This window comes from Azospirillum formosense (assembly GCF_040500525.1).
In the GTDB taxonomy this organism is placed as follows: Bacteria; Pseudomonadota; Alphaproteobacteria; order Azospirillales; family Azospirillaceae; genus Azospirillum; species Azospirillum formosense_A.
The window spans coordinates 15,001-71,497 of sequence record NZ_CP159403.1; the positions used below are offsets into that span (position 1 = coordinate 15,001).

Below are 56,497 nucleotides of genomic sequence, written 5' to 3' on the forward strand. Positions count from 1 at the left end.
GATAAGGTCCCTTAAACTGTGGGGGTTTCCGCCGCCGAGTGCACAGCGATGACCATGACCGCGCCCATCTCCGCCCCGTCCGACCGCAGCGCACCGGAGGATGGCCGAATGGAGGATCAGGCGAAGCCCTCCATCCTGGTGGTGGACGACGAGGAGGGCATCTGCAGCTTCCTGTCCCGCGCGCTGGAGCGGCGCGGCTGGCGGGTCGAGGTGGCGGGCAGCGCCGAGGAGGGCGCCCGGACGCTGGAGCGCGTCCACGCGGAGGTGATCATCCTCGACGTCGCCCTGCCGGGCCGCTCGGGGCTGGACTGGCTGAAGGAGCTGATGGCCGGCGGCTACGCCGGCGAGGTGATCCTGGTCACCGCTTTCGCCGACATGGACACGGCCATCGACGCCCTGCGCTCCGGCGCCGCGGATTTCGTGCTGAAGCCCTTCCGGGTCGAGCAGATCCTGAACTCCATCGACCGCTGCGTCGAGCGCACCCGGCTGACCCGCGAGAACTACGTGCTGCGCCGGCAGCTGTCAAAGAAGGACAGCGGGCGCGACGAGATCGTCGGGCGGTCGGACGCCATGATGCGGCTGCGCTCGCTGGTGCAGCGGGTGGCGCCGACCCCGTCCACGGTGCTGATCCAGGGCGAGTCCGGCGTCGGCAAGGAGCTGGTCGCCCGCGCGCTGCACGATCTGTCGCCGCGTGCCGACCGGCCCTTCGTGGCGGTGAACTGCGCGGCGATCTCCGCCGACCTGATCGAGGCGGAGCTGTTCGGCCACGCCCGCGGCGCCTTCACCGGGGCCAAGGACGCGCGCAAGGGGCTGTTCTACTACGCCCATGGCGGCACGCTGTTCCTGGACGAGATCGGCGAGCTGTCGCTGACCCTGCAATCCAAGCTGCTGCGCGTTCTGGAGGAGCGGCGCATCCGCCCGGTCGGCAGCGAGCAGGAGGTGCCGGTGGACGTCCGGGTGGTCACCGCCACCAACCGCGATCTGAAGGCGGAGGCCGCGGCGGGGCGCTTCCGCCCGGACCTGTTCTACCGGCTGGAGGTGATGACTCTGACCATTCCGCCGCTGCGCCAGCGCGCGGTGGACGTGCCGGAACTGGCCGCGCTGTTCATGCGCTTCCTGCCGGCGCGGCTGGCCGTGCCGCCGCTCACCCTGACGCCGGAGGTGACAAGGGCGCTGATGTGCCATTCCTGGCCCGGCAACGTGCGGGAGCTGCGCAATTTCGTGGAGCGCTCGCTGCTGCTCGGCGAATTCCCGCTCGACGATCTCGACACCGCCAACGCCGCGGCGGTCGAGGCCGGCCTGGCCGCGGACCCCAGCCTGTGCGCCGCCGCGGTGGCCGGCAACCCGCCCTGCGCGCCTTGTCCGGTCCGCCATGTCCGCATGGACGGCGACAATGACGTGCTGCCGCTGGCCGAGGTGGAGAAGCGCCACATCCTGACCGTGCTGGCGCGCTGCGACGGCAGCAAAGCGCGCGCCGCCGACCTGCTGGGCGTGTCGCGCAAGACGCTGGACCGGAAATGCGTGGAATGGGGGGTGTGACGCCTCCATCCCACACCAAACCGCCCCGGCCCAACACGCTGAAGCGGCTGGCGACGGCCTACGCGGAGTCGGTGCGGCTGAAGCTGCTGGCGCTGGTGCTGGCGCCGCTGCTGGTCGGCGCACCGGTTCTGCTGATGATCGTCTGGGCCTGGGGGACGCAGGGCTACGACCAGCTTCTGGTGAACAAGGTCAGCTCCGACCTGGGGACGGCGCGGCAGTTCTTCGACCGGGTGCAGATGTCGCTGCGCAACGGGCTGGAGGGGGTGGCGACCTCGCACCGTCTGGCCCTGGTGCTGGAGCGCGGCACACCGGCCGATCTGCGCCGGCTGCTCGACGAGGAGGCGGAGGAGCACGGGCTGGACTATCTGCTGCTGCTCGATGCCGGGGGCATGGTGCGGGCGGGCGGGTCCTTCGCCGTCCCGGCGGACCGCAGCGGCTGGTCGGTGGTGCGCGAGGCGCTGCACGGCTACGCGCAGCACGGGCTGGAGGTCTTCGCCCCGGCGGAGCTGGAGGCGCTGAACCCGGCGCTGCGCCGGGCCGCCCATACGCCGCTGGTGCCGACCCGCGCCGCCCGGCCCGATCCGCGCAATGTCGAAAATCAAGGGGCCGAGGACCGCGGGCTGGTGATCCAGGTCGCCATTCCCTTCGACGGGCCGGACGGGCGGCTGCTGGGCGTGCTGGAGGGCGGGGTGCTGCTGAACGGCAACCAAGGCATCGTCGACCGGCTGAACACCATCGTCTATCAGGACGCCTCGCTGCCGCTGGGCAGCCAGGGCACCGCCACGCTGTTCCTGGGCGACACCCGCATCGCCACCAACGTCCGGCTGTTCGAGGGCCAGCGGGCGCTGGGCACCCGGGCGTCGCAGGCGGTGGCGGACAAGGTGCTGGACCGCGGCGAGCCGTGGCTGGGCTCCGCCTTCGTGGTCAACGACACCTATGTGTCGGGCTATCAGCCGTTGGCCGACACCGCCGGGCGGCGGATCGGCATGCTCTATGTCGGGTTCCTGGAATCGCCGCTGCGCGACACGCTGTACAAGGCGCTGGCCGGGCTGTTCCTGCTGTTCCTGCTGGTGTCGGGGCTGGGGACGCTGGTCGGCCTGCGCGGCGCGCGGGCCATCTTCCGCCCGCTGGAGCGCATGGCCGGCGTCATCGCCCGCATCGAGAGGGGCGAGGATTCCGCGCGCATCGGCCCTACCGCCAGCCGGGACGAGCTGGGACGGCTGGCCCGCGCCTTCGACCATCTGCTGGATTCGGTGGCGGCGCGGCGGTGGGAGCTTCAGCGCTCCGCCGAGGAGCTGGACCGCAAGGTGGCGCTGCGCACCGCCGCGCTGGAGGAGGCCAACGCCACCCTGCGCCGCGCCCAGCAGCAGCTGGTGATGAACGAGAAGCTGACCGCCATCGGCGAGCTGACCGCCGGGGTGGCGCACGAGATCAACAACCCGGTCGCGGTGATCCAGGGCAACCTCGACCTGCTGCGCGAGGTGCTGGGCGACGGGATCGAGCCGGTGCGCCAGGAGGTCCGGCTGATCGACGAGCAGACCCGGCGCATCCACGCCATCGTGACCAAGCTGCTGCAATTCGCCCGGCCCGGCGACTTCGCCGGCTACGCCGAGCCGACCGACGTGAACGGCGTGCTGTCCGACTGTCTGGTGCTGACCCGGCACAACCTGAACCGGGCGCGGGTCGTGGTGACGCTGGAGACGCGAGCGGGCGGCCCGGTGGAGATGAACCGCGGCGAGCTTCAGCAGGTGCTGATCAACCTGATCGTCAACGCCATGCAGGCGATGCCGGAGGGCGGCCGCCTGACGCTGGACAGCCGCGACATCGGACCGGACGAGCGTCTGCCCGGGGCGGAGCCGTTCGAAGGGGTGCTGGTGGGGGTCGAGGACACCGGCCATGGCATCGCGGCGGGGGATCTGGCCCGCATCTTCGACCCCTTCTTCACCACCAAGAAGCAGACCGGGACGGGGCTCGGCCTGTCGATCAGCTATGCCATCGTTCAGCGCTACGGCGGGCGGATCACGGTGGAGAGCGATCCGGGGCGCGGCACCCGCTTCACCTTGTGGCTGCGGCGGCAGGCCGTCTATTCCGACCAGCCGACCGCGCCCTTCTTCGCCGCCCAGCGGATCACCGCGGGGGGCTGATCACCCTTTACCCCCTTACCCCGCAACCGCCAGGAACGGGTTGACGCCGATGCGCCGGTACTCCTCCTCGCCCAGCAGCAGGTCGAGCGCCAGGGTGGCGAGGTCGTCGGCCACCGGGTCGAGGTCAGGCGCCTTCTCCAGGAACAGCAGCTTCAGATAGCTGTGGCAGGCGTCGCAGGTCTCCGCCCGCACCGCGCCGTTGGGCTCCGTGCCGTCCGCCCCTTCGACGAAGCGCTGGGAGACGTCCTTGCCGTCGCCGCAGGCCACGCAGGACGAGCGCACATGGTGCCAGGCGGTGTGGCAGATCCCGCAGTGGAGATAGCGCAGGCCGCCGCTCTCCATGCCTACCTGCAGCACGCCGGCGACCGGCGCGCCGCCGCAGACCGGGCAGGTGGTCGCGGTGGCGTGGGTGGTCGCCGACGCCGGGTCGAGCGCCGCGGCGTGGCGCGTCCAGGCGGTCTGGAAGGCCGCGGCCAGGAAGGGCGCGGCGGCGAGGTCGCCGTCCTCCAGCGCGTCGCCGGCCCAGCGCCCGGCCAGCGCCTCCAGGGAGTCGGCATCGGACGCGGCGAGCGCCGCCAGGGCCTCGCGCGCGCCGCCGGGCAGGCTGTCCAGCCGGGCGGCCAGGGCGCGCAGGTCGGCGGCCCATTGCTCCTCCGGCGGCAGCGTGGCGGGTGTGGCGGCCACCGCGGCCTGGGCGTCGGCCAGCGTGGCGACGAAGCGCAGCCAGTCGCCCATGGCGTGGCCCTCCGCCAGCGCGCGCAGGCGCGCCGCCCGCCGGGCGAAGATCGCCGAGTCGGGCAGGCGCAGCGGAGCCGGCGACTGGCCCGGCACCAGACCGGCGGCGGCCATCGCGGCGGCGGTCGCTTCGGACATCGTCGCTTCGGAAATCGGGGCGTCGGAGGAGGAGGCGGTCATGGTGGCTTTCCCGGTCACGGATCACGAACAGTCGGAAGGGATAGCACAGCGCAAGAACGGTGCCAGGGGGGGACCTGTATTCCCTCTCCCGCCCCGGGAGAGGGAAGGGGCCCACGCAAAGCGTGGGAAGGGTGAGGGTACCGGCAATGGGCAGGGCCTTGATTCTCGGACGACCCTCACCCGGCGCCTGCGGCGCCACCCTCTCCCGGGGCGGGAGAGGGAATGGATACCCCCGACAGATTGTCCCCGACACGAACGTCAGGGACATTTTGTCCATCCTCGGCCGGACAAAATGTCCCTCGGCGCGGTGCGGGCATGGCCGTTCCGTCTGTCCGCCCCAGCAAACGCACCGCATTCCGCCATAAGCCCCGGCTGGCACGGAATCTGCCCTTTGGGGGATGCGCCGCTTCGGCCGGGTCATACCGGACGGCGCGGCGCCACCGGTTCCAGGCGCACGCGCCGGGCCGGCACATCCTGACACCAGGGCCGACATCAGGGAGGTTTCATGCCCATCACACCCATGCAGGTATCACGGCGGCAGTTCTTGAAGGTCACGGCGGGCGGTCTCGCCGCCTCCAGCATGGGGGTTCTGGGCTTCCTGCCGTCCGAGGCGCTGGCCGAGGTGCGCCAGTTCCGCCTCGCCCGCGCCAAGGAGATCCGCAACACCTGCCCCTACTGCTCGGTCGGCTGCGGCCTGCTGATGTACAGCCTGGGCGACGGCGCCAAGAACGCCAAGGCCGAGATCATCCACATCGAGGGCGACCCCGACCATCCGGTCAGCCGCGGCTCGCTCTGCCCAAAGGGCGCCGGCCTGCTGGACTTCATCCACAGCCCGAACCGCCTGAAGTACCCGGAGGTCCGCGAGGCCGGGTCGAACAGCTGGAAGCGCATCTCCTGGCATGAGGCGATCGAGCGCATCGCCCGTCACATCAAGGACGACCGCGACGCCAACTTCGTCACCAGGACCGCCGACGGCGTGACGGTGAACCGCTGGCTGTCCACGGCGATGCTGACCGCGTCGGCCTCGTCCAACGAGACGGGCATCCTGACGCAGAAGGTCATGCGCGCGCTGGGCATCGTCGGCACCGACGCGCAGGCCCGCGTCTGCCACGGCCCGACGGTGTCGGCGCTGGCCTCGACCTTCGGGCGCGGGGCGATGACCAACACGTGGGTGGACATCTCCAACGCCGACTTCATCCTGATCATGGGCGGCAACCCGGCGGAGGCGCACCCGGTCGGCTTCAAGTGGGCGGTCGAGGCGAAGAAGCGCGGCGCGCGCATCGTCGTCGTCGACCCGCGCTACAACCGCTCCGCCGCGGTGGCCGACGAGTATCTGCCGATCCGCGCCGGCTCCGACATCGTGTTCCTGGGCGGCGTCATCAACTGGCTGGTCGCCAACGACAAGATCCAGTGGGACTATGTCCGCGCCTACACCAACGCCGCCTACATCGTGAAGGAGGGCTACGGGTTCGAGGACGGGCTGTTCAGCGGCTACGACGCGGCCAAGGGCCAGTACGACCGCTCCAGCTGGAACTACGAGGTCGAGGCGGACGGCACGACGGCGAAGACCGATCCGACGCTCCAGCATCCGCGCTGCGTGTGGAACCTGATGAAAGCCCACTACGCGCGCTACACGCCGGAGCTGGTCGAGGACCTGACCGGCACGCCGAAGGACGGCTTCCTGCGCGTCTGCCAGCATCTCGGCTCCACGGCGGTCCGCGACCGGGTCGGCACGATCCTCTACGCCCTGGGCTGGACGCAGCACACGGTGGGCGCCCAGAACATCCGCACCATGGCGATGATCCAGCTCCTGCTGGGCAACATCGGCATGCCGGGCGGCGGCGTGAACGCCCTGCGTGGCCATTCCAACATCCAGGGCCTGTCCGACCTCGGCCTGCTGTCCACCAACCTGCCGGGCTACCTGACGCTGCCGTCGGAGAAGGCGCACCCGACCTTCGCCGACTACATCGCCAAGACCGCGCCGAAGGCGCAGGCGCCGGGCCAGCTGAACTTCTGGGCCAACACGCCGAAATTCTTCGTCAGCCTGCTGAAGTGGTTCTGGGGCGACAAGGCGACGGCGGAGAACAATTGGGGCTACGACTGGCTGCCCAAGTGGGACAAGATGTACGACGTGCTGCAGGTCATGGACCTGATGCACAACGGCAAGGTCAACGGCTTCATCGTCCAGGGCTTCAACCCGCTGACCTCCTTCCCCGACGCGCGCAAGACGGCGGCGGACTTCGCCAAGCTGAAGTACATGGTGGTGATCGACCCGATCGCCACGGAGACCGCCTCCTTCTGGCAGAACCACGGCGAGGTCAACGAGGTCGACACCGCGTCGATCAAGACCGAGGTGTTCCGCCTGCCCTCCACCTGCTTCGCCGAGGAGGACGGCGCCATCGTCAACTCCTCGCGCTGGCTGCAGTGGCACTGGAAGGGCGCCAACCCGCCGGGCGAGGCGAAGACCGACCAGGAGATCCTGGCCGAGCTGTTCATGGCCGTCCGCAATCTCTACGCCAAGGAGGGCGGCACCGCGCCGGAGCCGATCCTCAACCTCTCCTGGCCCTACAAGAACCCGCTGGAGCCGACGCCGGAGGAGCTGGCGAAGGAGCTGAACGGCCGGGCGCTGGCCGACATCCCCGACCCCAAGGACCCGACGAAGTTTCTGGCGCGCAAGGGGGAGCAGATCCCGAACTTCGCCCTGCTGCGCGACGACGGCACGACGATGAGCGCCTGCTGGATCTTTGCCGGCTGCTGGACGCAGGCGGGCAACCAGATGGCCCGGCGCGACAACACCGACGCCGGCCTCGGCAACACGCCGGGCTGGGCCTGGGCGTGGCCGGCCAACCGCCGCATCATCTACAACCGCGCCTCCTGCGACCCGTCGGGCAAGCCCTGGGACCCCAAGCGCAATCTGATCGCGTGGAACGGCACCGCCTGGGCGGGCGCCGACGTGCCGGACTTCAAGGTGGACTCGCCGCCGGCCGACGGGATGAACCCCTTCATCATGAACCCGGAGGGCGTCGGGCGGCTGTTCTGCACCGACAAGCTGGTGGACGGTCCCTTCCCCGAGCATTACGAGCCGATGGAAAGCCCGCTCGGCACCAACCCGCTGCACCCCAAGGTGGTCAGCAGCCCGGCGGTGCGAATCTTCAAGGCCGACCGCGAGCGGCTGGGCACCCATGACCAGTTCCCCTACGTCGGCACCACCTACCGCCTGACCGAGCATTTCCAGTTCTGGACCAAGAGCGTGCGGCTGAACGCCATCGCCCAGCCGGAGCAGTTCGTGGAGATCGGCGAGACGCTGGCAGCGGAGAAGGGCATCCAGGCCGGCGACTGGGTCCAGGTCTCCTACAAGCGCGGCCACATCAAGGCCAAGGCGGTGGTGACCAAGCGCATCAAGGCCCTGAAGGTGGCGGGCCGCACTGTCCACCAGATCGGCATCCCCCTGCACTGGGGCTGGGAGACGGTGGCCAGGAAGGGCTTCCTGTCCAACACGCTGCCGCCCGCCGTCGGCGACTGCAACACCCAGACCCCGGAATACAAGGCGTTCCTCGTGAACGTCGAGAAGATCGGAGTGGCGTAAGTCATGGCACTGCAATCCCTCGATATCCTGCGCCGGTCCGCCACCCCGACGCCGACCCCGCAGGCCCGCAACCCGCAGGAGGTGGCGAAGCTGATCGACACCACGGTCTGCATCGGCTGCAAGGCCTGCCAGGTCGCCTGCTCGGAATGGAACGAGCTGCGCGCCGAGGTCGGCACCTGCGTCGGCGTCTACGACAACCCAACCGACCTGTCCTCGCAGGCCTGGACGGTCATGCGCTTCAACGAGGTGGAGGAGAAGGGCAAGCTGGAGTGGCTGATCCGCAAGGACGGCTGCATGCACTGCGCCGACCCCGGCTGCCTGAAGGCCTGCCCGTCGCCGGGCGCCATCGTGCAGTTCAAGAACGGCATCGTGGACTTCCATCAGGAGAACTGCATCGGCTGCGGCTACTGCATCTCCGGCTGCCCGTTCAACGTGCCGCGCCTCAGCCCGGCCGACAGCAAGGCGTACAAGTGCAACCTGTGCTCCGACCGCGTGGCGGTGGGGCAGGAGCCGGCCTGCGTCAAGACCTGCCCGACCGGCGCCATCCAGTTCGGCAGCAAGGAGGACATGATGGAGGTCGCCCAGACCCGCATCACCGACCTCCAGTCGCGCGGCTACGACCAAGCGGGCCTCTACGACCCCGCCGGGGTGGGCGGCACCCACGTCATGTACGTGCTGCACCACGCCGACAAGCCGGCGCTCTACTCCGGCCTGCCGGACAACCCGTCGATCAGCGCCGTCGTCGGGGTGTGGAAGGGCATGCTGAAGCCGCTGGCGACTCTGGGCGTCGCCGCCGCCGGCCTGTTCGGCTTCTTCCATTACATCACGGTCGGCCCGAACCGCGCCGATGACGAGGACGAGGCGGATCACGGCACGCCGCCGGCCCCGCCCGCCCAAGGAACCAAGCATGCCCATGGGATCAAAAACGAGGAACGGGAGAACGCGCTGTGAAGACGTCGGAAAAGCTGATCCAACGCTACTGCGCCGCGGAGCGCATCAACCACTGGATCGTGGCGGTCTGCTTCGTTCTGCTCGCCATTTCCGGGCTGGCCTTCTTTTACCCGGCCTTCTTCTGGCTGACCGGCGTGTTCGGCACGCCGCAGCTCGCCCGCATCGTCCATCCCTTCGTCGGGGTGGTGATGGTCCTGGCCTTCGCCCGCCAGTTCTTCCGCTACGCTCACCACAACCTCATCAACAAGGAGGATGTGACGTGGATGATGTCGGTGAGGGAGGTGATGAAGGGCAACGAGGTCGGCGACATCGGCCGCTACAATGGCGGCCAGAAGGGCATGTTCTGGGTCATGGTGCTGTGCATGATCCTGCTGCTGGTGTCGGGGGTGATCGCGTGGCGGCCCTATTTCGCGGGCTATTTCCCGATCCCGATCATCCGCGTGGCGCTTCTGGTCCACGCCGCCAGCGCGCTGGTGCTGATCGCCAGCATCATCGTCCATGTCTACGCCGCCCTGTGGGTGCAGGGCACGATCCGCGCGATGGTCGAGGGCGTGGTCACCCACGCCTGGGCGCGCAAGCACCATCCGCGCTGGTTCCGTCAGGTGACCGGCAAGGAAACCGGGCACTGATCGTTTGAGCGCGCTTATAGCCCTCCCCCGGAGGGGAGAGGGGAATTCCTAGGAAAGATTCGACCATGAGCCTCGCCACCGATGTCGCCGCGCCGGCCACCACCCACCGCATGACCGTCCTGCGGCTGGGTCCGGACGACGCCCAGCTCTGCGACGACGCGGTGGTCGAGGAGGTGCCCGTCGCCATCGCCTACAACGGCATCGTCCACGCGGTGATGCTCGCCACTCCCGACGACCTGGAGGATTTCGGCCTCGGCTTCTCCCTGTCGGAGGGGATCATCGCCGACGCGGAGGAGTTGGAGGGGCTGCGGGTGGTGGAGGGCTGCGACGGGATCGAGGTCCGCATGGACATCCCGATGGAGCGCTTCATGGCGCTGAAGGGCAAGCGGCGGAGCATCGCCGGGCGGTCGGGCTGCGGCGTCTGCGGGGTGGAGAGCCTCCAGGCCATCGCCCGGTCCGGCCGGCCCGTCCCCTCGGGCGGGCGGCTGTCGGTGGCCGCGGTGGAGCGGGCGCTGGCCCGCTTCGCCGAACGCCAGACCCTGCACCGCGCCACCGGAGCGGCCCACGGCGTCGCCTGGGTGGACGCTTCGGGGAGTATCCTGGCGGTGCGCGAGGACGTCGGCCGCCACAACGCGCTGGACAAGCTGATCGGCTGGCTGGTGCGCACGGGCGTGGACCGGCGGGGCGGCTTCGTCCTGACCTCCAGCCGGGCCAGCTACGAGCTGGTGCAGAAGGCCGCCCGGCTGGGCATCAGCGGGCTGGTCGCCATCTCGGCCCCCACCGGCATGGCGGTGCGCATGGCGGAAAGCTGCGGCGTGTCGCTGGCCGGCTTCGCCCGCGGCGACCGGCTGGTCGTCTACAGCCACGGCGACCGCTGGGTGTAGGCGGCTCCGCGACGGACGTTGCGGGCGGCGGGGGCTTTACCCCCCCTCGCCCTTTTCCCCGCCTTCGCCTTCGTCCCCGCGCAGCCGCTCCAGGACCTGCCGCAGGTCGCCGGGGTGGAGGGGCTTGTGCAGGAAGGAGCAGCCGCGGCGCTGGCCTTCCAGAAGCGCGCTCTGGGCCGTCTCGCCGCTCAGCACCACGGCGGGAATCTCCCGCCCGTACAGGCGGCGCACCCGGTCGATCACGTCGAAGCCGGACACCTTCCCAGGCAACCGCAGGTCGGTCAGGATGACCGACGGCGCGTCGGGCAGGCCGTCCAGCACCGCGAAGACCTCCCGCATGTCGCCCGCGGCGGCGACGGTGCAGCCCCAGCTTTCCAGGATCATCTGCAGGCCGGTCAGCACCATCGCCTCGTCGTCCACGGCCAGCACCGTCATCCCGGTCAGGGGCGGCGCCGCGGCGGTGGAGGGCGGCGGGGAACCGTGGCTGCACGGCGGCTCGGCCAGCGGGCTCGCGGCCTCCAGCGAGACGGAGAAGACGGTGCCGCGTCCGATGCGCGACCGCACCTCGACCTGGAGTCCGAGAAGCTCCGCCAGCCGGCGCACGATGGCGAGGCCGAGCCCGAGCCCGCGGGTGGGGTCGCGGTTGGGGTTCTGGAGCTGGTGGAACTCGTCGAAGATGGCCGACAGCTGCTCCTCGGGGATGCCGAAGCCGGTGTCCCAGACATCGATGCGCCAGCGGTTGCCGCGCCGCCGCATGGCGAGGAGCAGGCCGCCGTGCCGGGTGTAGCGGATGGCGTTGGTCAGCAGGTTGCGCATCACCCGGCCGAACAGCACGGGGTCGGTCTGCACCGTGCCGGGGCACAGGCGGGCGCGCAGGCGCAGGCCCTTCTCCTCGCTTTGCGGGCGGAACTCCTCGACGAGCTGGCCCAGAAGCTCGTCCAGGGCGACCGGCTGCGGGTCCGGGGTCACCGTGCCGGCATCCAGCGTGGAGATGTCGAGCAGCGCGTTCAGCAGCCGTTCGCCCGCCGTCATGGCGTAGCCCAGCATCTCGGCCGTGCTCAGCGCCTTCTCGTCGCTGATCTGGCTGCACAGGGCGTCGAGGAACAGGCGCATCGCCTGGAAGGGCTGGCGCAGGTCGTGGCTGGCCGAGGCCAGGAAGCGCGATCGCGCCGCGGTCGTCCGTTCGATCTCCGCGCGCATCGCCCGCTCCATGCGGGCGACGACCCGGTCATCGGGCGCCGCCTGGGTGGCCAGGGCCAGCACGGCGACCGTCTGCCCGTCCTGGGTCAGCGGCACGCCCTCGAACGCCGCGGGGTCGGCGTCGCCCACCGGCAGAAGCTCGATGCCGACCGGCTCCTCCGTGTCGCCGGAGAACAGCGGATCGACGGCCCCCAGAACCGCCGGCCAGACCGGCCCGAACCAGGCCGGGGCGGGCAGCCCGTCCGCCGCCGGCTCCTTGCCGAGCAGCGCGCAGAGCGCGTCGTTGGCGAAGAGGGTGGCGGCGTGCGGCGGTCCGGTCAGCACGAAGGCCGGCAGCACCGCGGTGCGGCAGACGCGCAGCGCGTTCTCCACGCACTCCGTCTCCGCTGGCGCGGCGTCGATGCTGGTCCTGTTCCTGTGCCGAGGCGTCACGTCGGTCTCTCTAACCGCTAGAGCTGAAGGTGAAGCACCTTAACCTTTGGTGCGTTGGGGATGAAAGCGCCTGAAAGCCCTATATGCCTCCTATGCGGAAGGCATTGGCGGGGACAGGCGGGCGAGGTGGTCCTCCACCATGTATTTCCGGCGGAGCAGGGCCATCAGGCGGATCTTCAGGATGTCCATCGGCTGCGACTTGCCGACGAAGTCGTCGGCGCTGGCGGTCAGGCTGGCGGTCAGACGGTCGTCGCCCTCCTGGCTGGTCAGGATGACGATCTGGAAGAACAGGCCGCGGCGCCGGCGGAAGCGGTCGAACCGCTCGCACAGCTGGGTGCCGCTGGTGCCCGGCATCACGAGGTCGAGGATCACGCAGTCCAGCCCGCCGTCCTCCAGCGCCGCCACCGCCTCGTCGGCGTTGCGCGCGGCGACGACGTGGCAGCCGTCCTCCTCCAGCTCGGCGCGCAGGAACTCGCGGTAGGTCGCGCTGTCGTCCACCACCAGGATGCGCGCCCGCCGCAGGATGTCGGACACGGTCGGCGGCGCGTTGCGCCGGTCGAGCAGCGCCATGGCCTGCTGCACCACGCCCTGGGAATCGGCGGGGTCCACCCATTGCACATCGGCGGGAACGCCGGACTCCGCCGCCCGCTCCGCCGAACCGAGCAGCATGGCCGGGGCCGGGCAGCGCCGCCGCAGCTCCGTGAGCGTGCGGGCGGCCTCGCCGTCGGCCTCCACCATCAGCAGGTCGAAGGGGCGGCGCGCCAGCTCGGCGACCGCGGGTTCCACCGTTTCGACGCAGCTCGCCTCGATGCCCTGCTCCTCCAGCATCAGCTTCAGGAGAAGTCCCTGCGTTTGCGAGGCGATGACGATCAGCGCCCTGGGTCCACTCATGAGGGCTCCACTCCCGTCGAAACCAGTTCCAGCAAACGGGCCGCCACCTTGTCGATGGGCAGCTCCTCGGTAACGCCTCCCAGCCGGACCGCGGTCCCCGGCATGCTGTGGATGACCGCGGTGGAGGCGTGCTCCGCGATGGTGTAGGCGCCCGTCCGGCGCATGTCGCTGAGGCCGCGCGCCCCGTCCTCCCCCATGCCGGTCAGCAGCACGCCGATGGCGGCGGCGCCGAAGGCCGAGGCCAGGGAGGAGAACAGCACGTCCCCGGACGGCTTCTGGCCGCAGACCGGCTCGCCGTGGACCAGCCGCATCCCGCCGGGCTCGGCGGTCAGATGAAGCTCGCCGGGGGCGACGTAGACGTGGCCGGGCCGGTGCGGCCCGTCAAAGGCCAGCGCCACCGGCAGCGGCGTGACCGACCCCAGCCAGGAGGCGAAGCCGGCCACGAAGGGGGCGCCGATGTGCTGCACGACGAAGACGGGCAGGGGAAAGTTGGTCGGCAGCCCGCGCAGCAGCTTCACCAGCGCCGCCGGTCCGCCGGTCGAGGCGGTGATCCCCAGCGCGCGGAACTGCCGCTTCACCACGGACGGCGGCAGTGGTGGCGGCGGTGGGACGGCGGCGCCCCGGCCGCGGCCCGCGCCGCCGCCGGACTCCTCGTCGCCGCCCCCGTTGCGCGGGCGGCCGCGCTGCCGGATGACCTTCACCTGGCTCATGATGGTGAGCTGGGTGCAGAGATGCCGGGCGACCGTCTGATAGTCGGCGCGGGCCATGCTGCCCGGCTTCTCCACCACCGCCAACGCCCCGGCCTGCAGCGCCCGCATGGGGATGTCGAGGTCGCGCACGTCGGAGGCGACGACGACGATCGGCACGGGATGGTCGCGCATCAGCCGCTGGGTCACGGCGAAGCCGTCGATGCCCGGCAGGCGGATGTCCAGCGACACCACGTCCGGCCGCAGCGAGTCGACCATGCGCAGCGCCTGCTCGCCGGACGCGGCGATGCCGGCCAGCTCCAGCCGCGGGTCCTCGCCGATGACGTGGGCGAGCAGCTGCTGGACGACCGGCGAGTCCTCGACCACCAGGACGCGGATCTTGCGGGCGCCGGTCACAGCAGCCGCCGGATGCCGGCCAGAAGCTCGTTCTGGTCGAAGCGGGTCTTGACGATGTAGGCGTCAGCGCCGAGGTCCAGCCCGCGCTCGCGGTCCTCGTCGCTGGCGCGCGAGGTGACCAGGATCACCGGCAGGTCGGAGGTCATGGGGTTGCCCTTGACGGCCTGGAGCAGGGTGAACCCGTCCATCCTCGGCATCTCCACGTCGCTGATGATCAGGTCCACATCCTCCAGCTCGCCGAGCGTTTCGACCGCCTCGCGTCCATCCACGCACAGCGTGACCCGGTAACCATGGGCCTCCAGGATGCTCTTTTCCAGGGTTCGCGTGGTGATGGAATCGTCCACAACCAAAATGTGCGGCCGCCGCCGCGCCGACTCGTCCGGCGGACGGACCAGCGGCGGCAGGGCGATGCCGGGACGCGGCGACAGGGCGGCGGGATTCAGCACCAGCGCCGGCGACCCGTCGTCCATCAGCACGGTGCCGAGGAAGCGGGCGGCGTCGATTCCCACCTCCTCCGCCGGGGTGACCACCGAGTCGCGCGTGGCCATCAGCGCGTCGACGACCAGCGCCAACCGCCGCCCGGCGGTGCGCAGGACGACCAGCGCCAGCGGCGCCCCGTTGCCGGGCGGCATGGCGCCGTCGTAACCGAGCAGGGCGGACAGCGGAGTCACCGGAACGTCCTCCTCGTCCAGCCGGATGGTCGGGGCGGCGAGGTCGGTGAACAGCGCGTCGCCCGGGACGCGCAGCACGCGCGCCACGTCGTTGCTGGGGATTGCCAGGATGTCGTCCTGGACCGCCACGAAGACGAGCCGCTGGCTGAGCAGGCTGAGCGGCACCTCCACCGTGACGACGGTCCCGCCGCCCTCGCGCGGGGCCAGCGTCACCGAGCCCTGGAGCCGGGTGACCTCGCGCCGCACGATGGCGAGGCCCATGCCGCGCCCGGCGTATTCGTTCGCGGTGGGGGCGGTGGAGAAGCCCGGCTCGAAGATCAGGTCGAGCAGCCGTTCCTCCGGCGCCGAGTCCGCCTCGTCGGCGGCCAGCAGGCCGCGCTCGACCGCGTGGCGGGCGATGGCCTCCCGGTTCGGGCCGCGCCCGTCGTCTTCGACCCGCAGGACGAGGCGGCGCCCGACCACCGAGGCTTCGAAGCGGACGGTTGCGGCGGCGCGCTTGCCCGCCGCCACACGCTCCTGCGGGGTTTCGACGCCGTGGCTGACGGCGTTGCGCGCGATGTGCAGCACCGGGTCCTTCAGCCGTTGCAGGACCACCCGGTCGGCCTGGGTCTCCAGCCCGCGGATGTCCGCCTCGACCTCCTTGCCCTGGGCGCGGCTGATGTCGCGGATCATCCGGCCGAGGTTGCTGAACTGCGACTCCGCCGGCAGCATGCGCAGCTGCCGCACCTCGTCCTGGAAGCCGCTGCCCCAGCGGCGCAGCGACCAGAGATGGCGGTCGTGGGCGCGGTGCGCCGCGTCCAGCGAGGCGCCGAGCGCGCGGAAGCGCCGCTCGAAGGAGGACAGGCGCAGGGCGGTCTCGTCGTCCGCGAAGCTGCCGGCGCCGGCCCCCGCCGCGTCGTGGGAGCCGCCGCGGTGCAGGCGGGGCCGCATGGCGTGCCAGCTCCGCTCCAGGGCCCGCCATTCGCCGCGCAGCTCGCGCAGCTCGGCGACCAGGGCGGACTGGTTCTCGATCTCCGGCAAAAGGCCGGCGGCGGCGGTGAACAGCCGTTCCAGCCCGGCGCTGCGGATGCGGACCAGGGCCGCGCTCTGGGCGGCGTCGCCGGCGCCGGCGCGGGCCGGGCGCGGTGCGGCGGCCGGCGTCGGTGCCGGGGCGCCCGCCGCCTCCGCCGCGGCGGGGCGGCGCTGGACGGGTTCCGGCCCGCCGGCCTCGCCGCCCATGCGGGTCAGTTCGGCCAGCACCTCGGCGATGTCCACCTCGCTGCCGCCGCGGGTCGCCCAGGCGACCACGTCCTCGATGGCGTCGAGCGCGCGGCGCACCACGTCGCGGGCGGCCGCGTCGAAGGGCACGGTGCCGCGCTGGATGGCCAGGAAGGCGGCCTCCAGCCAGTGGGACAGCCGCTCGACCTCCGGCAGGTCCACGGCGCGGGCGGCGCCCTTCAGGCTGTGGGCGCGGCGGTGGATCTCCACCAGATCGGGGTGGTGCGCCGGGTCCTTCTCGACCGCGCGCAGGGCCTCGCGGATGGCCGCGAGGTGCTCCTTGTGCTCCAGGTCGAAGGCGGCCAGCAGGCGCGTGCGGATGTCGTTCATGCCGCCCGCGCCTTCCGACCGTCATCGCCGCCGCGTGCCGTCGTCATGGTCACACGCGGTAGTTCCGCACGGCCTCGACCAGACCCTGGCCGAGATCGTTGAGGTTGGTGGCGGCCCCTTCGAGCTGGCGGGTGCCGGCGGCGGTCTGGCTGCTCGCCTCGCGGATGTTCTGCAGCGCCTGGATCACCTGCTCCAGGCCGATCTGCTGCTGGTTGGTGCCGGCGACGATCTGCTGGAAGGCGAGCACGCTCTCCTGCACGCTCTCGGCGAGGTCGCGGATGGTCGACTGGGTGGCGTCGGTCTGGCGCTTGCCGGCGCCGACGCGCTTCACCGCCTCCTCCGTCAGCATGACCGAGGCGTTGATGCCGTGCTGGATCTCGCTGAGGTTGGAACGGACCTGGGCGGTGGCCTCCTTGGACTGGTCGGCGAGGCTCTTGATCTCGCTCGCCACCACGGCGAAGGTCCGGCCGTGCTCGCCGGCGGCGGCGGCCTCGATGGCGGCGTTCAGGGCCAGCAGGTGGCAGCGCTCGGCGATGTCGTTGACGGTCAGGATGATCTCGCCGATCGCCTGGGTGCGCTCCGACAGGATGACGATGTTCTCGGCGACGGCCTCCGCCTGCTCGCGGATGGCGTCCATCGCCTGGTTGGTGTCCTCCACCGCCTTCAGGCCGGTCTCGGAATTGGAGGCGGCGACCTGGGCGTTCTGCGCCACGTCCTGGGCGCGGCGGTTGATCTGCGCGCCGGACTCGGTGATCTCGCTGAGCGTCGCGGTCGTCTCCTCGACCGCGGCGAGCTGCTGGGCGACGCTGGCCGCCTGCTGCTGGGTCGAGGCGCGGATCTGCGCGGTGGCGGCGTGCATGCTCTCCGCGGTGGCGCGGGTGGTCCTGGCCATGCTGCGCAGGTTGCCGGTCATCTCGTTCAGGTGGGTGCCGAGTTCGGCCAGCTCGTCGTCGCCGGGCACGACCACCGTCTTGGTCAGGTCGCCCCTGCCCACCTGGGTCACGTAGCCGATGGCGGTGCCGAGCCGCCTGGTGACCGAGCTGCCGATCAGGATGGCGATGGCGACGGCCAGGGCGACCACGATGATCAGCGCCAGGATCGAGGAGCGCACCGCGTCGTCGTAGAGCGAGCGGATGTTCTGGCGTCCGGCCTCCGACAGGCGGCTGATGTCGCTGTGCAGGTCGGACAGCTGGCCCGCCATGGCCACCCGCATCTCCTCCACCCGCGTCAGCCGCGCCAGCGCCTCCGGCTCGGTCCCGGCGGCCACCTTCTCCATCAGCGTGTTGGCCTCGTCGAGCATGCGGTGCGAATACTGGTCGAAGCTGTTGATCTGGGCGACCAGCTCGCCCCAGATGCGGCGGCGGTCCTCGGTGGTGCCCTCCTCGGCCCGTTCGGCGGCGATGCGCTTCAGCTTGTTGACCTGGTCGAACATGATCATCGAGCCGTCGCGGTAGCGCTGGCGCAGCTGCGTGATGTCCGGCACGCCGCCCTGGATCTGGGCCAGCGCCGCGGCGTGGGTCGCCGCCTCGCGGAGGCTGCGCAGGTTGCTTTCGGTCACCTCGATCTCGCGCACCGCCTCCGACACCTGGATGTCGTAGGTGGCGATGCCCATCATGACCTTCATGCCGTCCGCGAACCGCATCATCTGGAACGCCGCCAGCAGGCCGGTCAGCAGGCAGACGACCCCGAAGCTGAGCATCAGCTTGTGCTTGACCTTCAGTTTCATTCTTCTTTCATGCTCCTCAGCGTCTCCAGGATCGCCGGCACGTCCAGCACGGCGACGCGGCTCCGGGTGATGGCGGTGACGAAGGGCCCGGCCTCGGGCGGGGCCTTCAGGCTGCTTTCCAGTTCCGTCACCGTGTCCACGGTGCGCAGGCGCAGCGCCACCGGCCGCTCCCCGCCGCGCAGCACGACGGCGAAGCCGCCGCCGGCGGGAACGGCGTTGCGCCCGCACAGCCGGTCCACGTCGAACAGGCGCATCACGCGCCCGTCGATGGCGATCAGCCCCAGCAGCTCCGGCGGCGCGTGGGGCACGCGGGCCACCCGCGGCAGCGGCACGATGCGGGACAGGTGGCGCAGGTCCAGCCCGTACGACCCGTCCGCGCCCCGCCCGACCAGCAGGGCGACGGGCGCCTCGGCCTCCGCCGCGGCGTCGGCCTCGTCGGCGGAGGGGACGCGCGCCAGATCCTCGGCGCGGCGCAGCAGCAGAGCGTCGGCCCAGGCGCCGCCCGGCGCCGCGGCCTGCTCCGTATCCCGGCCCTGGCGGGAGATGCGCGCGCGGACGGCGGCCCAATCGATGCCGCCCTTGGCGAGACCGCCCGTATCGATGCCATCCATGGCCTTGGCCGGCTCCCCAGCCAAGGTCCCGGCCTGATCCCCGGCCGGTCTGCCGCTCGCGCTCCGCTCGTCCATCACGGCTCCTCACCCGAGAACCAGAGGTCGATCATGCTGCGCAGCTCGGCCACGGTCAGGCCGCCGCCCTCGGCCACCAGCTCCGTCGCGTCGTGGGCGGCGACGGTGGCGCGGGCGTTGCGGAAATGGCGCTGCGCCGGGGCCAGCTTGCCACGCCGCCAATAGGCCAGCGCCAGATGATAGTCGGCCAGCGCGAAGTCCGAATCCAGATACAGCGCCCGCTTGAAGGCGGCGATCGGGTCGCCGACCCCCAGCTCCTCCTCCAGCAAGCCCAGCCGGTAATGGACCACCGGGTCGAGGCGGTTGCGCTCGGCCAGCGCGATGCAGGCGTCCAGCGCCGTCGCCCGGTCGCCGTCGACCACGGCGGGGCTGTCGGCCGTCGGGGGCGCTGCCGTCGGCGGGGCGGGAGTCGGCGCGGGCTTCGCCGCCGAGGCGCGCAGCCGCGCCGCGGGAGCCATCGCCGTGTTCCGCTTCTTCGCGGTCTTCGGGTCGGCGGTCTTCGGATCAACAGGCTTTGCTTCGGCGGCCTTCGGCTCGGCGAGCGTGGGGGGTGTGAGGATGGGAGGCGTCGCCGGAGGGACCGCCGGGAAAGCCGCCGGGGGGGCGGCGCCGGGGCGCGGCTTGCGGTAGATGGTGGCGCCCGGCACCGGCACGGGGGTGAACAGGCTGTTGACCTGCTGCCCCGTCTCGGCGTGGCCGACCACCAGCCAGCCGTTGGGCACCAGCACGTCGTGCAGGTTGTTCAGCAGGCGGGTGCGCGTCGGCTCGTCGAAATAGATCATGACGTTGCGGCACAGCACGACGTCCAGCGCGCCCAGCCCCCGCGGGTAGTTGGGCAACGGCCCGTCGACGAGGTTGAAGACGGAGAAGCTCGTCCATTCGCGGAAGCGCGGCTTGACCGACCACAGCTCGCCCTGCCGGTCGAAGCATTCCGCCAGGACCGCCGGGTCGAGCCCGCGCACCGCCCAGTTCCCGTAGACGCCGCGCCGCGCCGTTTCGATGAAGCTGGCGTTCAGGTCGGTGCCGACGATGCTGACCTGCCAGTCGCGCAGCTGCTCGGCGAAATGCCGCTTCAGCAGGATCTCCAGCGTGTAGGCCTCCGGCCCGATCGAGCAGCCGGCGCTCCAGATGCGCAGCAGGCGGCTCTCCCGGTTGCGGCGCAGGCATTCCGGGATGGCGACGGCGCACAGCGCCTCGAACTGCTCGGCGTAGCGGAAGAAGAAGGTCTCGCCGACCGTCAGCTCGTTGATGAGCGCCTGGTACTCCGGCCCGGTCGGCCCCTCCCCGGCGAGCTGCGCCAGATAGGCGGCGAGGCCGAGGGTCGGCTTGTCCGACAGGCGGCGGTTGATGCGCTCCGCCAGGGCGGCGTCCTTGTCGGCGTAGTAGGCGAGCCCGGTCGCCCCGATGACGGCGGCCTTGATCCGGGGAAAGACGGGGTCGCGCAGGATGGCGTCGATGCGGTTCATCGCGCCGTCCCCCCGGCGGCCCCGGCCGTCCCCTCCACCGCTTCGGCGGCGCCGAGCCGGGCCAGGCGCTCGTCGGCGATGGCCTGGAAGGCGGCGAGCAGCCGGTCCTCCGCCTCGGTCAGCAGGCGGGACGGGTCGATCACCGTGGCCGTGCCGGTGCCGTGGGGAATGGTCGCCACGGCGCAGCCGTTGAAGGACAGGCCGGGATCGGCCGCCGTCCGCTCCGCGTCGGGGACGGGCAGGATGTTGAACACCCGGTCGGCCAGCAGCGCCAGCGGCCGGCCGTCCCAGTCGGTCAGGAACAGCGGCGCGTACAGCTCCGGCGGCGCGGCCTCGAAGCCGAACAGCAGGTCGAGCCGCAGGACCGGGACGGCGCGGCCCTGGTAGCGGAACAGGCCGGCGACCAGGGTGGGCGCCGCCGGCGGGCGGTCGAGCCGGGGCAGCGGCAGGAATCGGCGCACGGACTCCGCCGGCAGGGCCAGTGTCCTGCCGGAGACGGAAAAGATCACGTACCGTGTCGCGGATGCCGTCGCAGCCATCGCGGGCGCACACCTTCCTCTATCAGTTGTCGGGCCTGTGCCAGTTGCCGGGCGCGGGAAGCGCCGCCGGACCCTGGACCCTATTATTGGGTGACGCCGGGGGGCTTGAAACCGGCGCAGAACATGCCGCATCGCACCCGGGATGGAAATACCACCAAAGGCAAAAGCCTCAGCCCAAGGTGGCGGTATGACGCCGGTCATACAGCGGACGCCGGAACGCTTGCTGTTTTCGCAATTGCGGTTACAAACATCCCGGTCGCCGTCCGGCCCCGCGGCCGCCGATCAACAGCCATTGCCAGCCGCACCGTCCGGAGGGGATCATGATCAAGGTTGTCCGAGCAAAACTGCATTGCCTGCGCGTCACCGACGCCAACCTGAACTATCAGGGGTCGATCACCCTCGATCCGGAGCATTGCGAGGCGGTGGGGATCTACCCGCTGGAATTCGTGGAGATCTGGAACAAGAACTCCGGCGCGCGGATCAGCACCTACGTGATCTACGGCGAGCGCGGCTCGCGCTGCTGCGTGCTGAACGGCTCGGCGGCGCGGAGCTGCCAGCCGGGCGACGAGGTGATCATCGCCGCCTCCTGGTACTGCCAGCCGACGGAACTGGCGACGCTGCGGCCGCGGGTGCTGACCTTCAACGCCGACAACGGCATCGACCGCTCGCTGACCTACGACGTGACGGCTCTGGACGGCGGCCGCTTCGATTTCGCGATTCGCGAGGGTGTCTTCCTGGAGCCGGAACCGGCCTGACCCGTCGGTTCCACCGTCCCGCAAACAAAAGCAGCGGCCTCGCGCGGGTCCTCGCGCAAAGCGAGCGCATCGCCGATTTGCACGTGACTTGCGAGGAGCGGTCCGTGAGTCCCACTTGAACGCGCGGCAATTTTTGCCTACTCTACCTGGGTGGGAGTGCGGACAGCGAGGAGTGCGTGTCATGGGCGTCAGCGGCATAGGGGGCTATCAACAGCAGGCCTTCACGACACCGTTAAGCAGCGGCCCGGCGGCCCTGCAGCAGACCCGGGGAACCGACGCGAACCAGCAGGCCCAGAAGGCCGAAGAGGATCGCCGCCAGCAGGTCCAGGCCCAGGACCAGCAGGCGCAGCAGAGCCAGCAGGCCCTGGCGTCGGGCGGCAACACCACCCCGACCCGCGGACAGAACCTCAACATCACGGTCTGATCGCGCGTCGTCCAATCGGGGCCCGCCCGGCCGGTGCGGGGCCGGGTCCGCAGGGGAAAGGCGGCCAGCCATGGACATCCGAAGCGTTTCCGGCATCCAGGCGAACCGGCCGACTCCGGCATCGGCGGTTCCGACGCCGCAATCCGCGGCCGATGCCGCGGCACCGACTTCCCAATCCGCGTCCGGCGTTGCGGACCGACCCACCGCCCCGGCGTCCCCGTCCGATCCGGTGGTGGTGGCCGGCGGCTACATCAGCCCGGTCCTGCGCTACGACCAGGGCGCCCGGCTGGCCGTCATCTATTTCCGCGACCGGTCGTCCGGCGAAACCCAGAACCAGATCCCGGCGCAACAGGTGGTGGAGGAATACCGCCGCACCGCCAGCCGCCTGGGCGTCGCGACCGATGGGGCGGCGGGCGGCCACGACACCGGCAAAGCGACCGCGGCATCCGGCGGCACCGCCACACCGGGCGGCGCCGGACGGGTCGTCGGGTCGGGGTACGGCGCCGCCGAGTCGAGCGGCGCCCAGTCCACCGGATTGCCGGCCACCGGATTGCCGGCCACCGCAACGCCGCCCGCGACGGGCGCCGGTCCGGGGCTCACCGGTTCGGCTGCCGCTCCCCGTGTCGCGGGGGCCTACGGCGCCGGTTCGCCGGGCGCCATCGTCTCCGTCACCGTCTGATCCGGCAGTTCGAAGCGGGCCACCAGCGGCGCGTGGTAGCTTTCCGGAGAATGGCTGACCGTGGCGTGGGCCACCAGCTCGTCGCCCAGCGCCTCGTTGTGGATCTCGGCGGAGCGGAACCAGCCCAGCAGGGCGCGCGACACCAGCAGATGGTCGAGCATCACCGCGTCGCCGCCGTGCAGCACGGTGAAGCGCCGCTCCTCCGGGACGGAGCGCTCCAGCGGTACCAGCGACCGCCCGGCGAGATGGCCATTGCCGGTCTCATCGAGGTCGGCGCGGATGATGCGGACGGGGGTCTGCTCGATCTCGGCGTTGAGGTCGCCGGCCACCAGGATCAGCGCCTGCGGGTCGGCGTCGAACACCCGCTCCACCGCCAGCCGGGCCTCCAGCGCCTGGCCGGCCCGCTTGATCGAGGCGAGGTAGAAGCCCTCCGCCCAGCCGCCGACGCTCTTCCAGGTGGAGGCGTTCTTCTTCTGCCCCGGCACCGGCGCGGCGATCGGCGCGCGCAGATGCAGGTTGAAGACGTGCAGCCGCCGGCCGCCGGGCAACTCGATCTCGCCGTGCAGCACCGGGCGGTCCCAGCTCACCGCGTCGCCGCCGGGCTGGGCCGGGTCGGCGGTGACCATGCGGACCTGCGGGGAGGGCACCAGATCGTGCCGGTACTGCCGCGCCGCCAGGATCGGCCAGCGGCTCACCAGCACGAGGTTGTGGCGGTCGGCCAGCCTGGTCCCCTCGCCGCCGGAGGTCCGGTGGAAATCGGCGTAGGGGCCGCCCTCCAGCAGCCGGTTCAGAGCGCGCAGGGTCCGCGGCTCCCCCTTCGCGTCGCGCTGGCCGTTGACCTCCTGAAGGCACAGGATGTCGGCGTCCAGCCGCTCCAGCTGCGGGCGCAGCACGGCGGCGCGCTCCTCGAAGGACAGGTCGCCGGTGTCGTCCAGGCTTTCCAGGTTGAAGGTGGCGATGCGGATGCTGCGGCTCATGACCCCTCCCCGGACGCCCGGCCCGCCGCGGCGCGCGGGCGAGCCAGGAACAGGTGGTTGCGGTTGATGCGCCGCCGCCGCCGCCGGTGCGCGCTCAGCATCGCCGTGGAGGCGACGAGCGTGGCGTCCAGCCCGGACTCGGCCATGCGCCGGGGGGTATCCGTACCATAAATCCGGTAGTGATAGGGATGGCCGAAGGCGGCCAGCCGCTTGGCGGGGGTGTCCATCGCCGGGTCCTCCCGCGTCGGCCCCTTCGGATCGTAGGGGAACAGCAGGACGGCGCGGCCCGAGGGCTTCAGCACGCGGGCGATCTCGCGCAGCGCGGCGCGGTCGTCGGGGACATGCTCCAGAACGTGGCTGGACAGAACGAGGTCGAACCGGCCGTCCGGAAAGGGCAGGTCGGTCAGGTCGGCCTGCACGTCGGCGGCCGGGTTGAAGCGGTCCAGCGTGACGTAGCGCCGGCCGTGCCGCGCCCGCAGCAGCGGCTCCAGGCAGGGCTCCGGGGCGGTGTGCAGGATGCGCAGCGACCGTCGCAGCACGTCCGTCCGCTCCGCCAGGAAGCTCCACAGGAAGCGGTGGCGCTCCAGCGACCCGCAGTCCGGGCAGCGGGCGTTGCGCCGCCCGCCCAGGCCGAAGGGCAGGAAGCGCGCGGCCTCCCGCCCGCAGAGCGGGCAGAGCAGCGGCCCGGCGGCGGGGATCAGGCCGCGGGCCCCCTCGTAGCGCGGGCGCTCGTACAGCGACTCCCGCCGGTAGACGGCGGCCTCGTCGAGATTCTGGTCCGCGATGGCGGGCAGCAGGCGGGACAATCCATGGAGCATGGGGATCAGAACAGCTCCACGTCGCCATCGATCCCGGTCTTGCGCAGCCGGTCCATGAAGGAGGACTCGGACCGCGCGATGTCCCGCACCGTCTCCTCCCCGATCAGGCGGCGCTGGGTGCGGCCCGAGGTGGGGTAGAAGCGCACCGCGCGGGCCGCCGTGCCGCCGACGTCCCAGCTCATCGTCGGGATGCCTTCGGCCGCCAGATACTCCATAACGAACTCGACGTTGCGCTGGCCGATGCCGGCGCTGCGCGGGGCGCCGTTCACGCTGGCCCCGCCGAAGATCTTGGCGCGCAGCCGGTCGCGCCGCCCTGTCGCCCCCAGCAGCCGGTTGATGAGCTGCTCCATGGCGGCACTGCCGTAGCGGGAGGAGATCGACAGCCGGTCGCCGTTGTGGTCGGGCAGCAGGAAGTGGTTCATCCCGCCGATCGCCGCGACGGGATCGAACAGGCAGGCGGCGATGCAGGAGCCCAGCGTCGTGGTGATGACGACGTTCGGGTCGTCGCTGACCACGCAGCCGCCGACCACGATGTTGACCACCTCCGCGCCCAGCTGCCGGTCGTGGTAGCGGTTGGCCGCGATGTCCGGTGTGTCGGAACCCTGCTGGAGTCGGCGCGCGCGCGGGGTGATCGGCATCCAGAACCTCGGTGGGACATTCGGTCGCAGTGTACAACCGACCGTCACCCTTCGCCAAGCGCCGCGGTTGCGGGTGCCATTGCCCCCTCTCCCGCCCCGGGAGAGGGAAGGGGCCCACGCCGCAGGCGTGGGAAGGGTGAGGGTCGTTCGAGAATCAGCGCCTTGATTCTCGAACGACCCTCACCCGCCCGCTGTCGTGGGCCCCCTCTCCCGGGGCGGGAGAGGGGGGAAGGCCCGTCACAAGCCGGCGATCCACAACGCCAGCAGGTCGGCCTGGAGCTTGCGGGAGCGGGCCAGCCAGGCGCGGGCCTCCGGGGGGATCTCCGCGATGCGGCGGTCCATCGTGCGGTCCATGGCGGCGCGCCGCTCCTCGTCGGTGACGAAGAAGGCGAAGCCGAGCGTCCGCCCGCTCGCCGTCGTCAGCGTGCCGGCCAGCGCCTTGGCGTAGGCCAGCGTCCCCGACTTGGCGCGCACGCCGGGGGGCAGGGCCTTGCCCTCGTCCTCGCCGGGCAGAAGGGCCAGCACCGCCGGGCCGGCGCCCTGGATCAGCGCCATGGTCTGGGCCGGGGTGATCCGCGACGCGGCGCTGAGCCCCGAATGGTTGAGCAGCCGCAGCCCTGTCCAGTCGGTGCGCGGGGCCGCCAGCATGGCCGGAGCGGTCAGCACCGCCGCCGACTCCGGCAGCGTCCGCACCGCCGGGTCGAGCTGCCGCGCGGCGGCCAGCCCGATCAGCTCCGCCGACAGGTTGTTGGAGTAGCGCAGGACCTGCCGGGCCAGGACCTCCAGCGGCTCGCTGCGGTGCAGGGCGGCCAGCGTGGCGGTCGGCGGCACCGCGCCGGGGGCCGGGGCGGGCAGGACGATCCCCGCCTCCGCGGCCAGACGGCGGAAGACGTGGGCCGCCGCCAGACCGGGGTGCGTGACCGGAAGCCACAGGCTGGCCGCCATGCCCGGCTGCGGGGCGAAGCGCCAGTGCTCGCCTTCCGCTGCCCCATCCGTGGCGGTGAGCGGGGTAAAGGCGGCGCCCACTCCGGCGCCGAGCTGCACCGTCACGCTGTCCAGCGGCACGCGCCCGGTGTCGGACACCGACCAGGCGCTGACCCGCACCGGCTGGCCGGCGGCGGCGGGGCGCGCCCAGTCGAAGCGGAAGCGGTTGAAGTTCAGCGACAGCGCCCCGACCCCGGTGTTGTAGCCGGCGGTCCAGGGCTGCCCGGCGTCGATCTCCGCCAGTTCGGGCAGGGCGGAGGTGTCGTAGAGGAAACGCCCGGTCACCCGCGTGACGCCCAGCGCGCCGAGGTCGCGCAACAGCTCCGCCAGCCCTTCGCTGGACAGCGACGGGTCGCCGCCGCCCTTCAGGATCAGGTCGCCGTCGAGCACGCCGTTCCCCAGCCGTCCGGTGACGTGCAGCGTGGTCTCGAACCGGTGCTCCGGTCCCAGCACCGCCAGGGCGGCGGCCATCGCCGGCAGCTTGGCGACGGAGGCCGGGACGAAGGGCTTGGCCGGCTGCCGCTCCGCCAGCATGGCGCCGCTGTCCGGGTCGAACAGCACATAGCCGACGTCGTCGGCGGAAAAGCCATTGCGGGCGATCGCCTCGCGGTCGTCCGGACCGGTGGCGGCCATGGGGGAGGCGCAGGCCGACACCGCGGAGACGCAGGCCAGCAGGAGCAGGATGGAGAAGGTGTGAATCCGCATGATGCGCAGTCTAGCGCAACGCGCCGCCCCGCATCCGCGCCAATCGTTGGCCGGGCCCCGATCAGGACGGGGGTGGGCCAGGAATCTTGCTGCGCGGACAGTCCGCTTACCGTACGATGAAGTCCTCGTAAGACGCCACGCCTCTGGGGAATGAGTTGAAAAGCCCATGATGTCACGGCGCCGCAGCGTCACGTTCGAAGTGGTCGTCGAGCAGGGCGGCAAACCCAACATCGACGGGGTTTTTGCCGACGAGCCCGCAGCGCGGGAGCGCGCCGCTTACCTGCTTCGTCTTGCGAAATTTCCGGTTGTCCGGATTTTGAAGGTGAATCAGGCGGGCAAGGAAGAGGTCATCTTCCAGAAGTCCACCTCCGGTGGCGGCACGCCGACCACCATCTCCCCCATCGACGAGGCCGACGTCGGTCCCGCCACCCTGTGCACCGACGCGTTCCAGCTCTTTTCCTACGAGAGCCGGATGCTGCTGCTGCGCCTGCTGCGCGGCTATTGGGACGATCAGGCGGTGATCCCGGCCGAGCAGCTCCACCGCTACTACCCGCTGCGCTACTTCGAGCGGGAGGCCCTGCTGTTCAACCCGGCGGTCAGCCGGCTCGCCACCCTTCAGGCGCCCCTGCTGGGCGTGAAGCCGTTCGACCGCCACGACCAGCTGATGCGGATGTTCGCCCGGCTGAAGGAGATGGCGCAGGCGTCGGACGCGCTGGCGCCCTTCGACGCGGCGCTGGCCCGCGGCGGGGTGGGCGGCCTGCTGGCGGCGGCGGCGGAGCGCCCGCCCGAGGAGCGCGACCGGCTGGTCACCCACGCCTTCGCCGCGGTGCTGGAGCCCTGCCGCGACTGGCCCGGCAAGGTCAAGGCGCTGCTGCGCTTCCACCGCGAGGACGGGGAAGAGGAGGCGAACCGCCGCCTGCTCGACCAGATGCTGGCGGAGACGGTGGACGGGCGGGAGCCGGTGCGCGCGCTGATCGGCTACGCGCCCGACCTGGGGGCGGCGCTGCACAGCCTGATCGCGGCGGTGCACGGCGACCTCGACGACCGGTTGCCCCACACCGATGAGCTGCTGGCCCTGTCCAACGCGCTGGGCGGCGGTGGGTTCGACGAGACGCGCAAGGCGCTGCTGCGCCGCATCCAGGGCGGTCTGGCCGGCCTGACCCCGCTGACCCGCACCGGCGCCGTCGCGGAGGGCAAGGCCTTCGGAGTCATCGTCGACCGGCTGACCCATTTCGATGGCTTCCTCGGCGGCGCCGGCATGGCCGAGGCGCTGACCCGGCGCGCCAAGACGGTGTGGAGTCACGGCGGGCAGGACGCGTCCTTCGACACGGCGGTGCAGCGTCTGGCCACCCGCCTGCCGGCGCCGGCGCAGCGCATCGGCTATCTGCTGGACCTCGCCACCAGCCCCTTCGGGCGCAACAAGCTGAGCGTCCTGATCCGGCAGGTCGCCACCGAGTTCGAGAGCATCACCTCGGCCCGCGAGCTGGTCGCCCCCGGCGTCAGCTCGGACGACGTGCGCGGCGGGCTGGGCCGCCGCCTGCGCGCCGCCGGCATCCCCCGCGCGCTGGCCGAAGGGCTGATCGCCAAGATCGCCGCGATTCCGGACGCCGAACGGTCGCTCGGCATCCCCTTGCTGGCCGCTCCCGCCGGGGAGGCCGTGACGCGGGCGACCGAGGAGACGGTCCTTTTCGAGGTGTCGAAGGCGGCGGCGGAGCGGCTGGTGCTGTTCTGGCGCGGCCAGACCCGGTCGATTCCGGAGGACGGGACGCAGATCGTCGTCGGGCGTTCGTCGCAGTGCCAGTTCGTCCTCGACATCGCCTCGGCCTCGCGGCGGCACGCGGCGGTGTCGCGCCAGGACGGCGTCTTCGTGGTGGAGGATCTCAGCCGCAACGGCACGCAGATCGCCGTGCCGGGCGTGGCCGAGCCGCGGCGTCTGACGCCGGGCGAACCGCTGCCGCTGCCGCCGCGCGGCGAGATCGTCATCGGCTCGACGGAGCTGGGCGAGGAGCCGGCGCGCATCGCCTGGGAAATCGTCAAGCGCTGAAGGCTTCGTCCAGCGGGCGGAACACGGTGCGCCAGCCGCCGCCGCGCACCGCCAGCGCGCCGACCAGCCCCGGCGCCGGGCGCAGGTCGAACAGCGACCAGTCCGCGGCACTCCCGGCCTCCAGCGCGCCGTCCAGGCTCAGCAGGCGGGCGGGGCGGCCCGGCACCAGCTCCACCGCGAAGCGGTCGAGCGGCGTGGACAGCCCCTGGCCGGTCGCCTTGATGAAGGCTTCCTTGCGGGTCCAGCCGTTCAGGAACGCCTCGTCGCGCAGCGCCTCGGGCAGGGCGGCGAAGGCGGCGCGCTCCTCCGGCGCGAAGAAGCGCTCGGCGATTCCGGCGGCGTCCGGGACGGACCGCAGCCGTTCGACGTCCACGCCCAACTCCACCGTCTCATGGGGAGCGATGGCGATCAGCACGTGATCCTTGCAGTCGGCGAGGTTGAAGGCCGGGCCGCCGGGCAGGGAGGGCTTGCCCATCGGCCCATAGGCGAAGGCCAGGGCCGCCGGGTCGCGGCCGACCACCCGTCCGAGCAGATGGCGCAGCAGCCCGCGCCGCAGCGCGCAGCGGGCGCGCAGCGCCTCCGTTGCGAAACGGGCGGCCCGCGCCGCCTCGTCGGGGGAGAGCAGGGCGCGGAACTCCTCCAGCCGGTGCGCCAGCCCGCGCAGGTCGGCATAACAGAGTTGAATTTCTCCCGTTTCCCGCATCGGATGTCCCCATTCCCCGGATTCGGGACTATAACCGCGCTGGCCCCGCGCGGCGATTGCGCTATCATGCGCCTCCCTTTTGCCGGATCTGGAATCATGGTCGATACCGCTCAGCTTGCTCCGCATCTGTCCAACGTCGTCAAGGACGCCGCCATTCCCGAGCTGCCCAACCACTACCGGGGCAAGGTGCGCGAGAATTACGACCTTCCCGACGGGCGGCGCGTCATCATCGCCACCGACCGGCTGTCGGCCTTCGACATCATCCTGACCGCCATCCCCTTCAAGGGGCAGGTGCTGACCCAGATCGCCCGCTACTGGTTCGAGGCGACGAAGGACCTCTGCCCGAACCATGTCCTGGAATACCCGGACCCCAACGTCGTGGTCGCCAAGCGGCTGACCATCATGCCGGTGGAGATCGTGGTCCGCGACTATCTGGCCGGCACCACCGGCACCTCGCTGTGGACGATGTACAAGAAGGGCCGGCGCGAGATGTACGGCCACGTCTTCCCCGACGGGCTGCGCGAGAACCAGAAGCTGCCCGAAACGATCATCACCCCGACCACCAAGGCCTTCGACGCCGGCCATGACGAGGAGCTGACCGCCGCCCAGATCGTCGAGCGCGGGCTGCTGACCCAGGCCCAGTGGGACGAGGTGACGGCGAAGGCGCTGGCCCTGTTCGCCCGCGGGCGCGAGATCGCGGCGGCGCGCGGCCTGATCCTGGTGGACACCAAATACGAGTTCGGCTTCGACGAGGCCGGCAACATCATCCTGGCCGACGAGATCCACACGCCGGACAGCAGCCGCTACTGGTTCGCCGCCAGCTATCCGGAGCGGTACGAGGCCGGGCAGCGCCCGGAGAGCTTCGACAAGGACTTCGTGCGGAGCTGGGTGACCCAGCGCTGCGACCCCTACAAGGACGCCATCCCGGAGATCCCGGCGGAGGTCGTGCTCGAGGCCGCCCGCATCTACATCGAGGCGTTCGAGACCATCACCGGCCAGACCTTCCAGGTTCCCACGGACGTCACGCCGGCGGTGGAGCGCATCCGGGCCAACCTGGCGCCGTACGTCGCGACGCCGTGATGAAGATCGCCATCCTCGACGATTACCAGAACGTCGCGCGCGATCTGGCGGAGTGGCATCGCCTGCCCAACGGCAGCGCGCTGACGGTCTTCGAGCGGCCGATCCCGGCGGCGGAACTGGCGGGCACGCTGGCTCCCTACAGCGTCCTGGTGATCATGCGGGAACGCACGCCGTTCCCCGCGTCGCTGATCGACGCGCTGCCGAACCTGCGGCTTCTGGTCACCACCGGGGGGCGCAACAACGCCATCGACCTGGAGGCCTGCAAGGCCCGCGGCATCACCGTCTGCGGGACCGGCATGGTCGGCACCCCGACGGCGGAGCTGACCTGGGGCCTGATCCTGGCGCTGGTCAAGCGCATCCCGCAGGAGGAGCGCGGCCTGCGCGCCGGGCGCTGGCAGGCCGGCCTGACCCAGGGGCTGGCCGGCAAGCGCCTCGGCCTTGTCGGGCTGGGCAAGCTGGGCACCCAGGTGGCGCGGGTCGGCCAGGCCTTCGGGATGGAGGTCGCGGCCTGGAGCCCCAACCTGACCGACGAGCGGGCCGCCGCCGCGGGCGTCGCCCGTCTGGACAAGCGCGACCTGTTCGCCACCTCCGACATCGTCAGCGTCCATCTGGTGCTGGGCGAACGGACGCGCGGCGTGGTCGGGGCGGAGGACATCGACGCGATGAAACCCTCCGCCTTCTTCGTGAACACGTCGCGCGCCGGTCTGGTGGATGGGGACGCCCTGCTGGCGGCCCTGCACGAGCACCGTATCGCGGGCGCCGGTCTGGACGTCTTCCCCGTGGAGCCGCTGCCGGTGGACAGTCCCTGGCTGGAGGCGCCGAACACGGTGCTGACGCCGCATCTGGGCTATGTCACCCGCGAGAACTACGACGTCTTCTACCGCGACGCGCTGGACGACATCCTCGCCTGGCACGCGGGCGAGCCGGTGCGCATGCTCGCCTGAGGCACGATGGCGCCGCCCCGCCCCTCCTCCATAGTGTGGAGGAGGGGCGGGGCGGTCCGGACGGGCACAGGCCGTTGATGTTTTTGCAAAGTCCCATGCCCTGACGGCATCGGTTTTCCGGGCGTCGACGCGCGCGATGCGTCCCGCTTCGCTCGTCCGTTTTTCGCCCCCGCAGCGCGGATTGTGGGATTACAGCCGCGGCCAAGACGTAGATGGAAGGCGCCCCCGCCACTTGCGGGGCGCGACTCCATTCCCAAAATGGGTGGGGAGGCTCCAGGCAAGGGCGGGAGAGGAACGAGGCGTTTTGCGGGGCGCGGGCCTGACCGGGGCTGCACGTCCGCGGGGTGGGGCGGCCACCGGTCCGGGCAGCGGTCGACGCCGTGGGCGTTGGCACTGTGGACAAGGCGTGCCGAATTTGATTGGAAGTCTGTTGGTTCACGGCCATCCCGGCACGGACCGCGGACGGCCGGGACGGGAGATTGAAGGTTTGCCACCCATGGAGACAGGAATGAACATCTCGGACCTCTTGTCCGCACACAACGTCATTCTCGATGCCGGGCCGGCCAACAAGGAAACCCTGCTCGACCTTCTCGCCACCGAGGCGGCCAGCCGCATCGGGACCCCCAAGGAAGAGATTTTCAAGGCCCTGCTGGCGCGGGAGCACATCGGTTCCACGGCGTTGGGCAAGGGCGTGGCGCTTCCCCACACGGAGCTGCGCGGGACCGAAAGCCCGCTGGTGCTGTTCGCCCGGCTCCGCAAACCCATCGATTTCGAGGCCCGCGACGACGAGCCGGTGGACCTGTTCTTCCTCGTGCTCTGGCCGACCGCGACCCGCAAGGGCCTGCTGCCCGTCATGGGCGAGATCTGCCAGGCCCTGCGCGACCCGCAATCCCTGCGCAAGCTGCGCCAGGCGGAAACGCCCGACGCGGTGGTTCAGCTCGTCCGGCAGGCGCTTCCCCCCAACGCCGAGCGGGAGCTTGACGACGACGATTTCTGACCGAGCGACTTCTGGCCGGCGCGGCGAGGGACCCCCATCCTTCCTATATTCGTAAAGCCGACAGTTCTCTGCATTTTGGCCCCTCCGATTGCCCGAGACTCCCTTGTCACAGACCATGTCCGACGCCCTGTTGCTTCTGGCCGCCACCGGCCTTCCGTTCGCCGGCGCGATCGTTGCCGGGATGTTGCCGACGCACGCGCGCAACACCGCGGCGTGGCTGGCCGGTGCGATCGCGATGACCGGGCTGGGTCTGGTGTGGGCCGCCTACCCGACGGTGGCGGCGGGTGGGGTGATCCGCCATTCGATGGCCTGGATGCCGTCGCTCGGCCTCGATTTCGTGCTGCGGATGGACGGCTTCGCGTGGCTGTTCGCCGGTCTGGTCTTTGGGGTCGGCGCGCTCGTCGTGCTGTACGCGCGCTATTACATGTCGGCGGACGATCCGGTCCCGCGCTTCTTCGCGTTCCTGCTGGCCTTCATGGGGTCGATGACGGGGGTGGTGCTCTCCGGCAACCTGATCCAGATCGCCTTCTTCTGGGAGCTGACCAGCCTCTTCTCCTTCCTGCTGATCGGATACTGGCACCACACCGCGGCGGCGCGCGACGGCGCGCGCATGGCGCTGACCATCACCGCGACGGGCGGGCTGTGCCTGTTCGCGGGGGTGCTGCTGCTCGGCCACATCGTCGGCAGCTACAACCTCGACGTCGTTCTGGCCTCGGGCGACAAGATCCGCGAGCACGCGCTCTACCTGCCGGCGCTGGTCCTGATCCTGATGGGCGCGCTGACCAAGAGCGCGCAGTTCCCGTTCCATTTCTGGCTGCCGCACGCCATGGCGGCGCCCACCCCCGTCTCGGCCTACCTGCATTCGGCGACCCTGGTGAAGGCCGGCGTCTTCCTGATGGCCCGGCTGTGGCCGGTGCTGGCGGGAACGGAGGCGTGGTTCTGGATCGTCGGCAGCGCCGGTCTGGCCACCCTGCTGATCGGCGCCTATGTGGCGATCTTCCAGAACGATCTGAAAGGACTTCTGGCCTATTCGACCATCAGCCATCTCGGGCTGATCACGCTGCTGCTCGGGCTCAACAGCGAACTCGCCATGGTCGCGGCGATCTTCCACATCCTCAACCACGCCGCCTTCAAGGCGTCGCTGTTCATGGCCGCCGGCATCATCGACCATGAGACGGGAACCCGCGACATCCGGCGCCTGTCCGGCCTGAACCGCTTCATGCCCTTCACAACGCGGCTGGCGATGGTGGCGGCGGCGGCCATGGCGGGCGTGCCGCTGATGAACGGCTTCATCTCGAAGGAGATGTTCTTCGCCGAGACGCTGACGGCCCAGGGGTCCGTGACCTTCCTGCTCGACATCCTGCCCTTCGCCGCGATGGTGGCGAGCGCCTTCGCCGTGGCCTATTCGCTGCGCTTCATCCATGGCGCCTTCTTCGGCCCCGACCCGGTCGACCTGCCGCACCTGCCGCACGAGCCGCCGGCCTGGATGCGCCTTCCCGTCGAGATCCTGGCGCTGGCCTGCATCATCATCGGCCTGCTGCCCGCGGCCACCGTGGGGCCGTACCTGGACATGGCGGCCCACGCCGCGCTCGGCGCCGCGACGCCCGAGTACAGCCTGGCGGTCTGGCACGGCTTCAACACGCCGCTGGTGATGAGCCTGCTTGCGCTGGCGGCCGGCGTGACGCTCTATTTCCTGCTGCAGCCGCTGTTCCGCCGGAACATCGAGGGCCCGCCCTTCATCAGCCGGCTGGAAGGCCGCCGCATCTTCGAGCGCAGCATGGTCTTCCTGTCCTGGCGGCTCGCCCGGTCGCTGGAGGGTCTGCTGGGCACCCGGCGGCTGCAGCCCCAGCTCCGCCTGGTCGTCTGCGTCGCCATCCTGGCCGGGGGCTGGGCGGTCTACCGGCGCGGCCTCGGCCCCGGCAATCTGGTGCCGCAGGGCATCGATCCGGTGCTCGCCCTGATCTGGGTGATCGGCGCGGCCTGCGCGCTGGGCGCCGCGTGGCAGGCCAAGTTCCACCGCCTCGCCGCGCTGATCCTGCTCGGCGGCACCGGTCTGGTCACCTGCGTCACCTTCGTCTGGTTCTCCGCCCCCGACCTCGCGCTGACCCAGCTGCTGGTCGAGATCGTCACCACCATCCTTCTGCTGCTCGGCCTGCGCTGGCTGCCCAAGCGGCTGCCCGGCACCGGCACGTCGGAGGTGATGCGGACGGGCCGCCGCCTGCGCGACCTCGCCATCGCCATCACCGCCGGGCTCGGCATGGCCGGGCTGGCCTTCGGCGTGATGACCCGCTTCCCGCCGGAAATCCTGGCGCAGCATTTCCTGGAGCGCGCCTACACCGAGGGCGGCGGCACCAACGTCGTCAACGTGATCCTGGTCGATTTCCGCGGCTTCGACACGCTGGGCGAGATCGCCGTGCTGGGCGTGGTGGCTCTGACCGCCTACGCGCTGCTGCGCCGCTTCCGCCCGGCCCCCGACAGCGTGGACGTGCCGGAGCAGCAGCGCGACCAGAGCGCCTACGACATCGCCCGGCCGGAGCGGCGGGAGGGCGACACGGTGGCCGACTGGCTGCTGGTTCCGTCGGTGATCGCGCGCCTGCTGTTCCCGGTGGTCGGCATGGTCGCGCTGTTCCTGTTGCTGCGCGGCCACGACCTGCCCGGCGGCGGCTTCGCCGCGGGACTGATGGGCTCCATCGCCATGATCCTGCAGTACATGCTGGGCGGAACGCAGTGGGTGGAGGCGCGGCTGCGCGTGCTGCCGCTGCGCTGGATGGGCCTCGGGTTGCTGCTGGCCGCCGGCACGGGCCTGGGCGCCCTGCTGTTCGGGCGGCCCTTCCTGACCACCTATTTCGCCTACGCGGACCTGCCGCTCATCGGGAAGATTCCCACGGCGAGCGCGCTGCTGTTCGACATCGGCGTGTTCGCGCTGGTCATCGGCGCGACCATGCTGACCCTGATCGCGCTGGCCCGCCAGTCGGTCCGCGGCCACCGCGCCGCCGCACCCCGCGCCCCGGCGGCGAGCGCCCCCGCGGCGCCCGCTCCGGCCGCCCCCGCGGCCCCGACCGGCGCGCCGACCGCCGCAACCGGAGACGATTGATGGAACTTATCCTCGCCCTCGGGATCGGGGTGCTGACGGGCTCCGGCGTCTGGCTGCTGCTGCGTCCCCGCACCTTCCAGGTCATCATCGGCCTGTCGCTGCTCTCCTACGCCGTCAACCTCTTCATTTTCTCGACCGGCGGCCTGCGCACGGGGGCGGCCCCGGTGCTGGAGCGCGGCATGGCCGGCAGCCTCGCCAGCCACGCCGACCCGGTGCCCCAGGCCCTGGTCCTCACGGCCATCGTCATCAGCTTCGCGACGACGGCGCTGTTCCTCGTCCTGCTCCTCGCCGCGCGGGGCCTGACGGGAACCGACCATGTGGACGGTAAGGAGAAGTCCCGGTGAACGGGTGGCCAATGAGCGCTTGGATAAATCATCTGGTGATCGCGCCGATCGTCATCCCGTTGCTGGTCGGCGCCCTGCTGATGCTGATCGACGAGCGGCGGCGGGCGCTGAAGGCCACGCTCGGGGTGGCGTCGGCCTCGGTGCTGCTGGCGCTGGCGGTGCTGCTGCTCTATCTCACGGACCACACCGCCACGGGGGCGGACGCCACCGTGCGCGTCTACCGGCTGGGCGACTGGCCGTCGCTGTTCGGCATCGTCCTGGTGCTCGACCGGCTGTCGGCGATGATGCTGGTGCTGACCGGCATCCTGGGGCTGTCCGCCCTGGTCTTCGCGCTGGCGCGCTGGCAGAAGGCGGGCGCCCATTTCCATTCGCTGTTCCAGTTCCAGCTGATGGGGCTGAACGGCGCCTTCCTGACCGGCGACCTGTTCAACCTCTTCGTCTTCTTCGAGATCATGCTGGCCGCCTCCTACGGTCTGGCCCTGCACGGCTCCGGCCTCGCCCGCGTGCGCGCCGGGCTGCATTACATCGCGATCAACCTGGCGGCGTCCCTGCTCTTCCTGATCGGGGTGAGCATGATCTACGGCGTGTCCGGCACGCTGAACATGGCCGAGCTGGCCGTGCGCATCGCCGGGGTCGCTCCGGAGGACCGCGGGCTGCTGGAGGCCGGGGCGGCGATCCTCGGCGTCGCCTTCCTGATCAAGGCGGGCATGTGGCCGCTGGGCTTCTGGCTGCCGAACACCTACACGACGGTCGGGGCGCCGTCGGCCGCGATCATCTCGATCCTCAGCAAGGTCGGCATCTACGCGATCATCCGGATCTGGCTGCTCATCTTCGGCGACAGCGCCGGGGCCTCGGCGGGCTTCGGCGGGCACTGGCTGCTGATCGGCGGGGTCCTCACCATCGCCTTCGGCTCCATCGCGGTGCTGGCGACGCAAAATCTGGCGCGGCTGGCCGGGGCCAGCGTGCTGGTCTCATCCGGCACGCTGCTGGCCGCCATCGGCGCCGGGCAGGCGGCGGTGACCGGCGGCGCGCTGTTCTACATGACCAGCTCCGTCCTGGCGATCGCCGGGCTGTTCCTGCTGATCGAGCTGGTCGAGCGCGGCCGCATGGTCGGCGCCGACGTTCTGGCGGTGACGCGCGAGGCCTTCGGCGAGGGCGAGGACGAGGAGTCGGACGATGACGACGCCATCGGCGTGTCGATCCCGGCGATCATGGCGATCCTCGGCATCGCCTTCATGGCCTGCGCGCTTCTGCTCGCCGGCCTGCCGCCGCTGTCCGGCTTCCTCGCCAAGTTCGCCATCCTGGCGCCGATGCTGGCGCAGGGGGCGGAGGGGCTGCCCTTCACCACCTGGGCGCTGATGGCGGCGCTGATCCTGTCCGGTCTGGCGACCGTGGTCGCGATGAGCCGCACCGGCATCGACGTCTTCTGGGCGTCGCCCGCGGGCGAACTGCCGCGCGTGCGCCTCGTCGAACTCGGGCCGGTCATGCTGCTGCTGGCGCTGTGCGTGGCGCTGACCGTCCAGGCCGGTCCGGTGATGCGCTACATGGAGGACACCGCCCGCTCGCTGCACGGGCCGGAGCGCTACGTCCAGGGGGTGATGACGCCCGCGGCGCCGGGGACCGGCAAGGGGGTCGCGCCATGAAGCGCTGGTGGCCTTACCCGCTGCTGACCGCCGCGCTCGTGGCGATGTGGCTTCTGCTGACCGAGAGCGTAGCGCTCGGCTCCATCCTGATGGGCGGCGTCCTGGCGACCGTCGCGGTCTGGGGATTCGCGGCGCTCGACCCGCCGGGCGGCCGGCTGAAGCGGCCGCGCGCCGCCGTCGCGCTGGCCGCGCTGGTGATGGGCGACATCGCGCGTTCCAACCTCGCGGTCGTCAAGATCATCCTCAACCCGCGCAAGACGGACCGGGTGTCCGGATTCCTCCACATCCCGCTCGACATGCGGGCGCCCTACGGTCTGGCGACGCTGGCCTGCATCATCACGGCGACGCCGGGGACGATCTGGGTGGAGTACAATTCCGCGAACAACACCATCCTTCTCCACATCCTCGATCTGGTCGACGAGAGCACCTGGATCGACACCATCAAGGGACGGTACGAGAAGCGCCTGATGGAGATCTTCGAATGACCGCCACGCTGCTGCTCTGGTCGATCTTCCTGGCGCAGATCCTGCTGGTCGTCGCGATGGCCTGCGCGACGTACCGCGTGCTGCGCGGGCCGCGGGCGCAGGACCGCGTGCTCGGGCTCGACACGCTGTACGTCAACGCCACGATGCTGCTGCTGACCTTCGGCATCCGCACCGGCAGCACGCTCTATTTCGAGGCGGCGCTGATCATCGCGCTGCTCGGCTTCGTCGCGACGGCGGCGCTCGCGAAGTTCCTCATGCGCGGAGAGGTGATCGAATGACGCATCTGGCCGACCTGCCCGCCTGGGCGGCGATCCCGGTGGCGCTGCTCCTCCTGCTCGGCGCCTCGCTGGCGCTGATCGGGTCCATCGGGTTCGTGCGGCTGCGCAGCTTCTACGAGCGCGTCCACGCCCCGACGCTGGGCACCACCATGGGCATCGGCTCCGTGCTGCTGGCCTCGATGCTGTGCTTCACCGTCCTGCAGTCGCGGCTGGTGCTGCACGAGCTTCTGATCGCCGTCTTCATGGTGGTGACCACGCCGATCACGCTGATGCTGCTCGCCCGCGCCGCCCTCTACCGCGACCGCAGCGAGGGCAGCGACGGCGTGCCGCCGGCGCCGCCGGCGCAGACGACGGCATCCTCGGCCGCCGTCCCCCCGGCTCCCGCTCCCTTGGCCCCGGACGCCGCTCCGCCGGTGTAGGGTTTCCGGCCGAGCCGGCGTCAGGTCGCCTCGACCTGGGCGAACATGCCGGAGTCGTCGGTGAAGCTCTTGAACTCCAGCCCGTTGCCCGACGGGTCGAGGATGAAGAAGGTCCCCTGCTCCGACGGCTTGCCGGGGTAGCGGATCTGCGGCTCCAGGAGGAAGGTCGCGCCGGCGGCCTCCAGCCGCTCCCGCAGCGCGTCCCAGACCGGGCGCGGCAGCACCGCCCCGAAATGATGCAGCGGCACCGCCTTGCCGTCGACCATGCTGGTCTCGGCCGAGCGCGGCTCGGACGAGCGGTGGGCGGAGATCTGGTTGCCGAAGAAGTCGAAATCGATCCACCGCTCGGTGGAGCGCCCTTCGCGGCAGCCCAGCACATCGACGTAGAAACGGCGGGTTTCCTCGATGTCCCGGATGGGAAAGGCGAGATGAAACGCGAACACCGGCGCACCCTTTTGACGTTGATTCGGGTGGCCAGGGTAGACCGCGCTCCGTGGTGCCAACAAACGATTTAAGCGGGGGTCGATCGCGCGAAAACGCTGCGGCCCCGGTCCGCGATGCGAACCGGGGCCGCGTCGCCCGGCGCGATCAGAAGGACAGACGGGTGTCGAGCATCACGATGTGCGCGCGGTCCTTCAGGTCGCCGCCGTCGGGACGGCCCGCCTGCAGGGTGGACCGCACATAGTCGTACTCCAGCCCGGCGGTGAAGCCGGGGGCGACGGTCCAGGTGACGCCGCCCTGCCAGATGTCCGCCTTGCTCGGCGTGGACATGGTCGCGCTGTCGTTGCCCAGCGCCCGCAGGTAGTTGGCGGCGAGCAGCAGCGGCCCGGCGCCGTACTGCGCGCCGAAGATCCAGTTCTGCTGCGCCCGCGTCTGGGCGAGGCCCTCGGCGTAGCCGCTGTCGCCGCTGTAGGCGTAGCTGGCGCCGACCTTCACCGGACCGTAGCCGACGTTGGCGCCGACATGGACGGAGTTCAGGTCCTCGAAGGACTGGCTGACGACGCCGTCGGTCTGGCGCACCGCCTTGCCGGTCGCGTAGAAGGCGCTGCCCTCGACGCTGACCTCGCCGACCGCGGTCTGGAAGGCGCCGCCGACCTCGACCACATCGCGGAAGGACAGCAGGTCACCCAGCGCGTCGGTGGTGCGGCGGTTGACCGACGCGTTGGAGTCGCCGCTGCGCGGCATGTAGGACACCGCCGCCGACAGGCCGCCGAAGCTCGGCGTGATGTAGACGAATTTGGTCCCGGTGTCGTAGGCGATCAGCGTGCGCAGGCTGGTGGCGGCCAGCGGCAGGGCGCCGAAGGTCGAGGAGCCGTTCAGGAACAGGATGCCGTTGCTGTCCGGGCTGCCCGCCACGCCTTCCACGTTCGGGCCGATCATCCCGTATTCGTCCGACAGGCCGTTGATGACGCCGGCCTGGATCGTGCCGAAGCCGCCGTTGGCGAAGAGGAAGGCGCGGTCGTTCTCGATGTTGCGGGTCGAGACGGTCGGATCGCCGTTGCCCGCCACGATGCGCAGCCGCGCGCCGTAGGTCAGGCCGTTGTCGGCGGTGGCCGTCGGGGTGACGACCAGACGGTAGCGGTTGGCGAACTCGCGCGAGCGCAGGCCCTCATCCCGGTCCTGGCGGATGTAGGCGCCCTGGAAATAGGCGTCGCCGCCGAGGATCAGGTCGAAGCTCGGCTCGGCCAGGGCCGGAGCCGACGTCAGGGCGGCGAAGGCGGTGCCGGCGAGAGCGGCGGCGCGAAGGGAGAAGGCGTTCATGGGCGTCGTCATTCCAGGGTCGAGAGAGGAGGGCTGCCGGGAAACCAGCGGCGGCCGAAGGGGGTGAGGTTGGCGTCCTCTAGCCGGGCGAGGCAGAGGATCTCCACGCTGTCGGCCCAGCGCGGGTTGATGCGGCGGAACCGGGCGACCGCCGGGCTGTCCAGCTTGGCCTCGCTGATGGCGCGGGCCTCCTCGGTCAGACCGTAGCCTTGCCATTGCCAGTCCACGGTGCCGGTTTCGGCGTCGTAGTATTGGGCGAAGCATTCCCGCCCGATGTGGTCGCGGAACGCCCGGTCGAGGCCGTCGGGGGGCTGGTCCGGTTGCGGCGTGTGGCGGACGAACAGCATCGGCATGTAGCGGTAGGAGCGGTAGCCGACCGCGCTGTAGCTCCAGTACCACAGCCGTCCCGAACGGTCGGCGCGGGCGCGGGCGACCATTTCGGCGACCATCGAGCGGACCAGCTCGTTCGATCCCCAGAAGCGGCGCTCCAGGATGCAGTGGGCGGTGTGGAAGGCGCCGACGGCGGTGCCGCCGATCTCCGTCGCCTGCCGGTAGACGGTGGCGAAGCCGACCAGCTCCCCGGTCCCGGCGTCCTCCTGCAGAACGCAGTGGTCGAGGCCGTCCAACTCCTCGTTGAAATAGTCCTCGCCGTAGCCTTCGAACCAGACGCTGAGCAGGGCGAACATCGCCGCCCGCCGCTCGGGCGTCAGGGCCGCCGGCGCGACGAAGCTGGTCCGCAGGGGAGGGCGCGCCGCGGGCGTGGTCATTCCCCGGCTCCGGCCCCGGCCCCGGTCAGATAGAGCGCCGCCCCGGCCTCGCGCACGTCGGCGCAGATGTCCTCATAGTTGCAGGTGATCTCCTCCCCGGCGGCGATGTCGCGGCGGGCGACGAAGCGCCGCCAGTCGCCGGGATCGGCCCGCCCGATCGATGGACCGTCCGCGTGGTTGAGGAACCGGGCGTCGTCCCCCGGCAGAAGGACGCCGACGCCCTCGATCACGCAGCCGTGGAAATCGACCAGCCGGGCGACCTGCGGAAACTCCGCCAGCAAGGCGTCGTCGGGCTCCAGCAGGCGATCGATGCGGGCGTCGAACGCCCACACCGGCGTGCCGGCGGCGACCGCCTCTTCGGCGAAGAGTCCCAGCCCGTGGATCGGGCTGGAGGCGAGGCGGGTGGCGATGAGGAGCGGCATGGCGTCCTTCTCCGGCGATGAGACTCAGGCGGCGGCGGTGGCCGCCTCGGCGGGAGCCAGCGACTCGTCGAACTCGAAGCTGGCGGCGTCGTCGACGAACTGCTCGGCGATGGTCGTGCCGGGGTTGGTCAGGCAGACGCCGATGTAGTCGGCGAAGCGCGGCGGCGGGGTGAAGCCCTCGGCCAGCAGGCGGCTGTTGTCGAAGGCGATGTCCTGCGCGGTGAAGCGGTGGTACTTGCGCCCGCCGGCCATCATCGTCCGGTGCAGGATGTCGCGCTGCGGGAAGGCCAGGCGGAAGGCGCGGTCGAAGGGCTTCCAGCCTTCCGGACCCTTCGGGTCGAAGAAGCTGTAGGGGCGGGTGCCCTCATGGCCGTGCGCGGCGAAGGCGGCCTGGAAGTCGCTCCACAGGGTGCGGCTGCCGAGGCCGGCGGAGATGTGGTAGAGGCTGTGCTTCAGGTCGGGCTTGCGCAGCAGGTCGTGCAGCCGGGCCGAGGCCCAGTCCACCGGAACGATGTCGATGAAGCCGTCCGGCGAGCAGGGCAGGACGCCGGTGCGGTCGACCAGCCGGAAGAACCAGAAGATGCTGGCGCTCGGGCGCACGCCCATCGCGGTGTGGCCGACGACGATGGACGGGCGGCAGACGACGATCGGCAGGTCGGGGAAGCCGGCGGCCAGGGCGCGTTCCGCCGCCGCCTTGCTGCGGGTGTATTCGACGATGTGCGGCGTGTCGTGGCCGGGGGCCGGAGCCTCCTCGACCATCTCCAGCCACGGCGTCTCGCCGCAGCAGAAGGCGGTGCCGATGTGCAGGAAGCGCTGCAGGTGCTTCATGCGGCGGGCGCGGGCGGCCAGCGCCAGCGTGCCGTCGACGTTGATCTGCCAGACCGAGTGGCGGCTGTCGAAGGAGGTGTCGGCGGCGACGTGGACGATGTGGGTCACCGCGTCCAGCCGCGGGTCGGCGCTGGTCGCCAGCGACTGCAGGTCGCCCGGGATGATCTGGCAGAGATCGGCGTAGGCCTGGGCCGTGGCGCGGTCGACGCAGCGGGACAGGTTGGTGGCGAGACGGGCGCGGCAGGCGGCCTCGTCGGCGCCGCGGATCAGCAGCAGGCAGTCCGCCGCGGTCCCGTTCTTGACGGCGTCGAGGTAGAAGGAACCACCGAGAAAGCCGGTGCCGCCGGTGAGAAGGATCATGGTGTGCCTCAGTCTCGCGTCTGGGGGAGGGGAGGGTTCGGTCGGTGGCTCCGATCCGCTGGCCCCGATCCGCTGGTCTGGATCAGGCGGGCAGCAGGTCGGGGGCCGGAAGGGCGGGGGTGTCGAGCCGGCGGATACCGCCCTGCTCCACCTGGATCTGCACGTCGGCGGCGTCGAAATACGCGTCGTCGTGGGTCACGGCGATCACGGTGATGCCGCGCGCCTTCATCCAGGGAATGATCTCGCGGTAGAATTTCCGCCGGAAGTAGGGGGACTGGTCGGCGGCCCATTCGTCGAGCACCAGCACGGGCTTGCGCTCCAGCAGGGCGGCGGCCAGCGCGAGGCGCTTCTTCTGCCCCTGCGACAGGTCCACCGTCGTGAAGGCGCGGCCTTCGACCGCCACCTTGTCCGACATCTCCAGCAGGTCGAGCAGCTCGTCGGCGAAGCCGTCCTCCAGCGACACCGCGCCGTAGAGCTGGCGGGTGACGTGGTTGTCGGAGAAGACGACGGAGAACAGGTCGCGGTAGGAGCCCAGCGTGTCCGCCGTCACCACCGCGCCGTCCACCGTCAGGCTGCCGCGTTGCGCCGGGTAGAGGCCGAGCAGCATGTGGATCAGCGTGCTCTTGCCGGCGCCGTTGTGGCCGGTGACGAAGACGACGTTGCCGCGCTCCACCGTCAGGTCGATGGGACCGACGGTGAAGGAGCCGGTGCCGTCGCGTCCGGGGTGGCGGTACGACGCGCCGTCGAGCGCGATGGTGGAGAAGTCGCCGAAACCGGTCGGCGGCGCGTCCTTGACCCGGCGCTGCGCAGGGCGCGGCGGCGCCTTCAGCTCCGCCTCCACCGCCAGATACGACCGGGCGGCGGTCTCGGCGCTGATGTAGGAGGGGTAGGAGGCGACGATGGTGATGACCGGGTAGGCGATGAAGGCGGCGGCGTGGCCGGCCAGCACGACGGTCGCGATGTCGGTGCTCGTCACCGCCGGCAGCAGGAAGATGATCCCGGCCAGCGCCGCGTAATAGGTCAGCTCGCTCAGCGTGAAGTAGTGGCTGTACTCGGCGCCGAAGCGGTGGCGCTCCTTGCGCAGCGCCTCGGCGCAGGCGGTGGCGTCGGACAGCGCGTTGGCGGCGCGGCGGCGGTTCAGCTTGCACTCGCGCAGGGTCTGCAGGATGTGGTCCGACCGTTCCGACAGCGCGCCCTCGGCCTCGTGGATCGTCTCCGACAGCCGCTCCAGCCGCAGGACGGAGCGGGTGATCAGGACGCCGCCGACCGTCAGGAAGCCCAGCACGATCAGCACCGCGGCGTTCGACAGGGTGGCGAGGTAGAGCAGGCAGAGGAGGATCGCCGCGACCGACTGAAAGCTGATGACCAGCGTCGGCACCGCCTGGGCGAGAAGCTGAAGCTCCGGCCCGGCGACCTGGGCGAGGCGGGTGGACCCGACCGCCATGGCATCGGGCAGGTCGGCGGCCACCGCGCGGCGCAGCAGGTCGACGCGCAGAACCGCCAGCGCCGCCTGCATCCGCTTGGACGCCGCGCTCATCATCCAGCCCTGGGCGAACCGCCAGGAGAAGGCGGACAGCAGGAAGATGAACAGCAGACGCTGCAACCCCTCCGGATCGTCCATGATGACCAGAGCGCTGTTCAGCGAGGTCAGCAGGGCGAGGTTGAGGGCCGCCGCCAGCACCGCCAGCAGCATCAGCGGCTGCATGTTGCGCAGGGCGTCGCGTCTCAGGATGCGCCAGAGATCCATCGCCGGCTCACTTGGGCTGGATGAGGTCGAGCAGGCGGGACGGCGACATGGTCGACAGGATGGGGGCCGCCGCGGCCTTCCCGTCCTTGGCTGGTCCGCTGGCGGCCCCCGCGGCACCACCCGCCGCCTGGGGCTTGACGCCGGGGACCGGCGCCGTCGGCGCGTGGCCCGCCGCGGACGGCGCGGGTTCGGCGCCCGCGGTGTTCAGGCTGGGCATCTGGGCGACCGGCACCTGTCCGGGGGTGCCCTCGCCGCTCAGCGAGGGGAGCTGCGCGGCGGGCGGCACCGGCAGGCCGCTCGGCATGGTGACCGTCGCGGCCCCCGCCTGCGGCGCGCCGGGTGCGGGGGCGCCCGGCATCGGGAGGGTGGCGCCCTGGCCCGAGGCGGCGTCGAGGATCAGGGGCAGCCCGCCGCTGGCGGCGTTGCCGATGACGACGATCTTGGCGTTGGGCGAATGGGCCAGCTCCAGCGTCGCCTCGATGCCGCGCCAGCGCAGGTAGTTCTCGGTCAGGTTGGCCTGCACCGTCTCCTGGAAGGCGCGGATGCCCTGGCCTTCGAGCTGCTTGCGCTGGCTCTCGAACAGCTCGCGCTGCAGGCGGAACTGGTATTCCTGGGCGGCCTGGTCCTGCTGGATCTTGCGCTCGATCGACACCATGATCGCCTCGGGCAGCGAGACGTTGCGGATCAGGATGTCCTGGATCAGCAGGTAGCCGGTCTTGGTCCGCCCGTCGGGCTTCGGCGTGTCCTCGGCCCCGATGATCTGGGCGTACATCACGCGGTCGGCGACCTGCTCGAAGGTCTCGGTCTGAACGCGCAGGCGGCGGTGGGCGTACAGCTCGTCGGCCTTGAAGCGCGACACGATCTCGCGCGAGACCGACCCGACCTCCGGCACCAGCAGCACTTCCAGGTAGTTCGGCCCGACGTTCTTGTGCAGGGCGGCCAGCATCTCCGCGTAGGGGCGGTAGCGCACCGTGATCTCGATGCTGACGTTCAGGCCGTCGTTGGCGATGGCCGAGTAGGAGCGGGTGTCCTCCTGCAGGCGCAGGTCGTAGACCTCGATCTTGTCCCAGGGGAAGATGACGTGCACGCCCTCGGCCAGGGCCGGACCCATCTGGGTGCCCTGATGGAAGCGCTTCCACAGCACGCCGCCGTGGCCGGCGGGGATGAAGACGACGATCGACGGCGCGAAGTAGAGGAAGATCAGGATGCCGACCAGCAGCGTGCACAGCAGCGACCGGCGGTGCTCGTCGTACCAGTTGCCGAGCAGCGCGCGCAGGCGCGACTTCGGCTGCGGCGTCGCGTCGGCGTCGTCGTAGGTGAAGGCCTGGTCAGCCATGTCACGCGGTCTCCTGGAGCAAAGCCGTGGCGGGGCGGGACGCGGCCTTGTCGGCCGGCGTGCCCGTCTGCCCGTTCGTCATGTGGCCGTTGGTCATGTGAATGGTCACGTCGCAGACCGACGCGGCGTTGCCGTCGTGCGACACGAAGATCACGGTGCGGCCGAGCGCCCGCAGCTTGCCGATGATCTCGTTGGTGAAGCGGGTGCGGAACTCGGCGTCCTGGTCGGACGTCCATTCGTCGAGGATGATGATCGGACGCCCCTCCGCGACCGCGACGGCCAGGGCGACGCGGCGGCGCTGGCCCTTGGAGAGGTCGCGGTTCAGCAGGCCATCGCCGGTCTCCGGAACCAGATGGTCGATCTTGAGATAGGCCAGCATCTCGCGGAACAGCTCCGCGTCGAAGGTCGGCCCCTGCGGCAGGCGGGTGAACAGGTGGTGGTCCTGGAACACCGCGCAGAACAGGTCGCGGTAGGATTCCAGCCGGTCGCCCTCCACCGCCTGCCCGTCGAGCAGCACCTGCCCCTCGTCCGGGCGGAACAGCAGCGGGATGACGCGCAGCAGGGTGGACTTGCCCGACCCGTTGGCGCCGACGATGCCGACGACGCTGCCCGCCGGGATGGTCATGTCGATGGGACCGATCACGAAGGGCTCGGGCCGCAGCCCGGCGCGGTAGGCGAAGCGCACGTTGCGCAGCTCGATGGCGGAGAAGCGGCGCGGCGCGCGGGCCAGCTTCGACGGCGCGTACTCCGCCGCCGGCATGGCGGCCAGCAGGGTGGTGAGCTGGTTCGCCGCATCCTCCGCCGCGATGTAGTCGGGCACGGCGTTGAGGAACTTCGACAGCGGCCGGGCGAGGAACAGGATGACCGAGGTGACCAGCGGCAGCTCCGCCGCCGACAGCGCGCCCATGCGCGGGAAGATGAAGACGAAGACCGCGGAGAAGCCGATGACGATGGTGGCGATCCAGGAGAACAGCTCGCCCAGATTGCGCCCGTGGCGCCGCTTCAGGTCCTCCCATTGGGCGACGTCGGCCTCGACCGCCTGGGCCAACTCGTCGCGCCGCGCCTTGCCCAGCTTGATCTCGGCGTTGCCGCCGACGATCTCGGAGAAGCCCTGGAGCATCCGCACCTCGGACTCCTTGGCTTGGCCGAGGAGGGCACGGGTCCGCTGCGCCTCGCGCACGTACCAGCCGCCGATCATCGCGCCGGCCACCAGAAGCAGCGTCGCGCCCACGGTGGTCAGCGTCCACAGGTAGAGGTAGGCCACGACCGCCACCAGCATCATGTTGGCGGCGATCGACAGGTTGGGCAGCAGCGCCGCGATGCGCTCCAGATGGTGGTTGCCGAGGTCGAAGGAGCGGCGGGCCTGCATGTCGAGGATGTCGGCGTGGTTGCCCAGCGTGACGGTCTGCAGGAAGCGCCGCCGCACCCCGGCCAGCGCGCTGAAGCCGGTGGTCAGCACCAGCCCGACGAAGCGCTTGCTGAAGCTGTAGGAGACCAGCAGCGCCAGGCAGAAGATCAGGAAGGGCGTGTCCAGCACCTCGCCGCGCATCCAACCGTTCAGCTCGGCGCTGAGGCTCATCAGGCTGATGAGGTTGGCGGCGGCGGCGACGCAGCCGGTGACCACCAGCCGGGTCAGGATCTCACGGTCGGCCAGCCCGATCAGGGGCAGCAGGGCCGAGACGGGCCGGCTGGGGGCGGCACGCTTGCTTGTCTTGCTTTTGCTCATCGGTCCGCGTCACTCCGCCAGCCAGGAGTCGAGGATGCGGGTGATCGTGCCGTTGTCGCGCAGCTTGACGAAGGCGGCCTGCAGCCGTTCGGCCTTCTCCTTGCGCGCCTTGGGCATGGCGATGTAGCGGGGGATCAGGCCGAGCGGCTTGGGCAGGACGCGCACGTCCTTCAGCCGCCCGTCCTGCTTGGCCATGTGGTTCAGCACATGCAGGTCGCCGACGATCACGTCCACCCGGCCCAGGATCAGGCGGCGGAAGTTGACCACGTTGCTGCTCGACGGGATCTTTTCCAGATAGGTCGCGGCGTCGAAGTCCGGCGCGTAGGCGAAGCCGTCGACCACGCCGATGCGGTAGGGGGTCAGGTCCTCCAGCCGCTCGAAGGCGATGGGGGAGTCCTTGCGCACCATGAAGACGGTCGTGCCGGTGCGGAACGGGCCGATCATGTTGTATTGCGCGAAACGGGCGGGCGAGGCGATGAACTGGAACCCGACGTCGGCGGTGTTCTCGTCCATCGACCGGACGACCTCGGTCCAGGACAGCGGCCGGTGGACCGGGGTGATGGTCAGCTCCTTCAGCAGGGCGACGACGATCTCGGTGTCGATCCCCGTGCGGGTGCCGTTGAAGGAGTAGTTGTAGGGCGGGAAATGATCTTCCGACGCGATGGTCCAGTATTCGGCGCGCGCCGGGAGAACCGCGGCGAACAGCGCCAGCAGGACCGGCAGCAGGAGCCGCAGCGCCGGGCGGAGGACGGACGCCGTCGCCGCCGTCATGCCTTCGCCCGCTTCTTGGCGCGGGTGGTCAGCAGGATCATCACGAGAAGGGCGCCGGGCGGTGTCAGGACCACCGCCAGGAAGGCGTAAAGCAGGAAGCCGCCGCGGCGGCCGATCCCCAGAAACCCGACCAGCAGGCAGAGACCGATGTAGATCAGCTCGAACACGGCGATGCTTCCCTCTTTGCCCGGCGCCCCGGCGTCGTGCCCTTAGCCGGCCTTCTGGACCGGCTGCTCTTCCATCTGCGGCGCGGCGGCCGGAGCCTCGCCGGCCTCGTCCTTGGCGGCCTCGTTCCGGGCGGCCTCGAACTCCTTGCGGAAATGCTCGCGCATCGCCTCGACGTCGAAGTCCAGCAGCGTGCCGCCGGTCTCGAAATGCTGCGCGAACACGCGGCCGAGCGCCTGGGTGGCGGCCAGAGACAGGGCCGGCATGACGGCGACGCCCAGGGCGGTGCCGATGAACGGAACGGCCTTCACGGCGGAGCCGAGCACGCTGGAGCTGAGCGCGCCGGGCATGACGCCGCCCATCAGCGCGCCGATGATCGCGCGGGTGCGCTCCTGCGCGAACTCGATCTCATAGAGCTTGGCGAGCTTATGGATCAGGTTGAGCTGGGCCACGCTGACCGCGGCGACGTCCGCGCCGGGAACGGGGATGAGTCCGAAGGCGCCCGAGGCGTAGCTGTGGTACTTGATCAGTTCCTGGGCGCGCTTCTTGCGGTCTACCATGATCCGAAACCTTTCGAGGGTCAGGTGAGGTTGATTTCAGGTGGAAACTTCTGTTTTCGATACACGCCTTAGGACGTTATGCGTCGCAAGATCAGCATTCCGAAAGAAACAAAACATCGCCAATCAACCGCCATCGAGGCGACTGGTAAAAGAATGCCCATATTGCTGCTGGTAAATTAGGCGGGGGTCCCTGGGACCGTCGCTGGACAGAGAACGACTGTCCAACGATCCAATATGCCCCAACGACTTGATACATATTCAGTACTTAACAACGCATTAAATGCCTATGACCACTGGTGGTGTTTTTGTCGGAAGCTGCTTCATCTTTCTACGAATTGTAACAAAGTCCATCATGAGCTTTTCTTTGTGTAATGAACTTCACTACCTTTGCGGGAAGCGAACCGGCAGGTCGAGGGCGCGCGCCGGAAGCTCGTTGCGCGTTCCGGCGCTGATCGCCGCCCCCAGGACCAGGACGGTGTCGCGCACCGGCTGTCCGTCGATGGTCTGCGTCGGCAGGGCGACGCGCAGCAGCAGGCCGTCCCGCGACGACGACGGGGCGTGGCCTTTCAGCAGGCGCAGCAGCGCCCACGGCCCGCGTTCCGCCAGGGTGATGGTGTCGCCGGTCGCCGCGGCGGTTCCGCCCGCCGGCGCGCCCTTCGGACGGAAGGGCGACCCGGCGGCCCAGCGGGCGCTCAGCAAAACCGGCTGGCCTGGCGTCCAGGCGAGCGTTCCGCCGTTGGCTGCCGCGCCCACCGCGCTGGAGCCGGAGCGCACCGACCAGTCGATGATGTGCTCCGCCCCGACCTCCTGCGCGCGGTTGGCGCCGTAGGTGAGGCGGACGCCGACCGGCGCTGGGCGCGCGACGGCTTCCAGCAGGGGGCGGGCGGCCTCCATCCGCTCCATGAAGGCGGCGACCTCGGGGGTCGCGGTCCGCATCACCGCCGCCCGGTGCTCGTCGAGCTGCCGGTAGAAGCGGCGGACGTCCTGCGGGTCGGCGTCCGGCGCGCCGCGCGCCTGTTCGGAGCCGACGAAGGGGAAGCGCCCGGCGAGGGTCTGCGCGAAGGCGGCGGACAGCTTCGACAGGGCGACGTCGCTGTCCGGGATCGTGGCCTCCACCGGCGGTCGGGGCGGGATCGGCAGATGCGCGACGACGGCCGGCTCCTCTGTGATGGCGGGCGCGACGGCGGGCGGCGGCGCCACGGGGTCCGGCGAGGGGCGCGCGGCAGGCGGAGCCGCCGCGACGGGCTTGGCCGGCTCGGCTTCGGGCGCAACGGGCTTTGGTTGCGCAGGCTTGGCTTCGGCGGGTTTGGCTTCGGCGGGCTTGGCTTGTTCAGGCTTCGGCGGCTCCGGCTTCGGCTCGGCCGGCTTGGCAACCACGGCGGGCGGAGCCTCGGGAGCCGGTGCGGGCAGGGCGGCGGCCAGGGCGTCCGGCAGCGCGATCACCGCCGGGTTCAGGGTCAAGGCCCCGCCCTCGCCCACCGCGAACAGGGCGCCGGTCTGCGGCGCGTCCAGCGCCAGGACGGCGGCGCGGGCGCCGGTTGCGGCGGTGGACAGGGCCTCGGTGATGCGGTCGGTGGTGTCCCGGCCCGGCAGATCGGCGATGGCGGCCTTCTGAAGCACCACACGGATCGCGTCGGGCAGGCCGCGGGCGGGGTCCTGCAAGGCACCGGCGATGGGCCAGGCGACGGCCTCGGCGACGGCGCCGGTCAGGCGGCGGACGTCGTCGACGTCCTCGGCGGTCGGCGCCTCCGGCAGGCCGCGCAGCCGCTCGGCCAGGGCCTCGGCGCGCTGGCGGAGCGGGTTGCGGCCGTACAGCTCCTCGGCCAGCGGGGCGGCGAGCTGCACCGATTCCGCGCGCACCGCCGCGGCGATGGTCCGGGCGTCGAGGTTGGGCAGGTCGGCGCCCGCGGCGATGCGCGTGATGTAGCCGTCCGTCGCCGTCATCGGCGAACGGGGGACGGCGCCGTAGACGCTTTCGGCCAGCGCGTTCAGCTCGTCGAAGCCGCTGTTGCGGCGGAAGCGGTCGTAGCGCTCTAGCGCGTCGCGCCGCCCGCCGATGCGGTCGAGCTGCTCGGCGAGGCGGCGGAAGGCGGGCAGGTCTTCCACCCGCTGCGGGTTGGCCACCGGCGGCAGGTCGGCCATGGTGGCGCTGGGCAGCAGCGCGTCACGGATCGGCCGCAGCACCGAGCGGCGCAGCGTGACCGAGGCGAGCCGCTTCTTGTCCTCGTCGAAGGCGCTGAACAGCGAGGTCGGCAGCAGCGGCGTGGCGAGGGGACTGCGCTCCATCACCGCCGTGGCGGCGATCACGTGCCCGACCAGAGGCCCGTCGGTCACGGCGTCGCGCGCCAGCAGCGCCCGGCGGAGGTCGGCGGTGGCGGCGGCGACCGGCGGGCTGCCGGCGGACACGCTGGACACGCCCTGCCACGCGGCGACCGACAGGCCGGCGACCGAGGCGGCGAGCGCCGCCTGCGCCATCCGGCGGCGCTTGTGGGCCTGCTGGTAGGCGGCGTCGGACGGCCGCCCATAGCCGGCCTCGGCGAAGGCCCGGCCCGGCAGCAGGTCGCGGGCGAAGACCGGACGGCGCCCGCCAGTGGCCGGGGCGTAGGCGCCGGTCAGGGCGATGCCGCGCAGCGGGAAGGGCTCCGCCTGATCGTCGCCGCCTCCATCTCCTCCCAGGGCGCCGTCGAGGAACAGCGCCAGCGGATGGCGCAGCGTGTCCAGGGACGCCGGCAGCAGCGGCAGGCGCACCCCGGCGGTGCCGGCGGCGAAGGCGTCGGCCTCCAGAACGGCGATGTCGGCGGCGATGGCCTCGAACGCCTCGTCGATGCGGCGCGGCTCGAAGGGCTTCGCCCAGTCCTGCGGGTTGGTCCATCCCAGCACGCCGTCCAGCAGGGCCGACGGCATGGCGGCGCAGAGGTCGGCGAAGCCGTCCAGCGCCTCGGCGCGAACCACGACCACATGCACGGGGGCGACCACGCCGAGATCGTCGCGCAGGGTCCGCAGGCGCTCCCGCAGGGCGGCGCCCCGCTTGGCCAGCGCGTCGCGCGGGCCATGGTGCTTGGCGGGGCGCTCGGCGGCGGCGCTCAGCTCGTCGGCGCCGACCATCAGCAGGACGCCGTCCAGCGGGCGGCGCATCGGCCGCTTGCGCATCGCCGCGACCAGCGCCGGCCAGGACGCGCCCAGCCGGGAGCCGTCGGCGGAATCGGCGCCAGCGTGCAGGATCGCCGCCCCTTCGCAGAACCACCAGCAGCCGTTCTCGCCGTTGCCGTCCTCGGGCCAGCGGACATGGGTCGGGTCGGTGGCGAGCAGGGCCGGGCCGCCGACGCCGAAGGCGAGGAACCACGGGATGTCGCCGCGGCGCAGGGGACCGCGCATCTGCCGCGTCAGGATGTCCAGCCCCTCGCCGTAGATGCGGGCGTTGGGCGGCGTGTCGGCGGCGGCCTTCTTCGGCGGTGGCACCTCTGCGCGGACGCGCAGCGGCGCTGGCGGGGCGGTCCGGCGCGCGGGCGCCTTCTTCCGGACGGTGCCCTTGGCGGCGGGCTTGCGCCGCCAGCCGCGCAGCGTCGGCCAGACCATCCGGCCGAGGCGGTAGAAGATGTAGAGCGGCAGCGCCAGCAGCGCGTAGGGCGCCAGCGTGACGGCGAAGGACAGCAGAGTGACGATGGCGGAGCCGATGGTGGAGAGCACCAGCTCCAGCGTGAGCATCAGTAGGACCATGACAGCCCCATGTCCTCGACCGCGGCGCGGGCGCCGCTCAGATCGCGTTGGATGCCGCCGACGGCGCCGGCCCACAGCAGGTGCGAGACCACCAGGAACAGCACGGCGGTCCCGCCGACCGCCCACCACCAGCGGCGTGCGGACGGCGCGGGGTAGCCGGGCACGGCGCCTTCCGGCGGCTCGCAGGCGCGCGGGCTGGGGTGGCTGGCCGCGGCGCGCTCGCCGACGACGATGCGGTGCAGGGCGGGGCGGCGGGCGGTCGCCTGGGCGTCGTCGGGAAAGCCCAGAGCCAGCGCCGCGAGATAGACGGCGGCCAGCCCGCGGTCGGCCTTGGCGCCCTGGCGGATCAGGTCGTCGGCCTGGACGAACAGGGTCTGCAGCGTGGCGTTCGCGCCGAACAGACGGCTGGAGACCACGGCGTCGGCGGGCCGCGTCTGGGCCAGCGCGCGATCGGCCAGCATGGCCATGGCGAAGGCCGCCTTGACCACCGTGCCGTGCGCGCCCGGCCCCTGCGAGACGGCGGCGCCGCTCATCCCGTGGAGCGTCGCGGTCAGGCGGTCGGCCACCGTCCCCGCCGGGGCCTGCGCGTCGGCGCAGCCGGCGAGCAGGTCCTCCTGGAAGGCGCGGAACAGGGCCAGCGTGCCGGCGGGCTTGCTCCCGGCGGGCATGGCCTTCGGTGCAGGGGCGGATTGGGCCGCAGCGGTTTGGGTGGTCACGGCGTTCCCTCCGTCAGCGGAGCCACGGTGAAGCTGTCCCGTCCCAGCCGCACGTCCAGGGCGCCGGCGCCGTCCAGACTCTGCCGGTGGGCGCCGGACGCGCCGTACCGGGCGTAGACGAGGGTTCGGGTCGGGGTGGCAGGAGATGGAGCGAAGGGAGGCAGGCTGTGCAGCAGCACGCTCTGGCCCGGCACCATCTCCCAGGAGGCGATGGCGATGCGGTTGCCGGCCTCGGCGCTCAGCGCCTCGCGGTCGCGGAACCAGCCGGCGGCGTCGAGACCGGCCAGCCGCCCGGCCAGCGCCGGATCGGCCACCCGCACCACGTCGACGGCGACCGGGCGGCGCCCGTTGGCGTCGGGCTCGGCGACGATGCGCAGCACGGGGGCGTCGGCGCGCCCCGCGCCGGGCGTGGGGACGCCCGCGGCGCAGCCGGCAAGCGTCAGGGACAGGATGATCGCGAGGCGCTTCATGTCAGCCACCGCCTCAGCCCCCGCCGCCGGGCGCCGACTGGCCGACGCAGACGTAGCCCGCCGGGGTATGGCGGTACCAGTTGCCGGTCGCCTCGGCGCAGGGGGCGAGGACGCGGTCGTTGCGCTGCGGCTCCGCTGCCGCCGGGGCCGGGGCGGGGTCCATTTCCCGGCCTGTGGCGGGACGGTTGGTCACGACGAAGCCGTCCTCGTCCTCCTCCACGATCATCACGTAGCGCGCGCGCTTGGCGGGGTAGCGGATGCCCACGTCGTAGTCGCCGTCGGCCACCTTCTCCAGGATCGCGCCGGGGCGGTCGCCGCCCAGCGGCGCGCAGCCCGTCCCGGCGAGCAGGACCGGCAGCAGCGCCGTCGCGGCGATCAGGGTTCGCATCATCGGGGTGTTCCTGCTCATGCCGGAATCGCCTTGCGCTGGGCGTTGATCGCGGCGGCGGGGCCGGCGGCCTCCATCAGGTCGGGCGGGGTCGGTTCGATGCCGGCCTCGGCCAGCGTCCGGTAGACGGAGCGCCAGACCAGCTCGGGCACGACGAAGCTGGCGTCGTAGTCCTCGACCCAGAAGAACAGGTTGTACTTGCACAGCCATTGGCCGTTGACGCCGCGGATGCCGTCGTAGCGGACGAAGGGCGGGCCGCCGGTGGCGCTGGGCATCACCTTGTCGGCGTTCTGCAGGGCGGTGGTCAGCAGGCCGCCCATCTGGCCGGGGTCGTGGCGGGCGTCGGCGTAATATTCCAGCTTCATCGACACCCGCTCGACCGCGCTGAAGTTGACGACGGTCGCCTCCGACACCTTGGCGTTGGGCATGGCGACGATGAAGCCGGCGACGTTGCGGATCCGCACCGTGCGCCACGTCATGTCGACCACGACGCCGCGCACCAGATCGGTGATCTGGATGCTGTCGCCGATCTGGAACGGCCGCTCGATGTTCAGGACGATGCCGGAGAAGACGTTGGCGATGTTCGCCTGGATGGCGAGGCCGATGACCATGCCGACGAGGCCGGAGGCGGCGAGCAGGCTGGTGATCGGCTGCTTCAGCACGAAGGCGATGATGCCGCAGCCGGCGAAGCCGAAGACGATCAGGGTCGAGAAGCGGCGGACGATGCCGGGAATCTTGCGCTGGGTGCGGATTTCCAGCGGGGTCCAGACGAAGCGTTCCAGCGTGCGGTCGACCAGGATGGCCGGCACAATCCACCACAGCACGTTGACGCCGTTCACCACCATGGCGATCCCGCTCGGCGGCAGCGTCGCCACCGCCTGGTCCAGCGCGATGTTGCCGGCGGACATCAGCAGCAGCGGCCAGGACAGAATGCGCATGAACAGCGTCTGGATCTTCCAGAACTGGCCGCGGTCGCGGCGGTCCATGACGGCGGCGAAGACCGCCAGCACGGCGCTGAAGATGGCGATGTAGACGAAGAAGTCGCGGTGGATGAAGTCGCGCGCCGCCGGGGCGTCCGGGGTGGCGACCACGCCGAAATCGACCCGCGAGAAGTCCGGCTGCGGGCGCCCGAAACCGACGTAGTTGGGATCGCCCTCGCTGCCGACCGAGGCGACGTCCTGCGAGATCCAGGCGCGCGACAGCCGCCAGCCGGGCGACGGCGCCAGCACCCGCTTGGCGCGGAGCTGGTCGAGCAGGGTGGAGCTTTCGCTCTCGCCCTCCAGCGCGCGGCGGAAGCGGTCGGCGAGGCCGGGATCGACGGCGGACGCGGTTTCCGCGGCGGCCATCGCCTTCAGCTTCTCCACGAAGTCGTTGGTGTCGACCAGCGACATGCCGAGAACGTCGGTGACGAACATCACCGTGTTCCGGTTCTGCGTCCGGTGGCGGAAGCTGACGCCGACCGTCTGGCTGCCGTAGGGCGGGCGCTGGTCGAAGACGTTCAGGGCGAAGCGCCCCTCGATCCGGTAGGCGACGTAGGTGGTGACCTCGCCGCGCTCCTCGCGGTAGGGCTTGCCCAGCTCGACCGGCTTGACCGCGTTGGTGAAGACGACGTCCGCCGGGTTGAAGGCGCCGCGGTAGCGGAACCAGATCGTCAGGTTCAGCGTCGCCTCGTTGGCGTCCGGATTGAGGTCACGGATCTCGTGGAGCTGGACGCCGGTGTAGATGACGTCCGTCTTGTACATGAAGCGGTCGTTGACGTAGAGCGCCCGGCCCTTGGTGACCTCCTCCAGGAAGTTGGAGACG

General features: G+C 71.1%; 49 protein-coding genes (1 of these 49 cut by a window edge). 19 read left to right on the forward strand and 30 right to left on the reverse strand.

Annotated elements, in window-relative coordinates; all coding sequences use genetic code 11:
- Window positions 1–108 precede the first annotated feature (108 nt).
- Together ABVN73_RS13260 and ABVN73_RS13265 are read left to right on the forward strand one after the other, a co-directional pair.
- Complete coding sequence (locus ABVN73_RS13260) at window positions 109–1,539, forward strand: sigma-54 dependent transcriptional regulator (RefSeq protein WP_353860800.1); 1,431 nt, start codon at window positions 109–111, stop codon at window positions 1,537–1,539.
- Complete coding sequence (locus ABVN73_RS13265; RefSeq protein WP_353860145.1) at window positions 1,536–3,683, forward strand: cache domain-containing protein; 2,148 nt, start codon at window positions 1,536–1,538, stop codon at window positions 3,681–3,683. Before ABVN73_RS13260 ends, ABVN73_RS13265 begins: the two co-directional genes overlap by 4 nt.
- Before the next feature lie 15 nt (window positions 3,684–3,698).
- Here ABVN73_RS13265 and fdhE read toward each other — a convergent pair whose 3' ends face one another.
- Window positions 3,699–4,598 carry a formate dehydrogenase accessory protein FdhE gene (gene fdhE / locus ABVN73_RS13270; protein ID WP_353860146.1) on the reverse strand — a complete coding sequence of 300 codons (900 nt, stop codon included), beginning with the start codon at window positions 4,596–4,598 and terminating at the stop codon, window positions 3,699–3,701.
- A 520-nt stretch (window positions 4,599–5,118) separates the two neighbouring features.
- Between fdhE and fdnG the strand changes: the two genes are divergently transcribed.
- The 4 genes from fdnG to fdhD all read left to right on the forward strand — a co-directional run bounded on the left by fdnG (window position 5,119) and on the right by fdhD (window position 10,648).
- Entirely contained in the window at window positions 5,119–8,184 is a 3,066-nt protein-coding gene (gene fdnG / locus ABVN73_RS13275; protein ID WP_353860801.1) for a formate dehydrogenase-N subunit alpha, read from the forward strand.
- A gap of 3 nt (window positions 8,185–8,187) precedes the next feature.
- The gene (gene fdxH, locus ABVN73_RS13280; protein ID WP_353860147.1) at window positions 8,188–9,135 is read left to right on the forward strand and encodes a formate dehydrogenase subunit beta; all 948 of its coding nucleotides are present in this window, start codon (window positions 8,188–8,190) and stop codon (window positions 9,133–9,135) included.
- A complete protein-coding gene (locus ABVN73_RS13285; RefSeq protein WP_353860148.1) occupies window positions 9,132–9,764 on the forward strand; it encodes a formate dehydrogenase subunit gamma in 633 nt (210 codons plus the stop codon). Before fdxH ends, ABVN73_RS13285 begins: the two co-directional genes overlap by 4 nt.
- A 65-nt stretch (window positions 9,765–9,829) precedes the next feature.
- Window positions 9,830–10,648, forward strand: a complete 819-nt coding sequence (gene fdhD / locus ABVN73_RS13290; protein ID WP_353860149.1) for a formate dehydrogenase accessory sulfurtransferase FdhD — start codon at window positions 9,830–9,832, stop codon at window positions 10,646–10,648.
- A gap of 36 nt (window positions 10,649–10,684) precedes the next feature.
- Here the strand turns inward: fdhD and ABVN73_RS13295 are convergent, their stop codons facing one another.
- From ABVN73_RS13295 to ABVN73_RS13330, 8 genes are all read right to left on the reverse strand, one after another.
- Window positions 10,685–12,280 carry a hybrid sensor histidine kinase/response regulator gene (locus ABVN73_RS13295; RefSeq protein ID WP_353860150.1) on the reverse strand — a complete coding sequence of 532 codons (1,596 nt, stop codon included), beginning with the start codon at window positions 12,278–12,280 and terminating at the stop codon, window positions 10,685–10,687.
- A 90-nt stretch (window positions 12,281–12,370) separates the two neighbouring features.
- Window positions 12,371–13,171 carry a response regulator gene (locus ABVN73_RS13300; protein WP_353860151.1) on the reverse strand — a complete coding sequence of 267 codons (801 nt, stop codon included), beginning with the start codon at window positions 13,169–13,171 and terminating at the stop codon, window positions 12,371–12,373.
- Window positions 13,168–14,274, reverse strand: a complete 1,107-nt coding sequence (locus tag ABVN73_RS13305) for a chemotaxis protein CheB (protein WP_353860152.1) — start codon at window positions 14,272–14,274, stop codon at window positions 13,168–13,170. The genes ABVN73_RS13300 and ABVN73_RS13305 overlap by 4 nt, the downstream gene beginning before the upstream one ends.
- Entirely contained in the window at window positions 14,271–16,532 is a 2,262-nt protein-coding gene (locus ABVN73_RS13310; RefSeq protein WP_353860153.1) for a response regulator, read from the reverse strand. Before ABVN73_RS13310 ends, ABVN73_RS13305 begins: the two co-directional genes overlap by 4 nt.
- A 49-nt stretch (window positions 16,533–16,581) precedes the next feature.
- The gene (locus ABVN73_RS13315; protein ID WP_353860154.1) at window positions 16,582–18,258 is read right to left on the reverse strand and encodes a methyl-accepting chemotaxis protein; all 1,677 of its coding nucleotides are present in this window, start codon (window positions 18,256–18,258) and stop codon (window positions 16,582–16,584) included.
- Window positions 18,255–18,944 carry a chemotaxis protein CheW gene (locus ABVN73_RS13320; RefSeq protein WP_353860155.1) on the reverse strand — a complete coding sequence of 230 codons (690 nt, stop codon included), beginning with the start codon at window positions 18,942–18,944 and terminating at the stop codon, window positions 18,255–18,257. Before ABVN73_RS13320 ends, ABVN73_RS13315 begins: the two co-directional genes overlap by 4 nt.
- Complete coding sequence (locus tag ABVN73_RS13325; protein WP_353860156.1) at window positions 18,944–20,410, reverse strand: protein-glutamate O-methyltransferase CheR; 1,467 nt, start codon at window positions 20,408–20,410, stop codon at window positions 18,944–18,946. Before ABVN73_RS13325 ends, ABVN73_RS13320 begins: the two co-directional genes overlap by 1 nt.
- Window positions 20,407–20,949, reverse strand: a complete 543-nt coding sequence (locus tag ABVN73_RS13330; RefSeq protein WP_353860157.1) for a chemotaxis protein CheW — start codon at window positions 20,947–20,949, stop codon at window positions 20,407–20,409. The genes ABVN73_RS13325 and ABVN73_RS13330 overlap by 4 nt, the downstream gene beginning before the upstream one ends.
- Before the next feature lie 320 nt (window positions 20,950–21,269).
- Between ABVN73_RS13330 and panD the strand changes: the two genes are divergently transcribed.
- The 3 genes from panD to ABVN73_RS13345 all read left to right on the forward strand — a co-directional run bounded on the left by panD (window position 21,270) and on the right by ABVN73_RS13345 (window position 22,807).
- Entirely contained in the window at window positions 21,270–21,704 is a 435-nt protein-coding gene (gene panD / locus ABVN73_RS13335) for an aspartate 1-decarboxylase (protein WP_353860158.1), read from the forward strand.
- A gap of 181 nt (window positions 21,705–21,885) precedes the next feature.
- Window positions 21,886–22,128: a hypothetical protein gene (locus ABVN73_RS13340; RefSeq protein WP_353860159.1), complete on the forward strand. Its 243-nt coding sequence runs from the start codon at window positions 21,886–21,888 to the stop codon at window positions 22,126–22,128.
- A gap of 70 nt (window positions 22,129–22,198) precedes the next feature.
- A complete protein-coding gene (locus tag ABVN73_RS13345) occupies window positions 22,199–22,807 on the forward strand; it encodes a hypothetical protein (protein WP_353860160.1) in 609 nt (202 codons plus the stop codon).
- Here the strand turns inward: ABVN73_RS13345 and ABVN73_RS13350 are convergent.
- From ABVN73_RS13350 to dacB, 4 genes are all read right to left on the reverse strand, one after another.
- Complete coding sequence (locus tag ABVN73_RS13350; RefSeq protein ID WP_353860161.1) at window positions 22,762–23,784, reverse strand: endonuclease/exonuclease/phosphatase family protein; 1,023 nt, start codon at window positions 23,782–23,784, stop codon at window positions 22,762–22,764. The two genes, ABVN73_RS13345 and ABVN73_RS13350, sit on opposite strands and share 46 nt — an antisense overlap.
- Window positions 23,781–24,602, reverse strand: a complete 822-nt coding sequence (locus tag ABVN73_RS13355) for a class I SAM-dependent methyltransferase (protein WP_353860162.1) — start codon at window positions 24,600–24,602, stop codon at window positions 23,781–23,783. The genes ABVN73_RS13350 and ABVN73_RS13355 overlap by 4 nt, the downstream gene beginning before the upstream one ends.
- 5 nt (window positions 24,603–24,607) lie before the next feature.
- A complete protein-coding gene (locus tag ABVN73_RS13360) occupies window positions 24,608–25,240 on the reverse strand; it encodes a chemotaxis protein (RefSeq protein ID WP_353860163.1) in 633 nt (210 codons plus the stop codon).
- Between the two features lie 237 nt (window positions 25,241–25,477).
- On the reverse strand, window positions 25,478–26,929 hold the full coding sequence (dacB, locus tag ABVN73_RS13365; protein ID WP_353860164.1) for a D-alanyl-D-alanine carboxypeptidase/D-alanyl-D-alanine-endopeptidase: 1,452 nt from the start codon (window positions 26,927–26,929) through the stop codon (window positions 25,478–25,480).
- A 166-nt stretch (window positions 26,930–27,095) separates the two neighbouring features.
- On the opposite strand from dacB, the gene ABVN73_RS13370 reads away from it, so the two are divergent.
- Window positions 27,096–28,973: an FHA domain-containing protein gene (locus ABVN73_RS13370; protein WP_353860165.1), complete on the forward strand. Its 1,878-nt coding sequence runs from the start codon at window positions 27,096–27,098 to the stop codon at window positions 28,971–28,973.
- Here ABVN73_RS13370 and ABVN73_RS13375 read toward each other — a convergent pair.
- The gene (locus tag ABVN73_RS13375) at window positions 28,963–29,676 is read right to left on the reverse strand and encodes a 4'-phosphopantetheinyl transferase superfamily protein (RefSeq protein WP_353860166.1); all 714 of its coding nucleotides are present in this window, start codon (window positions 29,674–29,676) and stop codon (window positions 28,963–28,965) included. The two genes, ABVN73_RS13370 and ABVN73_RS13375, sit on opposite strands and share 11 nt — an antisense overlap.
- A gap of 96 nt (window positions 29,677–29,772) precedes the next feature.
- On the opposite strand from ABVN73_RS13375, the gene ABVN73_RS13380 reads away from it, so the two are divergent.
- The 9 genes from ABVN73_RS13380 (at window position 29,773) to mnhG (ending at window position 38,960) form a co-directional block, all read left to right on the forward strand.
- Window positions 29,773–30,756, forward strand: a complete 984-nt coding sequence (locus ABVN73_RS13380; protein ID WP_353860167.1) for a phosphoribosylaminoimidazolesuccinocarboxamide synthase — start codon at window positions 29,773–29,775, stop codon at window positions 30,754–30,756.
- Window positions 30,756–31,700, forward strand: coding sequence for a D-2-hydroxyacid dehydrogenase family protein (locus tag ABVN73_RS13385; RefSeq protein WP_353860168.1), 945 nt, complete (start codon window positions 30,756–30,758; stop codon window positions 31,698–31,700). The genes ABVN73_RS13380 and ABVN73_RS13385 overlap by 1 nt, the downstream gene beginning before the upstream one ends.
- A 508-nt stretch (window positions 31,701–32,208) precedes the next feature.
- Window positions 32,209–32,697 (forward strand): PTS sugar transporter subunit IIA, encoded by a 489-nt coding sequence (locus tag ABVN73_RS13390; protein ID WP_353860169.1) that lies wholly within the window; start codon window positions 32,209–32,211, stop codon window positions 32,695–32,697.
- Between the two features lie 115 nt (window positions 32,698–32,812).
- Window positions 32,813–35,791, forward strand: coding sequence for a monovalent cation/H+ antiporter subunit A (locus tag ABVN73_RS13395; RefSeq protein ID WP_353860802.1), 2,979 nt, complete (start codon window positions 32,813–32,815; stop codon window positions 35,789–35,791).
- The gene (locus tag ABVN73_RS13400) at window positions 35,791–36,135 is read left to right on the forward strand and encodes a Na+/H+ antiporter subunit C (RefSeq protein WP_145689519.1); all 345 of its coding nucleotides are present in this window, start codon (window positions 35,791–35,793) and stop codon (window positions 36,133–36,135) included. Before ABVN73_RS13395 ends, ABVN73_RS13400 begins: the two co-directional genes overlap by 1 nt.
- An 11-nt stretch (window positions 36,136–36,146) precedes the next feature.
- Window positions 36,147–37,778: a monovalent cation/H+ antiporter subunit D gene (locus tag ABVN73_RS13405; protein WP_353860170.1), complete on the forward strand. Its 1,632-nt coding sequence runs from the start codon at window positions 36,147–36,149 to the stop codon at window positions 37,776–37,778.
- The gene (locus ABVN73_RS13410) at window positions 37,775–38,263 is read left to right on the forward strand and encodes a Na+/H+ antiporter subunit E (protein WP_353860171.1); all 489 of its coding nucleotides are present in this window, start codon (window positions 37,775–37,777) and stop codon (window positions 38,261–38,263) included. The genes ABVN73_RS13405 and ABVN73_RS13410 overlap by 4 nt, the downstream gene beginning before the upstream one ends.
- A complete protein-coding gene (locus ABVN73_RS13415) occupies window positions 38,260–38,541 on the forward strand; it encodes a K+/H+ antiporter subunit F (RefSeq protein WP_237905482.1) in 282 nt (93 codons plus the stop codon). Before ABVN73_RS13410 ends, ABVN73_RS13415 begins: the two co-directional genes overlap by 4 nt.
- Window positions 38,538–38,960: a monovalent cation/H(+) antiporter subunit G gene (gene mnhG / locus ABVN73_RS13420; RefSeq protein WP_353860172.1), complete on the forward strand. Its 423-nt coding sequence runs from the start codon at window positions 38,538–38,540 to the stop codon at window positions 38,958–38,960. Before ABVN73_RS13415 ends, mnhG begins: the two co-directional genes overlap by 4 nt.
- 20 nt (window positions 38,961–38,980) lie before the next feature.
- On the opposite strand, the gene ABVN73_RS13425 is transcribed toward mnhG, so the two are convergent.
- The 16 genes from ABVN73_RS13425 to ABVN73_RS13500 form a co-directional block, all read right to left on the reverse strand.
- The gene (locus ABVN73_RS13425; protein WP_353860173.1) at window positions 38,981–39,403 is read right to left on the reverse strand and encodes a VOC family protein; all 423 of its coding nucleotides are present in this window, start codon (window positions 39,401–39,403) and stop codon (window positions 38,981–38,983) included.
- Between the two features lie 145 nt (window positions 39,404–39,548).
- Window positions 39,549–40,721: a porin gene (locus ABVN73_RS13430; RefSeq protein WP_353860174.1), complete on the reverse strand. Its 1,173-nt coding sequence runs from the start codon at window positions 40,719–40,721 to the stop codon at window positions 39,549–39,551.
- A gap of 8 nt (window positions 40,722–40,729) precedes the next feature.
- A complete protein-coding gene (locus ABVN73_RS13435) occupies window positions 40,730–41,488 on the reverse strand; it encodes a hypothetical protein (protein WP_353860175.1) in 759 nt (252 codons plus the stop codon).
- A complete protein-coding gene (locus tag ABVN73_RS13440) occupies window positions 41,485–41,910 on the reverse strand; it encodes an SET domain-containing protein (RefSeq protein ID WP_353860176.1) in 426 nt (141 codons plus the stop codon). The genes ABVN73_RS13435 and ABVN73_RS13440 overlap by 4 nt, the downstream gene beginning before the upstream one ends.
- Before the next feature lie 24 nt (window positions 41,911–41,934).
- Window positions 41,935–43,098, reverse strand: coding sequence for an SDR family oxidoreductase (locus tag ABVN73_RS13445; RefSeq protein WP_353860177.1), 1,164 nt, complete (start codon window positions 43,096–43,098; stop codon window positions 41,935–41,937).
- A gap of 82 nt (window positions 43,099–43,180) precedes the next feature.
- A complete protein-coding gene (locus ABVN73_RS13450) occupies window positions 43,181–44,845 on the reverse strand; it encodes an ATP-binding cassette domain-containing protein (RefSeq protein ID WP_353860178.1) in 1,665 nt (554 codons plus the stop codon).
- A gap of 7 nt (window positions 44,846–44,852) precedes the next feature.
- Entirely contained in the window at window positions 44,853–46,181 is a 1,329-nt protein-coding gene (locus ABVN73_RS13455) for a prohibitin family protein (protein ID WP_353860179.1), read from the reverse strand.
- A gap of 1 nt (window position 46,182) precedes the next feature.
- A complete protein-coding gene (locus ABVN73_RS13460; RefSeq protein WP_353860180.1) occupies window positions 46,183–47,907 on the reverse strand; it encodes an ATP-binding cassette domain-containing protein in 1,725 nt (574 codons plus the stop codon).
- Between the two features lie 9 nt (window positions 47,908–47,916).
- A complete protein-coding gene (locus ABVN73_RS13465; protein ID WP_353860181.1) occupies window positions 47,917–48,678 on the reverse strand; it encodes a transporter substrate-binding domain-containing protein in 762 nt (253 codons plus the stop codon).
- Window positions 48,675–48,845: a hypothetical protein gene (locus ABVN73_RS13470; protein WP_167555913.1), complete on the reverse strand. Its 171-nt coding sequence runs from the start codon at window positions 48,843–48,845 to the stop codon at window positions 48,675–48,677. The genes ABVN73_RS13465 and ABVN73_RS13470 overlap by 4 nt, the downstream gene beginning before the upstream one ends.
- A 42-nt stretch (window positions 48,846–48,887) precedes the next feature.
- A complete protein-coding gene (locus ABVN73_RS13475) occupies window positions 48,888–49,403 on the reverse strand; it encodes a DUF697 domain-containing protein (protein WP_353860182.1) in 516 nt (171 codons plus the stop codon).
- 381 nt (window positions 49,404–49,784) lie between these two features.
- Window positions 49,785–53,120 (reverse strand): type VI secretion protein IcmF/TssM N-terminal domain-containing protein, encoded by a 3,336-nt coding sequence (locus ABVN73_RS13480; RefSeq protein ID WP_353860183.1) that lies wholly within the window; start codon window positions 53,118–53,120, stop codon window positions 49,785–49,787.
- Window positions 53,108–53,836 carry a hypothetical protein gene (locus ABVN73_RS13485; protein WP_353860184.1) on the reverse strand — a complete coding sequence of 243 codons (729 nt, stop codon included), beginning with the start codon at window positions 53,834–53,836 and terminating at the stop codon, window positions 53,108–53,110. Before ABVN73_RS13485 ends, ABVN73_RS13480 begins: the two co-directional genes overlap by 13 nt.
- Entirely contained in the window at window positions 53,833–54,306 is a 474-nt protein-coding gene (locus ABVN73_RS13490; protein ID WP_353860185.1) for a hypothetical protein, read from the reverse strand. Before ABVN73_RS13490 ends, ABVN73_RS13485 begins: the two co-directional genes overlap by 4 nt.
- 13 nt (window positions 54,307–54,319) lie before the next feature.
- Window positions 54,320–54,715 (reverse strand): hypothetical protein, encoded by a 396-nt coding sequence (locus tag ABVN73_RS13495; protein WP_353860186.1) that lies wholly within the window; start codon window positions 54,713–54,715, stop codon window positions 54,320–54,322.
- Window positions 54,712–56,497, reverse strand: the 3' portion of a protein-coding gene (locus tag ABVN73_RS13500) for an ABC transporter substrate-binding protein (protein WP_353860187.1). It continues 1,298 nt past the right edge of the window; only the last 1,786 of its 3,084 coding nucleotides appear in the window; its start codon lies off the right edge, out of view; its stop codon occupies window positions 54,712–54,714. The genes ABVN73_RS13495 and ABVN73_RS13500 overlap by 4 nt, the downstream gene beginning before the upstream one ends.

Coding starts and splice junctions, on each gene's coding strand:
- ABVN73_RS13260 (WP_353860800.1), top strand. CDS start 109: ATGGAGGATCAGGCGAAGCCCTCCATCCTGGTGGTGGACGACGAGGAG.
- fdhE (WP_353860146.1), bottom strand. CDS start 4,598: ATGACCGCCTCCTCCTCCGACGCCCCGATTTCCGAAGCGACGATGTCC.
- fdnG (WP_353860801.1), top strand. CDS start 5,119: ATGCAGGTATCACGGCGGCAGTTCTTGAAGGTCACGGCGGGCGGTCTC.
- fdxH (WP_353860147.1), top strand. CDS start 8,188: ATGGCACTGCAATCCCTCGATATCCTGCGCCGGTCCGCCACCCCGACG.
- fdhD (WP_353860149.1), top strand. CDS start 9,830: ATGAGCCTCGCCACCGATGTCGCCGCGCCGGCCACCACCCACCGCATG.
- ABVN73_RS13300 (WP_353860151.1), bottom strand. CDS start 13,171: ATGAGTGGACCCAGGGCGCTGATCGTCATCGCCTCGCAAACGCAGGGA.
- ABVN73_RS13310 (WP_353860153.1), bottom strand. CDS start 16,532: ATGAACGACATCCGCACGCGCCTGCTGGCCGCCTTCGACCTGGAGCAC.
- ABVN73_RS13315 (WP_353860154.1), bottom strand. CDS start 18,258: ATGAAACTGAAGGTCAAGCACAAGCTGATGCTCAGCTTCGGGGTCGTC.
- ABVN73_RS13320 (WP_353860155.1), bottom strand. CDS start 18,944: ATGGACGAGCGGAGCGCGAGCGGCAGACCGGCCGGGGATCAGGCCGGG.
- ABVN73_RS13325 (WP_353860156.1), bottom strand. CDS start 20,410: ATGAACCGCATCGACGCCATCCTGCGCGACCCCGTCTTTCCCCGGATC.
- ABVN73_RS13330 (WP_353860157.1), bottom strand. CDS start 20,949: ATGGCTGCGACGGCATCCGCGACACGGTACGTGATCTTTTCCGTCTCC.
- panD (WP_353860158.1), top strand. CDS start 21,270: ATGATCAAGGTTGTCCGAGCAAAACTGCATTGCCTGCGCGTCACCGAC.
- ABVN73_RS13340 (WP_353860159.1), top strand. CDS start 21,886: ATGGGCGTCAGCGGCATAGGGGGCTATCAACAGCAGGCCTTCACGACA.
- ABVN73_RS13345 (WP_353860160.1), top strand. CDS start 22,199: ATGGACATCCGAAGCGTTTCCGGCATCCAGGCGAACCGGCCGACTCCG.
- ABVN73_RS13350 (WP_353860161.1), bottom strand. CDS start 23,784: ATGAGCCGCAGCATCCGCATCGCCACCTTCAACCTGGAAAGCCTGGAC.
- ABVN73_RS13355 (WP_353860162.1), bottom strand. CDS start 24,602: ATGCTCCATGGATTGTCCCGCCTGCTGCCCGCCATCGCGGACCAGAAT.
- ABVN73_RS13360 (WP_353860163.1), bottom strand. CDS start 25,240: ATGCCGATCACCCCGCGCGCGCGCCGACTCCAGCAGGGTTCCGACACA.
- dacB (WP_353860164.1), bottom strand. CDS start 26,929: ATGCGGATTCACACCTTCTCCATCCTGCTCCTGCTGGCCTGCGTCTCC.
- ABVN73_RS13370 (WP_353860165.1), top strand. CDS start 27,096: ATGATGTCACGGCGCCGCAGCGTCACGTTCGAAGTGGTCGTCGAGCAG.
- ABVN73_RS13375 (WP_353860166.1), bottom strand. CDS start 29,676: ATGCGGGAAACGGGAGAAATTCAACTCTGTTATGCCGACCTGCGCGGG.
- ABVN73_RS13380 (WP_353860167.1), top strand. CDS start 29,773: ATGGTCGATACCGCTCAGCTTGCTCCGCATCTGTCCAACGTCGTCAAG.
- ABVN73_RS13385 (WP_353860168.1), top strand. CDS start 30,756: ATGAAGATCGCCATCCTCGACGATTACCAGAACGTCGCGCGCGATCTG.
- ABVN73_RS13390 (WP_353860169.1), top strand. CDS start 32,209: ATGAACATCTCGGACCTCTTGTCCGCACACAACGTCATTCTCGATGCC.
- ABVN73_RS13395 (WP_353860802.1), top strand. CDS start 32,813: ATGTCCGACGCCCTGTTGCTTCTGGCCGCCACCGGCCTTCCGTTCGCC.
- ABVN73_RS13400 (WP_145689519.1), top strand. CDS start 35,791: ATGGAACTTATCCTCGCCCTCGGGATCGGGGTGCTGACGGGCTCCGGC.
- ABVN73_RS13405 (WP_353860170.1), top strand. CDS start 36,147: ATGAGCGCTTGGATAAATCATCTGGTGATCGCGCCGATCGTCATCCCG.
- ABVN73_RS13410 (WP_353860171.1), top strand. CDS start 37,775: ATGAAGCGCTGGTGGCCTTACCCGCTGCTGACCGCCGCGCTCGTGGCG.
- ABVN73_RS13415 (WP_237905482.1), top strand. CDS start 38,260: ATGACCGCCACGCTGCTGCTCTGGTCGATCTTCCTGGCGCAGATCCTG.
- mnhG (WP_353860172.1), top strand. CDS start 38,538: ATGACGCATCTGGCCGACCTGCCCGCCTGGGCGGCGATCCCGGTGGCG.
- ABVN73_RS13430 (WP_353860174.1), bottom strand. CDS start 40,721: ATGAACGCCTTCTCCCTTCGCGCCGCCGCTCTCGCCGGCACCGCCTTC.
- ABVN73_RS13435 (WP_353860175.1), bottom strand. CDS start 41,488: ATGACCACGCCCGCGGCGCGCCCTCCCCTGCGGACCAGCTTCGTCGCG.
- ABVN73_RS13440 (WP_353860176.1), bottom strand. CDS start 41,910: ATGCCGCTCCTCATCGCCACCCGCCTCGCCTCCAGCCCGATCCACGGG.
- ABVN73_RS13445 (WP_353860177.1), bottom strand. CDS start 43,098: ATGATCCTTCTCACCGGCGGCACCGGCTTTCTCGGTGGTTCCTTCTAC.
- ABVN73_RS13450 (WP_353860178.1), bottom strand. CDS start 44,845: ATGGATCTCTGGCGCATCCTGAGACGCGACGCCCTGCGCAACATGCAG.
- ABVN73_RS13455 (WP_353860179.1), bottom strand. CDS start 46,181: ATGGCTGACCAGGCCTTCACCTACGACGACGCCGACGCGACGCCGCAG.
- ABVN73_RS13460 (WP_353860180.1), bottom strand. CDS start 47,907: ATGAGCAAAAGCAAGACAAGCAAGCGTGCCGCCCCCAGCCGGCCCGTC.
- ABVN73_RS13465 (WP_353860181.1), bottom strand. CDS start 48,678: ATGACGGCGGCGACGGCGTCCGTCCTCCGCCCGGCGCTGCGGCTCCTG.
- ABVN73_RS13475 (WP_353860182.1), bottom strand. CDS start 49,403: ATGGTAGACCGCAAGAAGCGCGCCCAGGAACTGATCAAGTACCACAGC.
- ABVN73_RS13480 (WP_353860183.1), bottom strand. CDS start 53,120: ATGGTCCTACTGATGCTCACGCTGGAGCTGGTGCTCTCCACCATCGGC.
- ABVN73_RS13490 (WP_353860185.1), bottom strand. CDS start 54,306: ATGAAGCGCCTCGCGATCATCCTGTCCCTGACGCTTGCCGGCTGCGCC.
- ABVN73_RS13495 (WP_353860186.1), bottom strand. CDS start 54,715: ATGAGCAGGAACACCCCGATGATGCGAACCCTGATCGCCGCGACGGCG.